Source organism: Providencia sp. (assembly GCF_003533305.1).
Taxonomy (GTDB): Bacteria; Pseudomonadota; Gammaproteobacteria; order Enterobacterales; family Enterobacteriaceae; genus Providencia.
The window spans coordinates 1-57671 of sequence record NZ_DOEH01000025.1 but is presented as its reverse complement, the minus strand read 5'-3'; the positions used below and the strand labels follow the sequence as shown (position 1 = coordinate 57671).

At 38.5% G+C, this 57671-nt stretch carries 60 protein-coding genes and 1 tRNA gene (1 of these 61 running past the window's edge); 33 read left to right on the top strand and 28 right to left on the bottom strand.

From position 1 onward, the window contains the following. Window positions 1-964, bottom strand: the 5' portion of a protein-coding gene (locus tag DD649_RS16855) for an altronate dehydratase family protein (RefSeq protein WP_294109686.1). Its footprint begins 527 nt before the window's first position; the window shows 964 of its 1491 coding nt (coding positions 1-964); it begins with the start codon at window positions 962-964; its stop codon lies beyond the left edge, outside the window. A gap of 250 nt (window positions 965-1214) precedes the next feature. Here DD649_RS16855 and exuR point away from each other — a divergent pair, with 250 nt between their 5' ends. After that, window positions 1215-1976, top strand: coding sequence for a transcriptional regulator ExuR (gene exuR / locus DD649_RS16850; protein WP_294109684.1), 762 nt, complete (start codon window positions 1215-1217; stop codon window positions 1974-1976). A 35-nt stretch (window positions 1977-2011) separates the two neighbouring features. On the opposite strand, the gene DD649_RS16845 is transcribed toward exuR, so the two are convergent. The 5 genes from DD649_RS16845 to DD649_RS16825 all read right to left on the bottom strand — a co-directional run bounded on the left by DD649_RS16845 (window position 2012) and on the right by DD649_RS16825 (window position 6825). Further along, complete coding sequence (locus tag DD649_RS16845; protein WP_294109683.1) at window positions 2012-2746, bottom strand: Crp/Fnr family transcriptional regulator; 735 nt, start codon at window positions 2744-2746, stop codon at window positions 2012-2014. A gap of 225 nt (window positions 2747-2971) precedes the next feature. After that, window positions 2972-4294: an MFS transporter gene (locus DD649_RS16840; protein WP_294109681.1), complete on the bottom strand. Its 1323-nt coding sequence runs from the start codon at window positions 4292-4294 to the stop codon at window positions 2972-2974. A 200-nt stretch (window positions 4295-4494) separates the two neighbouring features. Next, window positions 4495-5607 carry a mandelate racemase/muconate lactonizing enzyme family protein gene (locus DD649_RS16835; RefSeq protein ID WP_294109680.1) on the bottom strand — a complete coding sequence of 371 codons (1113 nt, stop codon included), beginning with the start codon at window positions 5605-5607 and terminating at the stop codon, window positions 4495-4497. A gap of 472 nt (window positions 5608-6079) precedes the next feature. Beyond that, the gene (locus DD649_RS16830; protein ID WP_294109706.1) at window positions 6080-6556 is read right to left on the bottom strand and encodes a GNAT family N-acetyltransferase; all 477 of its coding nucleotides are present in this window, start codon (window positions 6554-6556) and stop codon (window positions 6080-6082) included. Next, window positions 6556-6825, bottom strand: a complete 270-nt coding sequence (locus DD649_RS16825) for a DUF1778 domain-containing protein (protein ID WP_336430982.1) — start codon at window positions 6823-6825, stop codon at window positions 6556-6558. The genes DD649_RS16830 and DD649_RS16825 overlap by 1 nt, the downstream gene beginning before the upstream one ends. Window positions 6826-7011: 186 nt before the next feature. On the opposite strand from DD649_RS16825, the gene DD649_RS16820 reads away from it, so the two are divergent. After that, window positions 7012-8331: a polysaccharide deacetylase family protein gene (locus DD649_RS16820; protein WP_294109677.1), complete on the top strand. Its 1320-nt coding sequence runs from the start codon at window positions 7012-7014 to the stop codon at window positions 8329-8331. Between the two features lie 56 nt (window positions 8332-8387). Here DD649_RS16820 and DD649_RS16815 read toward each other — a convergent pair whose 3' ends face one another. From DD649_RS16815 to DD649_RS16785, 7 genes are read right to left on the bottom strand one after another with little or no spacing between them, the layout of a single operon-like run. Next, the gene (locus DD649_RS16815; protein WP_294109675.1) at window positions 8388-9497 is read right to left on the bottom strand and encodes an acyl-CoA desaturase; all 1110 of its coding nucleotides are present in this window, start codon (window positions 9495-9497) and stop codon (window positions 8388-8390) included. Continuing rightward, window positions 9487-10611, bottom strand: coding sequence for a sterol desaturase family protein (locus tag DD649_RS16810; RefSeq protein ID WP_294109673.1), 1125 nt, complete (start codon window positions 10609-10611; stop codon window positions 9487-9489). Before DD649_RS16810 ends, DD649_RS16815 begins: the two co-directional genes overlap by 11 nt. Beyond that, entirely contained in the window at window positions 10608-11213 is a 606-nt protein-coding gene (locus tag DD649_RS16805) for a phosphatase PAP2 family protein (protein WP_336430981.1), read from the bottom strand. Before DD649_RS16805 ends, DD649_RS16810 begins: the two co-directional genes overlap by 4 nt. A 2-nt stretch (window positions 11214-11215) precedes the next feature. Beyond that, window positions 11216-12490 carry a F390 synthetase-related protein gene (locus DD649_RS16800; protein ID WP_336430986.1) on the bottom strand — a complete coding sequence of 425 codons (1275 nt, stop codon included), beginning with the start codon at window positions 12488-12490 and terminating at the stop codon, window positions 11216-11218. Next, entirely contained in the window at window positions 12490-13293 is an 804-nt protein-coding gene (locus DD649_RS16795; RefSeq protein ID WP_336430980.1) for an MBL fold metallo-hydrolase, read from the bottom strand. The genes DD649_RS16800 and DD649_RS16795 overlap by 1 nt, the downstream gene beginning before the upstream one ends. Then, the gene (locus DD649_RS16790) at window positions 13287-14294 is read right to left on the bottom strand and encodes an NAD(P)-dependent oxidoreductase (protein ID WP_294109669.1); all 1008 of its coding nucleotides are present in this window, start codon (window positions 14292-14294) and stop codon (window positions 13287-13289) included. The genes DD649_RS16795 and DD649_RS16790 overlap by 7 nt, the downstream gene beginning before the upstream one ends. Window positions 14295-14340: 46 nt before the next feature. Beyond that, window positions 14341-15339, bottom strand: a complete 999-nt coding sequence (locus DD649_RS16785; RefSeq protein WP_294109667.1) for a 3-oxoacyl-[acyl-carrier-protein] synthase III C-terminal domain-containing protein — start codon at window positions 15337-15339, stop codon at window positions 14341-14343. 1538 nt (window positions 15340-16877) lie between these two features. Here DD649_RS16785 and DD649_RS16780 point away from each other — a divergent pair. The 6 genes from DD649_RS16780 to DD649_RS16755 all read left to right on the top strand — a co-directional run bounded on the left by DD649_RS16780 (window position 16878) and on the right by DD649_RS16755 (window position 22780). Continuing rightward, the gene (locus DD649_RS16780) at window positions 16878-17114 is read left to right on the top strand and encodes a helix-turn-helix transcriptional regulator (RefSeq protein ID WP_294109665.1); all 237 of its coding nucleotides are present in this window, start codon (window positions 16878-16880) and stop codon (window positions 17112-17114) included. Window positions 17115-17354: 240 nt separating this feature from the next. After that, the gene (locus DD649_RS16775; protein ID WP_294109664.1) at window positions 17355-17918 is read left to right on the top strand and encodes a fimbrial protein; all 564 of its coding nucleotides are present in this window, start codon (window positions 17355-17357) and stop codon (window positions 17916-17918) included. An 82-nt stretch (window positions 17919-18000) separates the two neighbouring features. Next, complete coding sequence (locus DD649_RS16770) at window positions 18001-20496, top strand: fimbria/pilus outer membrane usher protein (RefSeq protein WP_294109663.1); 2496 nt, start codon at window positions 18001-18003, stop codon at window positions 20494-20496. A 12-nt stretch (window positions 20497-20508) separates the two neighbouring features. After that, window positions 20509-21237 (top strand): molecular chaperone, encoded by a 729-nt coding sequence (locus DD649_RS16765; RefSeq protein WP_294109662.1) that lies wholly within the window; start codon window positions 20509-20511, stop codon window positions 21235-21237. A gap of 10 nt (window positions 21238-21247) precedes the next feature. Further along, window positions 21248-21799, top strand: coding sequence for a fimbrial protein (locus DD649_RS16760; protein ID WP_294109660.1), 552 nt, complete (start codon window positions 21248-21250; stop codon window positions 21797-21799). 15 nt (window positions 21800-21814) lie between these two features. Then, window positions 21815-22780 carry a fimbrial protein gene (locus tag DD649_RS16755; RefSeq protein ID WP_294109659.1) on the top strand — a complete coding sequence of 322 codons (966 nt, stop codon included), beginning with the start codon at window positions 21815-21817 and terminating at the stop codon, window positions 22778-22780. 121 nt (window positions 22781-22901) lie between these two features. Here DD649_RS16755 and DD649_RS16750 read toward each other — a convergent pair whose 3' ends face one another. Then, complete coding sequence (locus tag DD649_RS16750; protein ID WP_294109657.1) at window positions 22902-24548, bottom strand: fumarate hydratase; 1647 nt, start codon at window positions 24546-24548, stop codon at window positions 22902-22904. 635 nt (window positions 24549-25183) lie between these two features. Here DD649_RS16750 and DD649_RS20155 point away from each other — a divergent pair. The 5 genes from DD649_RS20155 (at window position 25184) to potD (ending at window position 29315) form a co-directional block, all read left to right on the top strand. Further along, window positions 25184-25378 carry a hypothetical protein gene (locus DD649_RS20155; RefSeq protein WP_336430979.1) on the top strand — a complete coding sequence of 65 codons (195 nt, stop codon included), beginning with the start codon at window positions 25184-25186 and terminating at the stop codon, window positions 25376-25378. After that, the gene (gene potA / locus DD649_RS16745) at window positions 25371-26480 is read left to right on the top strand and encodes a spermidine/putrescine ABC transporter ATP-binding protein PotA (protein WP_294109655.1); all 1110 of its coding nucleotides are present in this window, start codon (window positions 25371-25373) and stop codon (window positions 26478-26480) included. Before DD649_RS20155 ends, potA begins: the two co-directional genes overlap by 8 nt. Further along, window positions 26467-27330, top strand: coding sequence for a spermidine/putrescine ABC transporter permease PotB (gene potB, locus DD649_RS16740; RefSeq protein WP_336430978.1), 864 nt, complete (start codon window positions 26467-26469; stop codon window positions 27328-27330). The genes potA and potB overlap by 14 nt, the downstream gene beginning before the upstream one ends. Continuing rightward, window positions 27327-28118 carry a spermidine/putrescine ABC transporter permease PotC gene (potC, locus tag DD649_RS16735; protein WP_294109653.1) on the top strand — a complete coding sequence of 264 codons (792 nt, stop codon included), beginning with the start codon at window positions 27327-27329 and terminating at the stop codon, window positions 28116-28118. The genes potB and potC overlap by 4 nt, the downstream gene beginning before the upstream one ends. Window positions 28119-28265: 147 nt before the next feature. After that, window positions 28266-29315, top strand: coding sequence for a spermidine/putrescine ABC transporter substrate-binding protein PotD (gene potD / locus DD649_RS16730; RefSeq protein ID WP_294109651.1), 1050 nt, complete (start codon window positions 28266-28268; stop codon window positions 29313-29315). A gap of 64 nt (window positions 29316-29379) precedes the next feature. On the opposite strand, the gene DD649_RS16725 is transcribed toward potD, so the two are convergent. Continuing rightward, entirely contained in the window at window positions 29380-29937 is a 558-nt protein-coding gene (locus tag DD649_RS16725; RefSeq protein WP_294109649.1) for an NAD(P)H-dependent oxidoreductase, read from the bottom strand. 324 nt (window positions 29938-30261) lie between these two features. Between DD649_RS16725 and DD649_RS16720 the strand changes: the two genes are divergently transcribed. From DD649_RS16720 to DD649_RS16635, 18 genes are all read left to right on the top strand, one after another. Next, window positions 30262-30834 carry a TetR/AcrR family transcriptional regulator gene (locus DD649_RS16720; RefSeq protein WP_294109702.1) on the top strand — a complete coding sequence of 191 codons (573 nt, stop codon included), beginning with the start codon at window positions 30262-30264 and terminating at the stop codon, window positions 30832-30834. Between the two features lie 42 nt (window positions 30835-30876). Beyond that, the gene (locus DD649_RS16715) at window positions 30877-31719 is read left to right on the top strand and encodes a winged helix-turn-helix domain-containing protein (RefSeq protein ID WP_336430977.1); all 843 of its coding nucleotides are present in this window, start codon (window positions 30877-30879) and stop codon (window positions 31717-31719) included. Further along, window positions 31716-32234: a FidL-like protein gene (locus DD649_RS16710; protein WP_294109644.1), complete on the top strand. Its 519-nt coding sequence runs from the start codon at window positions 31716-31718 to the stop codon at window positions 32232-32234. The genes DD649_RS16715 and DD649_RS16710 overlap by 4 nt, the downstream gene beginning before the upstream one ends. Window positions 32235-32934: 700 nt before the next feature. Continuing rightward, window positions 32935-33213 carry a BMC domain-containing protein gene (locus DD649_RS16705; RefSeq protein ID WP_294109642.1) on the top strand — a complete coding sequence of 93 codons (279 nt, stop codon included), beginning with the start codon at window positions 32935-32937 and terminating at the stop codon, window positions 33211-33213. Window positions 33214-33233: 20 nt separating this feature from the next. After that, on the top strand, window positions 33234-33518 hold the full coding sequence (locus DD649_RS16700; RefSeq protein ID WP_294109640.1) for a BMC domain-containing protein: 285 nt from the start codon (window positions 33234-33236) through the stop codon (window positions 33516-33518). A gap of 14 nt (window positions 33519-33532) precedes the next feature. Continuing rightward, window positions 33533-33811, top strand: a complete 279-nt coding sequence (locus DD649_RS16695) for a BMC domain-containing protein (protein WP_006658501.1) — start codon at window positions 33533-33535, stop codon at window positions 33809-33811. A 75-nt stretch (window positions 33812-33886) separates the two neighbouring features. Beyond that, window positions 33887-35527, top strand: coding sequence for an acetaldehyde dehydrogenase (acetylating) (locus DD649_RS16690; protein WP_294109619.1), 1641 nt, complete (start codon window positions 33887-33889; stop codon window positions 35525-35527). A 26-nt stretch (window positions 35528-35553) separates the two neighbouring features. Beyond that, the gene (locus DD649_RS16685; protein WP_294109617.1) at window positions 35554-35817 is read left to right on the top strand and encodes a EutN/CcmL family microcompartment protein; all 264 of its coding nucleotides are present in this window, start codon (window positions 35554-35556) and stop codon (window positions 35815-35817) included. 6 nt (window positions 35818-35823) lie between these two features. Further along, complete coding sequence (locus DD649_RS16680) at window positions 35824-36954, top strand: 1-propanol dehydrogenase PduQ (protein WP_336430976.1); 1131 nt, start codon at window positions 35824-35826, stop codon at window positions 36952-36954. Between the two features lie 66 nt (window positions 36955-37020). Then, the gene (gene cutC, locus DD649_RS16675) at window positions 37021-40452 is read left to right on the top strand and encodes a choline trimethylamine-lyase (protein ID WP_294109613.1); all 3432 of its coding nucleotides are present in this window, start codon (window positions 37021-37023) and stop codon (window positions 40450-40452) included. 83 nt (window positions 40453-40535) lie between these two features. Beyond that, window positions 40536-41489 (top strand): choline TMA-lyase-activating enzyme, encoded by a 954-nt coding sequence (gene cutD, locus DD649_RS16670; RefSeq protein ID WP_294109700.1) that lies wholly within the window; start codon window positions 40536-40538, stop codon window positions 41487-41489. Between the two features lie 13 nt (window positions 41490-41502). Next, window positions 41503-41964, top strand: coding sequence for a BMC domain-containing protein (locus tag DD649_RS20150; RefSeq protein WP_336430975.1), 462 nt, complete (start codon window positions 41503-41505; stop codon window positions 41962-41964). Beyond that, window positions 41961-42605, top strand: coding sequence for a phosphate propanoyltransferase (locus DD649_RS16660; RefSeq protein WP_294109611.1), 645 nt, complete (start codon window positions 41961-41963; stop codon window positions 42603-42605). The genes DD649_RS20150 and DD649_RS16660 overlap by 4 nt, the downstream gene beginning before the upstream one ends. A 14-nt stretch (window positions 42606-42619) precedes the next feature. Continuing rightward, window positions 42620-43312, top strand: coding sequence for a hypothetical protein (locus DD649_RS16655; RefSeq protein ID WP_294109610.1), 693 nt, complete (start codon window positions 42620-42622; stop codon window positions 43310-43312). A 63-nt stretch (window positions 43313-43375) separates the two neighbouring features. Next, window positions 43376-43795, top strand: coding sequence for a multidrug efflux SMR transporter (locus DD649_RS16650; protein WP_294109608.1), 420 nt, complete (start codon window positions 43376-43378; stop codon window positions 43793-43795). A gap of 23 nt (window positions 43796-43818) precedes the next feature. Then, window positions 43819-44145 carry a multidrug efflux SMR transporter gene (locus tag DD649_RS16645; protein WP_294109606.1) on the top strand — a complete coding sequence of 109 codons (327 nt, stop codon included), beginning with the start codon at window positions 43819-43821 and terminating at the stop codon, window positions 44143-44145. A 187-nt stretch (window positions 44146-44332) separates the two neighbouring features. Further along, a complete protein-coding gene (locus DD649_RS16640; RefSeq protein ID WP_294109604.1) occupies window positions 44333-44668 on the top strand; it encodes a tRNA-binding protein in 336 nt (111 codons plus the stop codon). A 127-nt stretch (window positions 44669-44795) separates the two neighbouring features. Beyond that, window positions 44796-45509: an AraC family transcriptional regulator gene (locus DD649_RS16635; protein ID WP_294109602.1), complete on the top strand. Its 714-nt coding sequence runs from the start codon at window positions 44796-44798 to the stop codon at window positions 45507-45509. A gap of 395 nt (window positions 45510-45904) precedes the next feature. On the opposite strand, the gene DD649_RS16630 is transcribed toward DD649_RS16635, so the two are convergent. The 11 genes from DD649_RS16630 to DD649_RS16580 form a co-directional block, all read right to left on the bottom strand. Continuing rightward, on the bottom strand, window positions 45905-46312 hold the full coding sequence (locus DD649_RS16630) for a DUF2628 domain-containing protein (protein ID WP_294109599.1): 408 nt from the start codon (window positions 46310-46312) through the stop codon (window positions 45905-45907). Between the two features lie 257 nt (window positions 46313-46569). Further along, on the bottom strand, window positions 46570-46905 hold the full coding sequence (locus DD649_RS16625) for a helix-turn-helix transcriptional regulator (RefSeq protein ID WP_294109597.1): 336 nt from the start codon (window positions 46903-46905) through the stop codon (window positions 46570-46572). A 17-nt stretch (window positions 46906-46922) separates the two neighbouring features. After that, window positions 46923-47747, bottom strand: a complete 825-nt coding sequence (locus DD649_RS16620; protein ID WP_294109595.1) for an adhesin — start codon at window positions 47745-47747, stop codon at window positions 46923-46925. Window positions 47748-47768: 21 nt separating this feature from the next. Then, window positions 47769-48299, bottom strand: a complete 531-nt coding sequence (locus tag DD649_RS16615) for a fimbrial protein (RefSeq protein ID WP_294109592.1) — start codon at window positions 48297-48299, stop codon at window positions 47769-47771. Beyond that, window positions 48299-48790: a fimbrial protein gene (locus tag DD649_RS16610; RefSeq protein ID WP_294109590.1), complete on the bottom strand. Its 492-nt coding sequence runs from the start codon at window positions 48788-48790 to the stop codon at window positions 48299-48301. Before DD649_RS16610 ends, DD649_RS16615 begins: the two co-directional genes overlap by 1 nt. 11 nt (window positions 48791-48801) lie before the next feature. After that, entirely contained in the window at window positions 48802-49347 is a 546-nt protein-coding gene (locus tag DD649_RS16605; RefSeq protein ID WP_336430974.1) for a fimbrial protein, read from the bottom strand. Beyond that, window positions 49340-49921, bottom strand: coding sequence for a fimbrial protein (locus tag DD649_RS16600; RefSeq protein ID WP_336430973.1), 582 nt, complete (start codon window positions 49919-49921; stop codon window positions 49340-49342). The genes DD649_RS16605 and DD649_RS16600 overlap by 8 nt, the downstream gene beginning before the upstream one ends. Window positions 49922-49933: 12 nt before the next feature. Continuing rightward, complete coding sequence (locus DD649_RS16595; RefSeq protein WP_294109584.1) at window positions 49934-50686, bottom strand: fimbria/pilus periplasmic chaperone; 753 nt, start codon at window positions 50684-50686, stop codon at window positions 49934-49936. 26 nt (window positions 50687-50712) lie between these two features. After that, window positions 50713-53382, bottom strand: a complete 2670-nt coding sequence (locus DD649_RS16590; protein WP_294109582.1) for an outer membrane usher protein — start codon at window positions 53380-53382, stop codon at window positions 50713-50715. A gap of 20 nt (window positions 53383-53402) precedes the next feature. After that, window positions 53403-53936, bottom strand: a complete 534-nt coding sequence (locus DD649_RS16585) for a fimbrial protein (RefSeq protein ID WP_336430972.1) — start codon at window positions 53934-53936, stop codon at window positions 53403-53405. Window positions 53937-54013: 77 nt separating this feature from the next. Further along, window positions 54014-54538 carry a fimbrial protein gene (locus DD649_RS16580; RefSeq protein WP_294109578.1) on the bottom strand — a complete coding sequence of 175 codons (525 nt, stop codon included), beginning with the start codon at window positions 54536-54538 and terminating at the stop codon, window positions 54014-54016. Between the two features lie 662 nt (window positions 54539-55200). Between DD649_RS16580 and DD649_RS16575 the strand changes: the two genes are divergently transcribed. Both DD649_RS16575 and DD649_RS16570 read left to right on the top strand, forming a co-directional pair. Beyond that, complete coding sequence (locus DD649_RS16575) at window positions 55201-55755, top strand: tyrosine-type DNA invertase (RefSeq protein WP_294109575.1); 555 nt, start codon at window positions 55201-55203, stop codon at window positions 55753-55755. A gap of 668 nt (window positions 55756-56423) precedes the next feature. Further along, entirely contained in the window at window positions 56424-56759 is a 336-nt protein-coding gene (locus tag DD649_RS16570; protein WP_294109574.1) for a DUF1622 domain-containing protein, read from the top strand. 184 nt (window positions 56760-56943) lie between these two features. On the opposite strand, the gene DD649_RS16565 is transcribed toward DD649_RS16570, so the two are convergent. Both DD649_RS16565 and DD649_RS16560 read right to left on the bottom strand, forming a co-directional pair. After that, window positions 56944-57261, bottom strand: coding sequence for a methylated-DNA--[protein]-cysteine S-methyltransferase (locus DD649_RS16565; protein WP_294109572.1), 318 nt, complete (start codon window positions 57259-57261; stop codon window positions 56944-56946). 330 nt (window positions 57262-57591) lie between these two features. After that, window positions 57592-57667 (bottom strand) — tRNA-Phe (locus DD649_RS16560). Window positions 57668-57671 lie beyond the last annotated feature (4 nt).

Below are 57671 nucleotides of genomic sequence, written 5' to 3'. Positions count from 1 at the left end.
TTTTTTTGAATGTATTTTCATCATGGCAGTGATTCATTAAAATTTGTTCTGCACCAAACATCTCAGGGACTTCGGTTAATACGGTGGTACCGTTATGGCTAACCAGAAAATCAGAGAAACAACCCAGCAGTGGATTAGCGGTAATACCCGATAATCCGTCAGAACCCCCACATTCAAGGCCAAATTTGACCTCACTGAGCTTGCCTGTAACGCGTTTGTCCTGTTTGACAACTTGATAAAGCGTGTTTAAGTGTTCTATACCTACTTGGATTTCATCATCAAGTTGCTGACATACCATGAATTTTACGCGTTCGTTGTCATGTTCACCGAGGGTTTCTTTAAAGGCGGCGACTTGATTGTTTTCACAACCTAAGCCAATAACTAATACGCCACCTGCATTCGGGTGTTTCACTAAATCTTGTAAAATGGTGCGTGTGGTTAAGTGGTCGTCCCCTAATTGAGAACAGCCTAAGGTGTGGTTATATAAATAAACACCATCAATACCTAATTCATCACAATGCTGTTTGTTGAATTGGTCGATCATTTTTCTGGCGAGCGCATTGACGCAACCGACGGTTGGGATCACCCAGATTTCATTGCGAATCGCCACATCGCCATTTTGACGACGATAAAGTTGCACGTCTGGATCAATTCGCGTTGCCGAAAGAGTATTATGTGCAGGGTGATACTCATACTCACTTAATGCGCTTAAATTGGTAGCCACGTTATGGGTATGCACATGTTCACCGACGGTAATTGCGGTTGTTGCATGGCCAATTGGTGCGCCATATTTGAGAATATTTTCGCCTGTTTCAATGGCGGTTAGTGCGATTTTATGTCCGCGATCAACTGCATTTTTTAGCGTAATGGTTTGATCATCAATAGAAATACTATCACCTGCTAGCCTATCAATGAGTGTTACTGCGACATTGTCATTTGGGTGTATTTTAATAATATCTTTCATTATGTTTTTAATCCCTAGCTTTAAATCAGATTTGAGGAAAAAAGTGCTATTCAGGGTTAAGTGATTTCAATTTTAGTGGTTAGTTTTCACACATTATATGCCATGGTTTATATCTTTAAAAGTTATTATACCAATTTTGAGTGAATTTATTTATGGGTCTGTGGTTATTTAACCCATGGATGATAAAATTCGTTATAATTGAGCTATTGTGTGCTGGCTATCATCGATAGCAACGTGAAAGGGGAAATGAATGAGCTCACCAGAGAATGAACAGCGTCTGTATCAGCAAATTGCAGCGTTAGTTAAGGAACGGATTGAAAACAATGAATATCCTGTAGGCACCAAACTACCTGCGGAGCGTTTGTTATCTGACGAAATGAATGTCAGCCGCACAGTGATCCGTGAAGCGATCATCATGCTAGAAGTCGAAGGCTATGTGGATGTTAGAAAAGGTTCTGGTATACATGTCATCAGTAACCTGTCCAATAACTCAGTCAAAGCAGAGAATGGACTTGAGTTTAGCCATTGCGGTCCTTTTGAGTTACTGCAAGCAAGACAATTGATTGAAAGTCACATTGCTGAATTTGCCGCGACTCAAGCCACAAAAGAAGATATTTTGAAATTGGTTGAGATTCAAAAAAATGCCCGAAAAGAGGACCGATTTCGTGATTCTCAGTGGGATTTAAAGTTTCATATGCAGGTGGCGGCATCGACACACAATAGTGCGATGGTAGTGATTGTTGAACAGATGTGGAGCCAGCGTTTACGTAATCCTTATTGGATAAAACTGCATGAGCACATTGATAATCGTTCTATTGAGAGTTGGTGTGATGAACACGATAAAATTCTTCAAGCATTGGCGCATCGAGACCCTAAAGGCGCTCGACAAGCAATGTGGTTGCATTTAGAAAACACTAAAAAGATGCTATTTAATGCAACCAGTGATGATTTTGAATTTAATATGGATCGCTATATTTTTGCTGATAGTCCGATTGTTGATAGTCATGATTAACGTGGAAAAGGGCGCATATTAATTATAAAAATAGATTAGTCTTCATCATCTTCTGAAATTTGCTTTAAGGCGGGAAGGTTGACGAGCACAATTTTTCCGTATTTTGCATCTATCCAACCTAACTTTTCCCATGCTACAAGACGTTTGTTAATGGTCTGTCGCGTGGTATTGATGATTGTAGCTAAATCATCTTGCGTGAGATACAAACTTAGTTGAGTACCTTTTTCATGGGGTTCGCCATAACCCTCCGCAAGGCTGAGTAAGCGTTTTGCTAAACGAGCAGAAACAGAAAGTAGCGCAGAGTCATTAATAATGGTAAATGCATTACGAATAACTTTGCAGAGTAGGATATTTAATGATTGATAAAAGACAGGATATTTTTCTAAGATAAGTGTCAAATCTTTAGGGGTAATCGTTAGCAAGATAGTCGGGCTAATCGCTTTAGCATCATGGGTGCGTGCTGATTTATCTAACATTGCTATTTCACCAAACCAATTGCCTGGCGATAAGTAGCGAAAGACACATTCACGTCCATCAGTCGAAATTGAACTGACTTTAACCGAGCCTTGGATAACGGCATATAATCCACGAGCGGGATCGCCTTGGTAGTGAACCATTTCACTGTCATTATAAAAACGCAGCGTTGCACATTGCATCAGGATATCAATTAAATAACTGGGTAAATTACTAAACCAGCTATTTGTTTGTAATACATCAAGAATATTCTCATGAGTTAGAGCAATATTACTATTTTGTACGGATATGTTCACTTGAATGCTCCCTGCATGAATAGGCTGTTCTTATCATGACATTAGGTGGGGTTATGTTCAATGTTGAACTTATCTATTTGATATTGATTTACAGAAAATAAAAATAACATTTATATTATCAACATAATTTTAAGCGTGATGATTTTTGAATCGATAAAAAAGTGATAAATAGAAATCTCCCAAGCAATATAAAATTGCTCGGGAGATTAATTAATTTAATAAAACTTAATATTCAAATTTCTTTTCAATCCCGAATCTTTTTAATGTCAGAATTAAAAGTCCGCCAATAAAGGCCACTAAGGCGATGAAATATAACCCTGCACGCGCAGATTCAAATGTTGTATCAGCCCAAACTCTCAGATTAGGTGCAACAAATCCACCTAGATTACCGACTGAGTTTATAAGCGCGATACCTGAAGCGGCGGCAGTTCCCCCTAAATATGCGGATGGGAAGGTCCAATACAGTGGTTGCATCGCTAAGTGACCCGCTGCTGCAACACAAAGAGCAATGATAGCAATAATTGGGATGCTATCAAATAACCCTGATACTGCGATGCCTGCGGCACCTAACATAAAGGTAACTGAAGCCACTTTACGTCGTTCTTTTAAGCGCTCTGAAAGACGAGGAACATAGTAAACAGCGATGGCGGCACACAGAGGTGGAATTGCGGTAACAAAACCCACTAATAATCCGACTTTAGTACCTAATAAGGTGGCGATTTGTGTTGGTAGGAAAAAGTAAATTCCATAGCCACAAACTTGGACAGTAAACCAAATTAAGCACAGATAAAGTACGCGAATATCCAGCAGTGCGCTCAATGCACCCTTTGGACTGTGACCTTTTTTTGCATCTTCTTCTTGAGCTAGTTTCGTTGAAAGTGCTTTTTTTTCATCGTCAGAAAGCCATTTTGCTTTTTCTGGGCGATCATCAAGGTAGAAAAATACCCAAACACCGACAATGGATGCTAATAAACCTTCAACAACGAACATCAATTGCCAGCCATGTAATCCGAACGCGTAGGATGTGCCATCCAATGCCAGTAATGAACCGGATAGTGGCCCACCAATAATAAAGGCTAGAGGTGCGCCAAATAAGAAGTAACCGGTGACACGGGCACGGATATTTTGTGGAAACCAAAAGGTGAGATATAAAATAACGCCTGGGAAGAAACCAGCTTCACTTACCCCGAGTAAGAAACGCAACACAATAAAAGTCGTTTCATCGTGAGCAAACATCATGGCAGCTGAAATGAGACCCCAAGTCACCATAATACGTGACAACCAAACTCGAGCACCTATTCGATATAATAAAATATTACTTGGAACTTCAAAGAGTGCGTAGCCGATAAAGAAGATACCTGCACCGAATGCATAAGCGGCATCGCTTAAACCTGTTGATGATTGAAACGCTTGTTTAGCAAATCCGATATTTGAACGGTCTAAATAAGCGAGTATGAACATTAATACCACCATCGGTATTATTTTTCGAATAGCTTTGCTGGTAGCCGATGATAAATGTTCAGTATTGGTGACAGTATTGGTGGACATGGTTCACCCCAGTATTGTTATAAGGTAATGATGCTATCTATCCATTAATTAATTATGACGAATCCAACTCTCCCCCAAATATAGGCGGAGTATAGAGTAAAATTTATTGAAGACGTCAATTAAAATGAATAATTCTATTTTTATTTATTTTCCCTTTTCCTCGGAGAATAATTATTTAATAAAGGAAAAGGGAATTATCATTATTTAACGTTAAATTTAGCTAATGCTTCTGGTTTTAATGTTGTACCTGCTCCCGGTGCTGTCGGGGTGGTATAAACACCATCAACAACGGCGACAGGGTCGACGAAACAATCTAGTGTCCAAGGAATAAATTCCAATAATGAGCAAGCTGGATGCGCCATAACTAAATGCAATTGTGCTTGCATCATATCGCCATGGTGCGGTGTGACAGGTAAATTAAAAGCTAAACCTAAATCAGCAATTTCCCACACTGCGGTTAAACCACCACAACGAGTTGCATCGGGTTGTAAATAATCCACCGCGCCTGCGAGCACAAATTCTTTAAATGAATCATTGTGATACAGTAATTCACCAAGTGCTATTGGCGTATCCATATAGGCGGCGAGTTGTTTATGGCTAGACACATCATCATGCCATAGTGGTTCTTCAAACCACTTAATATTGAAATCATTTAAACGATGACCATATTGTTTAGCAATACTGATATCCCATTTACCGTTTGCATCAACCATTAAGTCAATGTCGTCACCGATAGCATTGCGAACGGCTTCAATACGCTGTAAATCTTCGCGCGGATCAGGTTTGCCAATTTTCATTTTGATGGCTTTGAAACCTTCTTCAAAGATCATTTTTTTACAATCATCGACAAGATCGTCTTGGCTACGAACTAACCAGCCACAGTCGGTGTTATAGGCGTTTACTTTGTTGTGCTTAGAACCGCCAAACAATTGCCATAATGGCTGATCTGCGGCTTTTGCTTTCAGATCCCACAGTGCAATATCGATAGCAGATAATGCCATTTGCATTAAACCGCCACGGCCAACCCAGATATTGGTTGAGCTACGAGACAGTTTTCTATGCAGATAGCGAACTTCAGTAGGATCTTCGCCTATTAGCATTGGGCCAAAGACATCTTCCATGATCGTCGTAATTAAACGGTCAGTGGTGATGTCAGCATGTGTTCCCGTGTGGCCGTAACCGACTAAACCACACTCAGTTTTGATCATCACACCCGGCATTCCCCAATGTGTGATGCTGTGAGTTGAATCGCCGATAAGATCATTAGTGACTGGCACATGCATGATAAAGGTACTGATTTCTTTTATTTTCATGGTAATTTCCTGGTGTTAAAACTGGTTGAGAGCCAATCTAGCAGCGGGGATCGTAATTAACTGTCAAATGATTTACAGATTCGGTTTGGAAGTCACTTTTTACTGATAACTATGAGCTAGATCTCTTTATTTTGTATGATAGCTCATGAAAAATTGAAGTAGTGGTTATACCAAGCAGGTGATTTTGACATAATTGGTATGATAACTTTGTGTGATTTAGTATGCGGATAATTTAATTACTTAATTATTACTCAGGTGAAGAGTGTGATGGTTATCAATTATGCATAACCTTATGACATATATGAATTTGTGATAATTTTATTTATTGGTTTTCTTATCTTTATCGTTTAAATGATAGACTATCATATAGATTACTTCGGAAATAATACCAAACATAAAAGCCTATCCAATATTTAAAACTTAAATTAAATTAGTAGTAATTAGTGTTTAGTTATTTTTAATATCAAAAAAATTATAATTTAAGCATCAATGTCATAGGGCTAATAGGGGATGTTGTAAAACCATAATATTCGTAAAATTGTTTTGCTTTATTATTAAGAGCATGAACAAGTAATGCACGGACCCCCGCATTTTCAGCTACCGCTCTAACTCGAACTACAGCATCTTGTAATAAAGAAGCGCCTACCTTTCTGCCTTGAACTCGTCGGTCGATAGCTAATCTGCCGAGTACAATAACAGGAATTGGCTCTGGCATATTTCGACGAATACTGCCAGTCGCTTCATTGTGTGATATTGCTCCAGTTGCTAAGGCGTAATATCCCAAAACATATTGAGATGGATCGATAGTCACGAAGGTCCGACTAGCTCCGTTTAAATGGTTAGATAGCGCTCGACGTTTCAGCCAATCATCTAATGAGGATTCCCCGCAAAAGAAGTCGTCAAGTCGATGAGATGAAGATAATGGTTGAGGGGCTGATAGTTGCGGAATCATTTATCTTCCTTCCATGGTGTTTCTATTGACATTAAACGTTCAAGACCTGAATTACTATTTACAGGGGCATCAAGTAATGCGCTAAATTGCTGAAATTTATCATTATCTAACTGGAAAAAAATTTGATCGAGTAATACTGCTTGGGCTCGCTCGCAAGCGACTTCAAGCATAAAATCAGATCTATTCTTACCAAGGATACTGGCAGCTTCATCGATTAAGTCACGTTGTTCTGGATGCGCCCGAAGATTTATTGCCGCATTACGCATATTCATAATTCCTAATTTTGTGTGTACATTGGATATACAATAATTTAGTGTATATCTATTGTCAACACGCTATAGCTAATGTAAATGGGAATACTTTTATGATTAAAATTTTATCTGGGGTATGGGGTTCAATCGATTGAAGAGGTAGAATATGTACAACAATATCGCAATTATCGCGGATAAAAAATGTATAACCGATTATTCATGCTGTTTTTTGTCTTATTTACGAGTTATTTTCCATCAGCTTTTGCTACTGAACTTGAAAACAGTACTGAAAATTGGAAGTTGGCGGATATCCCACCTAAATTGGTTCAAACTAACACGACAGAAACTATTTTTGCCTCTGTTGCAGGTGAAATGCGTCCCGTTGCTGATTTAAACCCTGACCATGGTTTTTATGCTTTTAACCCTGCGGGTGATTATTGCGCAATGCAGTTTGGTAATGATTATGCTTTTGTTAAAACAGCTCAATTATCAACGAAGAAGCCTCGCTATGTGCCAGAAGCTGATAGGCTGAATGATTTACAAAATCCGATTTATGACAATCTGATCACTACCCAAAAAACCGCGGTATATAATTCAACGAAAAAAAATGGCAAACAGATCGCCACGTTGCGAGAAAATCTACGTTATCCCGTTTTAGTTCGTATGATCAAAACAGATAAAAAGGGTGAAAAAACGGGGTGGTTAACTATCCGTTTAGGGGATAGGCTTGGCTATATTCGTTTAGATGACGTTTCTCTTGATAAAGGGATCCCAGTCTTAACTTACCATCATATTCTTAAAAATAGTGAAAATAAGCATTTTAGAGAGACATCAACGACCACTTCAGTCGAAGCATTTCGTGATCAAATGAATTATTTGAAAACAGAAGGTTTTCAAACATTATCGTTAGCAGATTTAGAAGATTATTTAAATAAATCAGCCAATTTGCCAGGTAAAGCGGTAGTATTGACTTTCGATGATGGCCTCAAATCGGTTCATCGGTATGCATTACCTATTTTGCGACATAATAAACAACAAGCGACACTGTTTGTAATTTCCTCTCGTATTAAAACAAAACCGCAGAATTGGTCAGCCGATACATTGCAGTTTATGACGAAAAAAGAAATCAAAGAAAGCCAAGATGTATTTAATATACAGTCACATACCCATTTTCTTCATCGTTTAGATATACGTGGTACGCCCGTTGTTTTTAGCCGAAAAGAACACACTATTATGTTGGACTTTAGGCATTCAATGGACATTTTGCAGAAATTTGAGCCAGAGCAGCGTTATTTGGCTTATCCATTTGGTGCTTATAATCAATCTGCTGTAGATGCTGCAAGAGATGCTGGAATACATATTGCTGTGACGACGATCCAAGGAAAAGTTCGCTTAGGCGATAATCCATTTACCTTAAAAAGATTGTACGCCTATAGCACTGACCCGATTAGTAAATTCGCACAAATGGTCGGTAATAGCGAGAAAAGTGTATTTAATCAAAATGTTATTGTAGATAATTAATACCTGAATTTATCTAATGGTGTTGAGCTTTATGATTTAGTTAGTAAAACTCAACACTAATCCACCTGTTTACCTGAGCCCATCTCTTTTAAAAAACGTTGTTGATAGATAAACAATTCTTTTGCATCGATACAATGATAATCCATGGAAAACTGCTTGGCTGTTTGCTCAATGATTTTAGCAAGGGTGGGGTAATGACGGTGGTTCCAATTTGGGAATAGGTGATGTGTGAGATGTAAGTTTAAGCCTCCTAGCCAATAAGTCAGCCATTGTGGCTTAGTTTTCCAATCGTAAGTTGTTGAAAATGTGTGAGTATAAAATCCATGAGGCATATTGCCTTCTTTTGGTGCAGTATAAAATGTCGCTTTTGCCCAATGGGTGCCAAGTATCAATACGACGAATATTAAAGAAGCAAACATTTGGCTAAGTAGGTAGGTGAGTAGCAAAGTGCCGATGCCAATACTTGTTCCCATCAATAAATAAGCAGGAATAATAATTGCGACTAACAGGTGCAATAACTTAGCTAATAGAAATGAAAATAAACCTTGTTTACCTTGATGGCGTAAATGAGGTGCGACTCGCGTAAACTGGAATCTATCCATCCAATCAAAAAACCAAATCAGCGCAGGAAAGGTCATCGCAGCCACTAGCGGCCAATACAAGTGCTGAGCACGCATGAAAGGATACCAACGCTGATAAGGGGTCTGCCTCAGTATATAATTTTCTTCAATATCTAAATCATAACCGCGAATATTGGTATGGGCATGGTGGAAAATAATATGTCTAACTCGCCAACATTCAGGGTCTAAGCCGAGTGGAATAGTGACCCAGAAGTTAAGCCAATAATTGGCTTTGGCATTTTTAAAAATCGCATTATGGGATGCGTCATGTACAAGGTTGATTGCAAGCAATAGGGCGAAACAGATAAACAGAGGATAAAAAACAAAGAATATCCATGGTTCTGCTTCACCCATAAACAGCGCCATGCTGTAGCTGCCTAGGCAACAAAAGAGTAGCGTTAAGCTTTTTAAATAAAATCGCAGATCAGCGAATCGATGATCTGAATTATCTTTCAGATATTGGGTCGCCGCGTTAGTTAAAGCGCGGCTAAACGCTTGATCATGACGATGCTGATAACCTAAAGGTCTTAAGGGTTTAGACGGCATCTAGCACCTTTATTGGTTGTCTACCTATACCGAATAACATAAGTAGGCTATGTAGCCATAGCCCACCGGCGGCAATGATCCAAAATGCATTGACCCATTGCCAAACAAACAATAAGCAGACTAATAGTAAAGTAGCGATAGAAAACCAACTCCATAAGCCGATTTTTCTGCCGTCAGAGATAGCCGATAGTGCTACGGTACCCAGCGCTAAAAGAACAAATAAAATCACTTGTTGGGTAGTGGTGCCTTGGTAGCCATACCCATAGAGATAGACATAACCGATTACCAAGGTAAATAGTAGCAAGGTACCGATAACCAATGCCAATTGATTAACGCGATATAACGGCGCAGGCTTGTGCGACGGAGCTGCTTTTCGTCTGAAAATCCGCCAAAAAGGCAAGTTGCTATCGATAAACGGATTTTCCGATGGCGGAGCACCTTTAATACCAAAGTGATGCTCTGTTTCGGGTAATTTAGCAAATGTGCCAAATAGTTTGTCCCAAAAAATAAAGCTACCTGCAAAATTGCGATTTGAGTAATGTCCTTCTTTAACGTGGTGCACGCGATGATGTTGTGGTGTCACCATAACGGCTTCTAACCAGCCGAGACGTGGGATAAGGGCGCTATGGTTAAAGAATTGAATCGTATAGTGCAAAATGGAAACCGTTAAAAAAATCTCAAGGGGGATACCCATCAAAGCAAGTAACATAAAGAAAGGGATTGAGGTCAGTGAGGAGTACCATGAGTTGCGTACCCCAAGGGAAAGATTGTAATGCTCCCCTTGATGATGAACTACATGCACCGCCCATAACAAACGATATTTATGGTGTAAGCGGTGTAGCCAGTAAAAACCAAAATCCCATGCAAGTATCGTAAAGATCCAAACCAGTGCTGTAGGCCAGCTTTCCACTAAATTAAAGGAATAATGTGTCACAACAAAGCCATAGCAAAAAATTTCGAGTCCACGAAATAACCAAAGCATGATATGCCCAGAGTTTAAGTTGAAGACCAGCTCTTGCCAACTGACCGTGCCTTTTTGAGTTTTGGCAATCACAACCCCTTCCGCAATCACCACAAACAGCATAAAGACAATCGGAAATGTTAATTCATTCATGAAGATTTTCTCCATAGGCGGTATTGTGCAATGCGCACAATCCATAACGCGCTAAAAGCGGTGACAGCACCTGTCACTACATCAATAAACAAATGACGTTTTAGCACCAATACCGATAAACAGATCGCAATGGCCCATAATAAATAGAAAGCCGTCCGACATTTTTGTTGTTTTGACCATAATGCAACGAGTACAACAAGAGTCAATGAGACATGTAGAGAAGGTAATAAATTTTGTGGACTATCGATACCAATTAGTGCCGATAACGCGCGACTCGCTAAAGAAACATCCGCAAAATTGGCATAAACCATCGTGGTTGGAAAGAGAAGATAAACACAACCTGAAATTAGTGCACATAACTGCATGGCGACCATTAAGGGTCGTACATTTTCTGATTGACATAATAAGTAGCCAAGTGGAATAAAAATAAAGAAAGAGAGATAAAACCAAATTGCATTCACTGAAAAGCTGAATAGGTTATCAATAAAACCGGGTGTTAATAAATCTGCTGTAGGAGATGCTTGTCCTGTATAACTATAGACAACACCAACAGTTCCCCAACCTATTAAACAGCACAATAGTCGCTGAAGTATTTCCTTCATCTTCATTCGGTTACCTCGCGTGTTATCCGACGCTTTTTAGTCGCTAAAGGTTGGATAATCTCCTTCGCAATGGTTGTCCAACTGAGAGCTTTAATATCTACGTGCTGGCTTGAAAAATAGTGTTCAAGCTGTATTCGACAATGTTCTAGTTCGGCGTCACTGCACTCCCCTTGTAAACAAAGGTGGCTGCCTTGTTGAGTTAACCTAAAATCCGCAGTAACCGGTAGATTGTTGACGATAATTCGGGCGCAAGGATCTGCAAAAAGGGTGACTAGGTTGCCGTTCAAACCCTGTAATTGCAGTAAATCATCACAGCGACCTTCAATATGTTCAATGGCTAATTGAGGGTCTCCACAAGGGCAAGGCGTGTCTTTTATTACTAGAACATCATCAAGTTGGTAACGCACAATAGGCTGCGTTTTTCGCGTGAAATCGGTGATGATAGGTGTAAATCGCTTATCATCAAGCCAATTAGGTTCAATATATAAGAAGGCTTCATTTAGGTGCAGTGTGCCGTGTGAGCAGGTACAGCCTAGAAAACCTTCCGTTGCTTGATAAACTTCACCAACCGTTGGGAAGCAACGTTGTAATTTTTGTTTATCGTGTTGCTGTAGAACTTCTGCCACAGAAATCACTTTTTGAACATCAAGGCTTATTTGCTTCGCTGTGATAGCATCCGCAATGGCGCAAAGTACTTGTGCAGGGGCAACAATAATTGACGGTTGGTAGCTTTCGAGCGCTTGTAATTGCGATTCGAAATCTGCGAAAAGGTCATAGAAACGCAATGAAATCCAACGGTTATTGACACTTTCATATAAATTATTATTGGCGCGTAAAAAGAGTGCCACACGTTCACCATTAAATAATCCATTGGGCAGCATTTTCGCTAGCATACTGCCCGACCATATATTCTGTTCCTGTGGGCTGACAACAAATAAGCCACGGCGACCGGATGTACCGGATGATAGCCCGACACTGTATTTACCAATTTTTGGCTCGAAATCACGAGATTGTTCACTTTGTTGCGCACAAGCGAGTAAAGTCAGGCTTGATAATCCTGCGGTGTTCATGGTGTCAAAGTTTTCCATCATGATTTGCTTATTCATGAGTGGGAATTCATTGAGAGCTTTACCAATAAATGGCTGAAAATAAGGGCTATGGGCTAATGTTTTTTGCATAAAACTAGCCAATTTACGTTGTTGATAGGCTTCAAGTTCGGCTCTATGGTTAAAACGCAAATGTTGGGCGCGCCAATAATGCCATAGCATGGGTAAAATCAAATTAAATCTCCCTCATGGCATAAATGAATTGCAATATTTTGCTTATCAATTTCATGCAGCTTATTTAAGGTTTGATAATAAGCTTGCGTATCATCCATGATGATATTGGCAATCGCCATCGGGCCACGTAGTTCACGGTAATTGGTGGGTGACCATGCGGCATCACCGGCAAGCAGTATCCAACCCGCTTCAGTTAAAACACAAAGACCAATATGCCCTGCGGCATGTCCGGGTAAGGGCACAACTAATAATGTTCTTTGTGAGTTTATTGCATAGCCTTGACCTAGAATTTGTAGCTCAGCGGGTAAGCTAACTTGATCGAATCCTTCATAAAAAACGGTTCTCTGTTCGAAATCCTCTGGAATTAACCCGCGAACAAACGCATTTTTAAGTGCTGAAAAACCGGTTAAGCCTCGCGTTTTTTCCCAGCCATCACCAGAACAAATAACTGAAACATCAGGAAAATCTCGCAATCCTGCAATATGGTCGCCATGGAAATGGGAGAGAATAATGCCATTAATATCAGTGGTATTGATGCCATCATTAGCAAGCTGATTAACAAGGGCATCTTTAGTTTCAAAGTAGACGGGAGTCACCGCCCGATATAACCGCATGATACCGTGGCGTGTGTGATCGTAAAAATGGTTGGCGTAGCCGGTATCAAATAACCAGCGCTGCTCTTCATCTTCAATTAACCAGGCTCTTGCCGGAAATTTACAGGCTTTGAAACTAGCGCCTTTCAATGCGACACAACCGGGATGGGTACAAAAACCGACTTCATATTGATGAATGGTTAACATGTGCTTTCCTGTTGTTTGAGCCATTGTGCCGTCAAGTGAATAGCCTGTTCCATAGTATATAAAGGATAGTAACCTAATTCTTGTTGTGCTTTTTGGTTATCAAGGGTCATAGTGAAATAAGCGGCGCCTAAGCTATATCGAGTCAATAAAGGCTCTTTGCCCGTTAGATTGGCGACCCCTTCCATAATGGTGGCAACAGTGTACAACAGCGGATAAGGCGCAGAACGAATTTGACAGTTTATCTCTAACTGGTCAAATAGCCGCTGTAACGTTTGTTTAAGCGGTAATGGCTGCTGATTGGTAATATTATAGATGGCGCCACTCAGTAAGTTTTCTTTTATTGTCGCCAGTTGCATTGCGTGAACCACATTACCGACATAAGTCAGGTCAAACGGATGTTTCCCCCCCGCTGGCAGAATTAACTTACCACTGCGTTCTTTGATTTGCGCTAATAAACGTGGCAGTAGCACTCGGTCATGAGGGCCAAATAATCCACGTGGGCGTAAAATAATATATCGGGTTGATGGATAACGAAATACACGCTGTTTAATTGCGATTTCGGCTAAATATTTTGTGCGTGCATAGTGATTGGCAAATTGCCGATTTTCCGTTGATTCAACAATATTTTGCTGGTGGGTAAAGTTAAAATAAATCGCAGGGGTTGATATATGAATAAAGTGTGCAATTTGCATTTCGCCTGCGGCATCCGCAAGCACCTGAGTGGCGTGATAATTGATATTTTCAAAATCTTCACGTCTTCCCCAAGGGGATGATAATGCAGCGCAATGCCATACTGCGTCACAATCGGTCATGAGTGTTTTTGCATCGACTACCGATAAACTCGCCAGTTCAATAGCATGGAATTGTGCCCCTAGTTGAGTTAACTGCTCGCCAGCTTGTGGGTTGCGCCCGCAGGCAATAACCTCCATCCCTTGGGCTAAGAGATATTCAACGGCATTTCGCCCAAGTCCACTAGTTGCACCGGTCACAAGTATCTTCATGAAATAGCTACCTTTATCAAATAGGTTCTTAATAAAATAAGTTCTTTTATGGGATAAGTACCATGGCGCACAGTGCGAGACCTGCGGCTGTTCCAATTAGCATAACGCTTGATCTTTCATAAAAACGGCCACTGATAATTGCTTCATGTAATGCTGAAGGAATTGACGCTGCGACCTGATTTCCACGATGACGATAAATATCGATGAGTTGCTCCGTGCTAACGCCTACGCGTTGACGCATATGTTCTAAAGATAAATGGCTGGCTTGATGAGGCACGACAGTACCAATCTGATTGAGTTGTAAGCCAGATTCCGTAAAGACTCTTTGCATAAAATCCTCGATCAATGACGATGCCATACGAAATAATTTTTTACCTTGCATATGAAATAAAAAATCATCATCGGTCATGCCTGAACGTGGATTACATCGCGTCCCACCGGCACGAATTTCGCAAAAATCGATGCCTTGGGTATGCGTCATATGGGTGTATGACACAATGCCACTTTTCCCATCACCTCTTTCAACTATTACGCAAGCTGCGCCATCGCCAAAAATCAAAGAAGATTCTTTGTCTTGCCAATCGATACCACGAGAAGCGAGATCAGCAGACACAATGGCAATACGTTGATATTGACTGGTTGCTAAGAGACCCGCTGCCACTTGCAGTGCAGTGATAAAACTGACGCAACTTGCGTTTACATCAAAACACGCAATACCTTCATTTAAATGAGATGCTGCAAGGATATGAGCCGCAGAGCAAGGTAAGGCTTGCACGGGGATTGCAGAGGCATTAATAAGTACATCAACACTTGCCGCATTGATTTGCTTGGACTCCAAGGCTTGGTGGATAGCATCGGCTGCTAATTTAGCTTGCGAGTCATGATTATCGGCGTGGAACCGGTATTCAATACCTGAGTGCTTTTCAACAAATCCTTTGGTTTTGTTTAATTTTTCATCCAACATGGATGAATATATTTGGTTTTCAGGAACAACAGCGCCTGAAGCAATAATTTTTAGTGGTGCAATTGACCTATTACCGGACATATAAGGCTAGCCTATCTAACATAGATGGTCTGAATAAATATCAGAGAATAGCAGGTTAATATATAGGATTTAATGAGTCTTCATTAACTTACTAATTTGCAGCGTATTTTTTGGTTGTTTTAATGAAGACGTGTAATTCGTCTTAGACTGCTTGTTCTGCATTTATTTTATTAACTATCAAATAGTTATCTTTTATTCTTAAGGTTTTTTTTAAGATGCAAAATAAATCACTCTATATCTATAAATATTTAGTGGAAGATGGTGGGATTTTTGTTATGGTTTTTTCTTCAGAAGGTAAATGCAAATATAGGTATGAAAATTGGCAATAGATCTTCCATTATTGTTTGGCTTTGGGCTCTAATCGATTGTGTATAGATAAAATGCTAGTTAGGTATGCGTACTGTATTATTAAACACTTATATTTAAATTTGAAACCCTATATAATACGGAAAGTCCAAAAAAGATGGTCTAATACTGATGTGTTATGTACTCGTATTTGATGTAAATGCTTCGAATTAGCTTTAGTAAAGGGCACTATTCTTGGCATTAGCTCTATTTTTTTAGCGTAGAATTTTTGATTAAGTTGTATATAAGAAAAAAAATATCATTTTTTTCTGATTCTTGAACCCGATTTTCAACTAAAAATACTGTCATTACTCGTTTTTCATTAGTTCTGCGTCATATTATTTCTCGTTTAAAGTGTAACCATTTGTTTTTGACTTTTTTTTCATTCATATTAGATCGTGTTTTGTTACAATTGGAAATAAAAGTAACTCATTGTTAAATAACGTATTTGTTGTTTTGTAAATAAGCTATTATCCCGTCAAAAGGTATTATTTTACTACTTCATCGATAAAATGAGACATTAGTCTTATAATCACAATACTCACATGGTGAGTACGATTGAATTTCGTTAATTTATTATTTCTTATATTCCGCACTCGCCTGCTGAGTAAATTAAATGATCTGCATTTTAATTTTGTAATCTATTAATTGAGCTAAAAAACCACCATGAGTGGTATTATCATTATAAAATAAATATTGTTAATTTAAGGGACTTTAATTGTTAATTATTAATTAAATCCCTTTTAAATCAATGGTTATTAATTTATATATTAATAAATACTAATTTAGGATATTTATTGCTGTGTTTGTATTATTTATACATATTACCATTCTAAATGGTATATATTTTAACTCTATTAAAATCAATGTATTGCCATGACATTTTACTTGGAAATAAGAGATCTCCATCACACTAATTATGAGTGAAGTCATTTGGTTTAGTCATTATATCTCAATGTGCTATTTTTGATAGGTTTTATCTAATTCAATCTATGGTATCGATCGTTTTAAACTGTTTTACTTTTAAATATTGAAAACTATAATTAACTCAAATTCTGAGTTGACGTTAAATTATGGTTTTTTGATTTAGCTTCATGAAATGAGAATAAGAATATTATTGGTGCACTAAATTTTTAGCTTCTATTAAAATGGTTTTGCAGTGTTACATTTTAATTTATCTTAGGTTATCAAAAATGATAAATGTAAATTGGATAGTCGGTAGAGAAATTAGAAAGAGACGAAAGAATTTAGGTCTTTCTGGTATAGAATTAGCGAACCTTGTTGGTGTTAGTCAGCAACAAATATCTCGTTATGAAAGAGGCGAGTGTAATATTAATATTGAAAACTTACACGTTCTTGCCGATGCGTTAGAAACAAATCTAATTTGCTTTTTTATTGATGATGTTTTTATAGGTAAAGAGAGCTTTTAAATTTAATAATCATAATTAGGAGTGGTCTTATTTTAAACCTTCATTAAATACTTGATTGTTTATTTAAATAAGATTTTATCAGGAATTAATAAATATTGATTTCCAAGTAATCACTATGCCTAGTGATTATGTTTGGCTATATTTAATTAAAAACTTCCTCAGCAAAATAATATCAACTTAATAATTATTTAATCGTTAAGTGATTGTACATGTGTCGTCTTTTATTATAGGAAAATATAAATGAAATTAACTAAAATTGCATTAGCTACAATTATCGCATCTTCATTCGCAGCTGGCATCGCAAATGCAGCAACTGTTGATCAAGGAAGCGGTGTTATTAACTTCACTGGTAAAGTGATTAACGCACCTTGTTCACTACCAGGTGATGGCACTGTTAACGTTGACCTTGGTCAAGTTGCAAATAAAGTACTTGAAACTGGCAACAAATACAGCCAACAAGTTCAGTACACTATTGCTTTAGAAAACTGTGACTTAGGTGAAGTTAAAGACGCTAGTGATGTTGTACTTTTCCCTGCTGTAAGTAAAGTTAAAGTAACATTCACTGGAACGCCAGATACAACTAAAAAAGATCTGTTAGCGAATACAGGTACTTCTAAAGGTGTTGGTGTTCGTTTAATTAACGCTGATGGCGCAACGATGAAAGTAGGTGATACTAGCGTTGAAATGCCATTAACAGATGGCCCAAATAAACTGACTTTTAATGCTCGCGTTGAAGCGAACGGAAGTAAAGTAGAAACTGGTAGCATTATTTCTCAAGCAACTTATGCATTAAACTACCTATAAATATATATTTATATATAACAGGCATTTATTTGCCTGTTATTTTCTGCATTTTTATAGTGCTATATTTTTGACAGGGATACTCATGTCTTTATTGCCTCAATTCAAAATAAACAAAATATTATTTTCTATTGCATTTGCGCTCTCATTTTCTGGGGTGTCAAATGCGGTAGAATTTAATATGAATGTTATTGATGCAAAAGACCGAGATAATATTGATCTAAGTCAGTTTTCAAATCCGGACTTTATTCCAGCAGGTGAATACCTAACAGATATTACATTAAATGGTCGGAAATTATCAGGACAGTATTTAATTCAATTTATTGAAGAGAGTAAAGATAATTCAGTACTCTGCATTACGCCAGAGATGGTTGATCTGTTTGCATTAAAAAAGAAAGTACGAGAAGAGCTTTTTTTACAAACTGATAATCAGTGTGTTGAATTATCTAAGAATTCCGATATAGATTATCGCTTTGATAAAGCAAATCAAAATATTTTATTTTCGATTCCACAAGCTTGGTTGGAATATGATGACCCTTATTGGGTTCCACCTTCTCAGTGGGAAAATGGTATTACGGGTGCATTCCTAGATTATAATTTATTTATGAATTATTCAGCGCCTAAAAATACGAGTGAAACTTATAGTGCGAGTAGTAACGGAACTACCGGCGCTAACTTCGGCGCTTGGCGTTTACGTGCAGATTATCAATATCAATATAATCGTTCACAGGGCAAAGTGAATGAGCGTTTTGATTGGACTCAAATTTATGCTTATCGTGCTTTACCTGAAATTGGTGCCAAGGTACTTCTTGGTGAATCTTATTTAAGGACAGATTTATTTGATAGTTTCCGTTTTATTGGTGCTTCTTTCTTTAGTGATAACCGGATGCTTCCACCATCTTTACGTGGTTATGCACCACAAGTCACTGGTATAGCAAAAACCAATGCTACCGTTATTGTTTCGCAAAATGGTCGTGTTATTAAACAGACTCGAGTCGCTCCAGGTCCTTTTAATATTCAGGATATTACGGAAGCAGTACAGGGAACATTAGATGTCACTGTGGAAGAAGAGGATGGCTCTAAAACGAGTTATCAAATTACGGCAGCATCGTTACCATTTCTAACACGACAAGGCCAATTTTTGTATAAGTTGTCAATGGGGGAGTCAAGTCCATTTGGTCGTTCGCAAAAAACAGATCCACGGTTTATAGCGGGTGAAATTTCTTATGGGATATTGAGTAACACTTCTCTATTTGGTGGCTTAATTGCGACTATTGATAATGCTAATTACCAAGCCGTGAATATAGGAATTGGTCAAAACATGAACTTGTTTGGCGCTATCTCATTTGATATCACGAGAACTCATGCCAATTTAGATAATTTTGGTTCTTATTCAGGTAACAGTTATCGACTAAATTATTCTAAGCGTTTTGAATCAACGAATTCACAAGTGACGTTTGCAGGTTATAAATTCTCAGAGAAAGAGTTTTTAACTATGCCGCAGTATATTGATGCAGCCAATGGCGTTCTTGATTTCAGACGTGATAAAAACGTTTATACAGCATCGTTTAATCAATATATCAGCCCGTTAGATTTGACCTTGTATTTGAATGCATCTCATCATCAATTTTGGAATAGTGAATCAACAACTAACTTTGGTATGAGCCTAAGTAAATTGTTTAATATTGGAAATATTAGAAATATATCAGGCACATTGTCATTAAATAAAATTAAGTATCAAGAAACGGATGACAACCAAATTTATTTATCATTTTCAATTCCATTAGAAAGTGGTGCTTCAGTAAGCTATGACGCCCAATATGCGGATGGCGATCATAGTTTCGGACAATCTGTTGCATATTATAGTGAAAACGTTGATAACAATTATTGGAGTATGAGGGTTGGTGGTGATAAACGCGAGTTAGGCGACTTAGAACCGAATATTAGTGGTAGTTACCAGCGTTCAACGGCCTATGGTGTATTAAATGTTAATGCAACTGAAAATATAAATTCATACCGTGCATTGGGCGGAAGTTGGTATGGCTCAATGACGGCGACTAAATATGGTGCAGCGCTTCATCGTAATGGTACAAATAATGAACCACGAATTATGATAGATAGCGATAATGTCGCTGGGATCTCTATTGATAATGGTCAATCAGTGACAAACCGTTTTGGTATTGGCGTGGCAACAACATTAAATAGTTTTTCTAATTCAGATGTTTACATTGATATGAATACGTTGCCTGATGATGTTGACGTGAATGAAAATATTATTGGAAAAACTCTAACTGAAGGTTCGATTGGTTATCAAAAGATAAAGGCTAACCAAGGTAAACGTATTTTAGCAGTAATTCGTTTAAGTAGTGGAAAATATCCACCACTTGGAACAAGTATTATTGAAGTCAGTAGTGGTAGAGAAGTGGGTATCATTGCTGATAATGGAATTGTGTATTTAACGGGTATTAACCCTCAAGAACATTATATTATTAAATGGGCAGGTGGTGCTAATCAGTGCAGTTTAGATCTATCTAATATACCTGAACAAAATCAAGGCAAAATTTTGATTCCCTGCCATTAAAGGAAAGTTTTTATGCGTAAAATAAATAACGTTATTTTAAGTTTGTCATTAATTTTTATCGGTATGCAGTATGCTTCCGCTGCAATTAACATTGACCGTACTCGAATTATTTTTCCGGGCAAAGATAAGTCCATTAGTTTGGTTATTAATAACCAAAGTAAAACCATGCCATATTTAGCTCAATCATGGATGGAAGATGAAAAAGGAAATAAAATTGCAGAACCTTTTACGGTATTACCGCCAATGCAACGTGTTGAGCCAAATGCCAAAAATCAAATAAAAATAGTGCAAACTGAAGGGATTGACCAACTCCCTCAGGACAGAGAATCTTTATTTTATTTAAACGTACGTGAAATTCCCCCAGTTGCTGATAAAGAAAATGTTGTTCAAATTGCTATTCAAAGCCGTTTGAAAATGTTTTATCGCCCAGCTCAGATTGAAAATAATAGTGACAAAGTTTGGGCTAAAGAATTGAAATATACGCATTCAGGAAATCAATTACTGATTGAAAACCCGACTAAATATTATGTCACTTTGGGTTATTTAAGTAATAACAACAAACAAAATTTTACTGGATTTGACAGTGTGATGATAGCGCCATTATCAAAAGAAAGCGTGACAGTACCCACTGCGGGTTTCGGTCAACTTTATACCGGTTATATGGATGATTACGGTGGAATGAAAATGCTGACATACCAATGTGCAGCCTCTTCATGTCAGTTAGATAAAGATAGCAAATAGGATTTTAGAGATGAGAAATTGCTCTGCTTCAATGTGCCTTTTTATGTTATCACTGCTTTGTGGCAATGCTTATGCAGACAGTAGCATGATGCGAGGAGATCTTAATTTTACAGGAAATGTTGTTTCTCTACCTTGTAAGATTAGCTTTTCGTCAATGGATCAAAATATTGAATTTGGGCCAATTTCTTTAAATTATTTTAATGAAATAGGCGATAGAAGTCCTAAGCAAGAGGTCAAATTAAAATTTGATGATTGCATTTTTCCAAGTCGTGGGCGAGATGATAGAGAACCTGTTGTGCGTATTATGTTTATTTCAGAGCCAACAGGCAGCACAGACCGAAATTTATTCGGTGGTAAAACAATATTGAATGGGTACGGGCTTCGATTAACTGATAAAAATGGCAATATTATTCCAAATGGTGAATATCGAAACTATCCGATTTATTTTGATGATAATCAGCAAATTACCGTTTACTCAATGTTGGAAAGCTATCTTGCTAAAAATGAATTAACAGTGGGTAATATTAAAACGCAGATTACCTTAAATATTACTTATCTTTAATAAGGTGTATAAATCATGATACACAAATTTATAAAACAATATGGTTTTTATTTTTTATTTGTTTTGGCATTTATTAGTCCTAAAACATTTGCATTAGACTGTGTTGAAGCGGGTACTGGTGATGTTATAAAACCAGCTGTACCTGTTGGGCAATTAGCTATTCCATCTGACATGAAAGCGGGTTCTGTTATTTGGCAATCTGATCCTATGACAGTCACGGTGTATTGCGATAATGTTCTTGGTAATATGGTTGACGTTGTTCATATGTATTTTAATCCGACATCTCAACGTTTAGGAACTGGATTATTACTTGGGGCTAACTACCAAGGGCAACAATTAGAGCAAAACCAACAGCGTGTTAATCTTGGCACGGCGCCAATACGTAAAGGTCAGAATGTGACTGTCACCGTAACTTTCTCTTTATATATAAAAGTGACTGGCGTGGTACCGCCATCGGGGAATTATACGGGCGATAATCAGTTTACGGTTTTCCAATTTGATGGAAGCGGGGGGATTAATACAACGCCAGGTGCTAAAAATCTGCGATATTCTATCTCTGGATTACAAGGAATTCGTTTTTTAAAGTGTGGTGCTGACATTAAGGTTTTCCCTGAGTCTCAGCAAATTGATTTTGGGCAGCTGATGATTACCGATCTTAATCAGGGTAAAGAATTTAAAAAAGATTTTCAGATACAAGCGGTAAAACGAGGGTGTTTAGATAATTTTTCAATGAATGTTAATTTTGAAACTACCGATAAACTGAATGGCGATTATGCGATTAATTTAAATAATGGTACTAATTTAACAATCTTAGATGATAAAAGTAACCAAGTGAAATTTAATTACTTTCAATTCTTTGGTAATTTACCTTTAGGTAGTACTTCTGTGACTCGTAGTTATAGTGCGTCTGTTAAAAAGGTATCAGCGGTGAAAACCGGACCTTTTACAGCCTCAACAATTGTCCGAATAAACTATTATTAACATACATTTAGTATGAGTCTTAAAAGCAGGCATTGCCTGCTTTTTTTGAATAAAGCATATTACTTGTAGAAATCAGAGCATTCCCTTGCTCCTTGTGGCAAATCCTATTTAGTTATGTATGCTACTTAATACATTTCTTACAGCTTTCATCCTGAACTTGTTCAAAGAAGTTATTACCTTTGTCATCAACTAATATAAAGGCAGGAAGTCCTTCAACTTCCATTTTCCAAATAGCTTCCATCCCAAGTTCTGGGTATTCAAGGCAATTTAAACTTTTGACATATTCTTGCGCTAAAATTGCGGCGGAACCCCCAATACTACCTAAATAGAAGCCCCCATGTTTTTTACAGGCATCCGTTACCGATTGGGTACGATTTCCTTTGGCTAGCATTAGCATACTACCGCCATGGGACTGAAATAAATCGACATAGGGGTCCATTCGATTACCTGTTGTTGGGCCTAAAGAACCTGAAACCATATCTTCAGGTTTTTTTGCAGGGCCCGCGTAATACACCATATGATCTTTAAAATACTGTGGTAATTCTTCGCCATTATCTAAGCGTTCTTTTAGTTTAGCATGGGCGATATCACGTCCGATAATAAGGGGGCCACTGAGTGAAACACGTGTCGATACTGGGTGTTTACTGAGTTCGGCTAGGATATCTTTCATTGGCCTATTGAGGTCAATATGCACAACGGAGCCTTCTTGTTGTTGGCGCATAGACTCAGGAATATACTGAGCTGGATTGTGTTCCATTTTCTCAATCCATAAGCCTTCTTTATTTATTTTTGCTTTGATATTGCGGTCAGAGGAACATGAAATAGCCAAACCAATTGGGCAAGAGCCACCGTGACGAGGTAAGCGAATAATTCTTACATCATGTGCAAAATATTTCCCCCCAAACTGGGCACCAAAACCAAAGTGACGGGATGCTTCCAAGAGAGCATCTTCAAGTTCCACATCGCGGAATGCTCGCCCATACTCATTACCTGTAGTTGGCAGGTTGTCATAATATTTAGTTGAGGCTAATTTAGTGGCTTTCAATGTTGCTTCTGCGGATGTTCCCCCTATTACAAATGCAATATGGTAAGGCGGGCATGCTGTAGTCCCCAAAGATTTCATTTTTTCAATTAAGAAAGCTTTGAGTTTTGCGGGTTCCAAAATTGTTTTAGTTTCTTGAAATAGCGCTGATTTGTTGGCAGAACCTGCACCTTTGTTAACGAATAGGAAATGGTATTCGTCGCCTTCGGTGGCAAAAATATCAATTTGAGCAGGTAAATTAGTCCCTGTATTGACTTCGTTATACATATCTAAGGCGGCATTTTGTGAGTAACGTAAATTTTCTTGTGTGAAAACATTGTATACACCACGTGACAAGTACGCTTCATCGTTACAATCAGTCCATACTTGCTGGCCTTTCTTCGCTAAAATAGTCGCAGTTCCTGTATCTTGGCAGTTGGGTAAAATACCTTTAGCCGAAATTTCCGCATTACGTAATAACTGTAGTGCAACATATTTATCGTTCTCACTAGCTTCGGGATCGTGCAATATGGCAGCAACTTGTTTTTGGTGTGCGGCTCTTAGGAAAAATTGAGAATCGTAAATAGCTTGTTGAGCCAGTACCGTTAGAGCTTCAGGCTCAACTTTGAGGATTTGCTTACCTAAAAATTGTTCTGTTGAAACATATTTATCTGATACTTGATAGTATTCAGTTTTATCCGCAGATAAAGGATAAGGTTCTTGGTAGAAAAAGTCTTTATTAGCCATTTTGTTCACTCACATATTAATTTCAGTGGAATATCCAAAAAATAATCGCCGGTAGGCTTATGTTTATTCTTAATATAATTCACTCTTGAGGTGCAAAGTGAATACTTATAGGAGGCATAATGAAGCGAAAAATAAAAAAATAGTATTTAAAATGATATCAATTTGACCATTATATTCAAAGAGATGCAGGGGATAATATGATGCTGGTTAAACTTATGGGGATAAAAAAAAGGAGGGCGTCAAAGTTTGAGATAAGTCACATTATAATATAATTAACTGTTATTTTAATTATTTGTTATAAATGTTATTAAATTCCTACTGTTTTTAGCGTTTAATTATGAAATAGACTTATAAATAACTTATTTGGTTATTTAAATTTATCATTTTAATATCCTTAGGAATAAACGGGATTCATAAATAACGGGAATTTACTTATCAGGTAAATAATAATTATTTAAATTGGAATTAATGATGTTTTTTATTTTATAGCCTAATGTGATGAATTTAATGATATTAAATATTATTATTTAAATTGAATACGTCATGAAAACTAACGGATAATGACAAGCCAATAACTTATGCTGCTATATTGGTTGTTTTTATCAAAAAGGTATTTTATTTGTTGGCAATTCATAATGAAAGCCAAACGAAATGCTGAAAATGGCTTTCAATTTGCAGAAACAGTGTTTATCATGCTTGGCTTAATGAACTTTAAATGGCGCTACTGGTTTGGGCTTTGCTGGGGAAGATCCGACAAGCTTATACAGTCTTTAACGGTGGCGGTTCTATCTGCATTATTCTTCGGGATAGAGTGTATTATAAATGACTGAGACAACCTCTCTGACACCACTTGTCGAATTAAAATCTTTAAGTAAAGGTTTTGACGGCAAAAAAATTATTTCTGAACTTGATCTAACTATTCATAATGGTGAATTTTTAACCATTCTAGGCCCTTCTGGTTGTGGTAAAACGACAGTTTTACGCCTGATAGCAGGCCTTGAAGATGTGGATGATGGTCAAATTATCCTTGATGGGCAAGATATTACAGATATCCCGGCGGAGCAGCGTTTCGTCAATACTGTATTTCAAAGCTATGCATTATTTCCCCATATGACCGTTTTTGATAACGTTGCATTCGGTTTGCGTATGCAAAAAACGCCAACAGCTGATATTCAACAGCGGGTTGTTCAAGCATTACGTATGGTGCAACTTGACGAATTTGCGACACGTCGACCTAACCAATTATCAGGCGGGCAGCAACAGCGGGTTGCTATTGCGCGTGCAGTGGTTAATCGACCTAAAATCTTATTGTTGGATGAATCTTTATCTGCTTTAGATTATAAACTGCGTAAACAAATGCAGAATGAGCTAAAAGCACTTCAGCGAAAACTGGGGATCACCTTTGTATTTGTGACTCACGATCAAGAAGAAGCGTTGGCAATGTCTGACCGCATTATTGTGATGCGAGAAGGTAAAATTGAGCAAGATGGTACGCCTCGTGAGATTTATGAGGAACCTAAAAATTTATTTGTTGCTCAATTTATTGGCGAAATTAATATTTTTGATGCGAATGTTTTATACCGTATTGATGATAATCGTATTCGAGCCAACGTTGAGGGGCATGAATGTGATATTTTCACCTCTCTTTCCGTTCAAGAAGGGCAACACGTCAATGTGCTATTACGCCCTGAAGATCTACGTGTTGAAGAAGTCAACGATGCAGAAAATCATCCTGGCCTTATAGGTTATGTGCGTGAACGTAACTATAAAGGAATGACTTTAGATTCCGTGGTTGAAATGGACGATGGCAAAATTATTATGGTGAGCGAATTCTTCAATGAAGATGACCCAGATGTTGACCACTCTCTTAACCAAAAAGTTGCAGTAACTTGGGTAGAAAGCTGGGAGGTAGTTCTGGATGATCATTCGTAAACATAAAATTTTGCAGAATGTCATCATCATCGGTGTGGTTGCTTGGCTGGTACTATTTGTATTTTTGCCTAATTTGATGATTATTGGCACCAGTTTTTTGACCCGTAGTGATGCTAACTTAGTCGACTTAGTTTTTACGTGGGATAATTATATTCGCCTATCCGATCCCATGTACGCTGAAGTGATGTTGCACTCACTGAATATGGCTTTAATTGCCACCTTCTTTTGTTTGGTTATTGGTTATCCATTTGCCTTTATGTTGGCAAGGTTACCTAAGCGCATACAGCCGTTGATGTTATTTTTGCTTATTGTGCCATTTTGGACCAACTCATTGATCCGAATTTATGGTCTAAAAGTTTTTTTGAGCACCAAAGGTTATTTGAATGATTTTTTGTTGTGGATTGGCATCATAGAAAAGCCTATCAGGCTGATGTACACACCAGAAGCTGTTATTTTAGGGCTGATTTATATTCTGTTGCCATTTATGGTGATGCCGCTCTATTCTAGCATTGAAAAACTGGATAAATCATATTTGGAAGCGGCAAGAGATTTGGGTGCTAACAAATTCCAAACCTTCATTAAAATCATCATTCCATTAACCATGCCGGGTATTATTGCAGGGTGCTTGTTAGTGTTATTACCCGCGATGGGATTGTTCTATGTCGCTGATTTAATGGGCGGTGCTAAGAATCTTTTAATTGGTAATGTGATTAAAAGTCAATTCCTTAATATTCGAGATTGGCCATTTGGGGCAGCAACCAGTATTTTCCTCACACTGATGATGGGATTATTGCTGTATGTGTATTATCGGGCTGCTAAGCTTTTGAATAAAAAGGCCTATGAAGAATGATCGGACGTACTTTTCGCGGTGGCTTCATGGCCATTATTTACGCTTATCTTTATATCCCAATCATTATTCTGATTGTTAATTCGTTCAATGAGTCTCGCTTTGGCATTCAGTGGCAAGGGTTTTCAACCAAATGGTATGAACTATTAAGCAATAACGATAGTTTATTAGAAGCGGCTGGGCATTCGTTAACGATGGCGATACTTTCAGCGACGTTTGCGACAATTATCGGCACATTAACTGCTGTTGCTTTATTCCGTTATCGCTTCAGAGGAAAACCTTTTGTCGGTGGAATGCTTTTTGTCGTCATGATGTCCCCAGATATCGTGATGGCAATATCGTTGTTAGTTTTATTTATGATCCTTGGGGTTTCCCTTGGTTTTTGGTCATTATTGTTTTCTCATATTACTTTTTGTCTGCCTTTTGTGGTGGTGACTGTTTATGCGAGATTGAAAGATTTCGATGTGAAAATGCTAGAAGCCGCACGAGATTTAGGTGCGGGAGAATTTACTATTTTACGTAAAATAATTTTACCTCTAGCAATGCCTGCGGTTGTGGCGGGCTGGTTATTGAGTTTCACGTTGTCGATGGATGATGTGGTTGTTTCTTCCTTTGTCACCGGACCAAGTTATGAAATTTTGCCGCTGAAAATATACTCTATGGTGAAAGTGGGTGTTTCTCCTGAGGTAAATGCTCTGGCGACAGTTCTGCTGCTGATGTCACTACTTCTTGTTTGTCTCAGTCAGTGGGTAATGAGAGATAAGTATTCAAAACGCACAAATATTAAATAGATTAATACGATAACTAGTTGATGTCGTTATAAATGCAAGAGTCATCGATGCAATACGACATTATTTTTCACTGCCATTAGGCGCGAGGGTGGGCTCCAATTGGGCCTATAAGATATAAGAAAGCACTGTGTTGAGGGAAACTCAGGAATGAAAAAATGGTCCTATCTGCTGGCCGCAGGTGTAATGGCTGCAAGCATTGGCACGGCAACTGCCGCTGACGATAATAAAAACGTACTGTATTTCTATAACTGGACAGAGTATGTTCCCCCCGGTTTATTAGAGCAATTCACGAAAGAAACTGGTATCAAAGTGATTTACTCTACCTATGAATCAAACGAAAGCATGTATACCAAACTCAAAACCTATAAAGAAGGGGCTTATGATTTGGTGGTTCCGTCGACTTATTTTATTTCTAAAATGAGTAAAGAGGGGATGCTGCAAAAAATTGATAAAGATAAGCTTAGTAACTTTAAGAATCTTGATCCAAATCTCATCCATAAAGAGTTTGATCCGCAAAATGATTATTCAGTACCTTATATTTGGGGTGCTACAGGTATTGGTATCAATGGTGAGGCAGTTGATCCGGGTTCGGTTACATCCTGGGCCGATTTCTGGAAACCTGAATATAAAAATAGTTTGCTAATGATGGATGATGCGCGAGAAGTCTTTCAAGTTGCGTTAACTAAATTGGGTTATTCGGGTAACACGATGGATCCGAAACAAATTGAAGAAGCCTATAAAGAGTTGCAAAAACTGCGCCCAAATATTTTAGCCTTCAACTCAGATAATCCAGCGACGCCTTTTATTGAGGGCGAAGTGGATGTCGGTATGCTGTGGAATGGTTCTGCTTTTGTAGCAAGACAAGCGGGTTTACCAATTGAAGTCGTTTGGCCAAAAGAAGGCGGTATTTTTTGGATGGACAGTTTAGCAATTCCCTCCAATGCGAAAAACGTTGAAGGGGCACATCAGCTGATTAATTTCCTGCTACGTCCTGAAATTGCTGCACAAGTTGCACAGTCTATTGGTTACCCAACACCAAATTTGGCCGCGAAGAAACTGTTACCTGCTGAAATAGCTAATGACCCATCACTGTATCCTAGTGAACCTGTGCTACAAAAAGGTGAATGGCAAAGTGATGTCGGTAATACCAATATTATTTATGAAGAGTATTTCCAAAAATTAAAAGCAGGACGTTAATTCGTCTATGTTCGGAATTTAAGCGCATCCTCATGATGCGCTTAACACTTGAATGGTAAATTATTTATTTGGCTACATTGTGGCTTACAAATTTTGCAAAAGTATCAGCCCAAGGTTGAAGGAAATCTTTGCTTTTTGGTGAGATGTTGCCTTGTGCATCTACCATGTCGTCATACCATTTCAAGAAACATTCAGGTTGATTCATCGTTGGCATGTTTAAGAAGGCAAGGCTATTACGCAAATGCTGTTGCGCGATAGCTGTACTAATGTTACCAATAGATACGCCTAATACGCCCGCAGGAATACCATTCCACGAATTATCTCCCCATGGGCGAGAGCCTTGGTCGATAGCATTTTTTAATACGCCGGGAATTGAGCGGTTATATTCAGGTGTGGCAAAAATGATGCCATCACAGGATTTGATTTGAGCTTTGAAATTGGCGACAACAGCTGGAACTTGTTGATCAGCTTCTTGGTTATATAGAGGTAACTCACTAATATTAATGAATTTAAAAGAGTAGTTGGTTGGAAATAATTTGGTGATGGCTTTAGCAACTTTTAAATTGTATGAATCTGCACGTAAACTACCGACAATAACACCAATATTATATTGATTAGACATGATGGAAACCTCTTTTTTCGTGAGTTAAATACAGATGTTTAATACATACTGTATTTAATAAGGATTATATTTCACTCTAATTATTAAACATCATAATTCATTTATCTGCAAAACTAAGTTAAATTAAGTTTCATTTTATTTATACCTAAATGTCTTTTTTCTCATAAACTTTATTTTAATTTTTAAACTAATTAGGTAGTTAACGGAAATTATTAATAAATATTGTGAGGCAAATTACAGTATTTAGATTTAACCTTTATCAAATTAGGGTTACTTGATTTGAGTCAACATGAAACATACCGACTGGTCGGTATCATTCGTGTCATGAATAATTCGGTGCAGCATAGAAAAAAAGATCCCATAAAACGACAAGAGGAGTTGCTCAAGGCGGCACGAATTATTGCCGGTAGAGAAGGTATTGGTTCCCTTTCTCTTAATGCGGTGGCACGTGAGGCGGGAGTGAGTAAAGGTGGCCTATTGCATCACTTTCCCAGTAAGCAGGAGCTTATTCATGCTTTATTCATTCAATTATTAGAGATTATGGATGAGCGCATTAATATTATTATGGTGAATGATTCAAATTGTTATGGTCGGTTTTCTCGGGCTTATCTACATTATATTGGTGAGTTAAAAGAATCTGATGAAAGTTTTCAGCTCGCATTATTATCATTAGCGATGCCTACTGAGCCTGTATTGCGTAAATGTTGGCGAGATTGGGTACTCGGGCATTTAGAAAAAGGCGATGAGTTTGATAATAGTTATTTAGGTGCATTAGTTCGCTATGCGGCGGATGGATTGTGGCTTTCTGCTCTTACTGAGGGGCAAACTTTATCAAAACAAGAGTGTGATGCAATTGTCAGTCGATTAACCCAGATTTCATTTGAAAAAATTGATTAATACTCAAAATAAAAATTAATCTAAAAATAGAATGAGGCGGCAGTGAAATATAAAATAAATGCCTTAATTATTTATGATTCAGCTGATGGCACTTTATCTTTGAAAGAAGGTGAGGTGAGCACTCAGCTATCGATTACTGCCAATGCATTGTTATTTTATTTTATACAAAATCGTGGTGTTATTTCCCGTGATGATGTCTTAAAAGCAGTTTGGGATGATAATGGGTTAGTGTCATCTAATAGTAATTTGAATCAATATCTAAGCTTATTGAGAAAAGCATTCCGCCAGTACGGTATCGAAAACATTATTGTGACTGTGGCAAGAGGACGCTTAGAATTTAATCCGGAGATATTGGTTGAGGTTATTGATGACACAGCTTTTAATTCAACGAGACTGATCAATAATTTAAGTGAGATAGGTGAGGCCACTGTTGTTTCATCGCCAAATACTGAACCTATACCATTGCAAATTACACCTCAAAAAAGAACGGTTCCATTAACCAAAGAAAAAAAAGAAATTTGCTGGTATTTAGCCAGCGGTGCTTTTCTTTTATGCTCCTTATTGTTGGCTATTATGGCTTATTTTACAGATAAACCATCACAACCTATTAATTTGACTGTATTAGAGCATAGCCAATGTGATGCGCTATCGAATGAAAAGATGATTAATGGCACGGTTGCTCTCAAGTACGTGCAAAATTTTGATACCGTACGTAATAACTTAAATTTAAAGTGTGTTGAAAAGGAAAAATTTGTTTTCTTTTATGGTGATAAATTACAAACCAATGGCCTAGGAAGGGTATTTTTAGCGCACTGTGCGGTGAATGAAGATAATCCATTTAGCTACTGTGATAACTATTTTTATTATTCTTGGAAACCATCATGAAAATAACAGGGAAAGTACTGTGCTTAATAAGTGGCTTGTTGTTTATTATCGTGGCTATTTATACGCAGTCAGTGATACTTTCAAATAAAAATGATGGAATGATGTCTTGTTCAACGAAAGGCATTATGCGTTTTGAAAATATGATTGATGAAAACGTTAATGCAAATATTCACTTTAGTTTTAGTGCAAATGGGCAAGGGGCTATTGTTGTTGAAGGATATACCGATTCCAAGGCGGGTTGGCTTTATTTGCAGCGCTATGTGAAATTTAATTATACAACTAAACGGGTGTCACCCACAGAAAGGCATTATAATATTAGCCAATGGGAATCAAGTGCCTCGTCGATAGATGAATCTCCTAATGTTATCTTTGATTACTTTATGCGAGAAATGTCAAACAGCCATGATGGGCTATTTTTAAATGCACAAAAGCTGAATGATAAAACGATATTGCTTAGCTCTCTGAATTCTCCTCTCTATATCTGCACCTTAAAGCAAGGTAGCAAGTTCGATTAGCCTATTTATACTCTTCATACTTTAATTTGTGACGTTGTTGGCTTCTCTCGGCTATTCGAGTCACATACTTGTGTATGCTCCCCAATACTCTTCATACTTCAATTTGTGGCGTTGTTGGCTTCTTTCGGCATTCTTAATGACCAATTATTTAGTGTATTTTCGGCATTCTTAATGACCAATCATTTAGCGTATTTTCGACATTCTTAATAAGCAGTTTATTTATAAAGTTAAGCTGTTAACCACTTACGTGATGATGAAAATATGCACTTTAAATATTTCATTTTGTACAAAAGCGATAGCAAGAGAACCTTATAAGTCAGTGACCGCTACCGCAGTTATCATCGCTCAAATTACGGTCTTTTTTCAGTTCAATAATATCCTGTTAACAATCCCTCCTATTATCCCTAAATCTACACTTTTGTTATTTCTCTCGACAATACAGATACGTGAATTATTAGAATTATCAGCATTGTTATGTGAATTGGTGAATTAATTATTTAATTTTTAGAGTATTAATCTAATTAATGTCTATTTGTGGATTTATATTTTGTTTTAATTTCCGAGGACTATAGTGAGTTTGAAGCCAAGCGCTGCGTTCAATGGAATCACCACGCAAGCACATTGGCTTGAGTTATCTCGAACTCTTTCTCGAACTCTTTAGCACAAGAAACCGTAAAACGGTTTCTCGGAGGAAATAACAATGGGTGATGCATTAGGTCTTATTGAAACTAAAGGTCTGGTGGCTTGTATTGAAGCAGCTGATGCAATGTGCAAAGCCGCGAATGTTGAGCTAATCGGCTACGAAAATGTCGGATCTGGTCTGGTGACCGCGATGGTAAAAGGCGATGTTGGTGCAGTTAAAGCGGCTGTTGATTCCGGTGTTGAATCTGCTCAACGTGTTGGTGAAGTGGTGACTTCTTTAGTTATTGCTCGTCCGCACAACGACATCAGCAAAATTGTCATTAAACACAAAGCATAATTTTTTCCGGAGAAAAATATATGGGTGACGCATTAGGTCTTATCGAAACTCAAGGGTTAGTAGCTTGTATTGAAGCGGCTGATTCTATGTGTAAAGCCGCAAATGTCGTGCTGATTGGTTATGAAAATGTTGGGTCAGGTTTAGTTACTGCAATGGTGAAGGGCGATGTTGGTGCGGTAAAAGCGGCAGTTGAATCAGGTGTTGAATCAGCATCGCGCATCGGCACCGTGGTGACTTCTTTGGTTATTGCACGTCCTCATAGCGATATTCAAAAAATCGTCGCCCAATATAAAGTCACGGAATAAAAAGGAAATTACTGATGAAAGAAGCACTTGGTCTAATCGAAACTAAAGGTCTGGTAGCGTGCATTGAAGCTGCGGATGCCATGTGTAAAGCGGCAAACGTTGAGTTAATCGGTTATGAAAACGTGGGTTCTGGGCTAGTTACGGCGATGGTAAAAGGTGATGTTGGTGCAGTGAATGCCGCAGTGGAATCTGGCGTTGAAGCAGCAAAACGTGTTGGCACAGTGGTGACTTCACGCGTTATTGCAAGACCACATAACGATATCGGCAAAATTGCACAGCAGCACAAAGCCTAAGTTGTGGGCTGAGACATCGTCATTCTAGACAACAAATTTATTTAGTTAATTTTTGACTCCGGTACGGGGGAAGACATGGTTGCATTAGATAAAGATTTGCAATCCAGACAACTGGCAAGAGAGCTAGTTAGAAACGCGAAGCAGGCGCAGAATATTTTTGCTACTTTTTCGCAGGAAAAAATCGACAGTATCGTTAAACACATCGCTATTGAATCGGCGCTTCACGCTGAAGAGTTAGCGAAAATGGCAAATGAAGAGACTGGTTTTGGGAAATGGCAAGATAAGGTCCTGAAAAATACATTCGCTTCACTGCGTGTCTATGAACACATAAAAGATCTAAAAACCGTTGGCATCATTAGTGATGACAAAATCAATAAAGTCATGGAAGTGGGCGTTCCATTAGGGGTCATTACGGCACTTGTGCCATCAACGAACCCGACATCGACCATTATCTATAAAACATTGATTGCCTTAAAGGCAGGTAATGCAATCGTCTTTTCCCCACATCCAAATGCGAAGGCTTGTAGTTTTCGTACATTAGAAATTGTTAAAAAAGCGGCTTTAGAGGCTGGTGCGCCTGAAGGTATCGTCGATGGCGTTACTATGCTGACATTAGATGCCACCAAAGAATTAATGCATAGCAAAGATGTTTCATTAATTTTGGCGACAGGCGGTGAAGCAATGGTACGCGCTGCCTATGCATCAGGTACACCAACTATCAGTGGTGGACCGGGTAATGGCCCAGCTTTCATCGAACGCAGTGCTGATATCAAAAAAGCAGTTAGCGACATTATTACCAGTAAAACGTTTGATAATGGCGTTATTTGCGCATCTGAGCAATCCATCATTGTTGAACGCTGTATTTATAACGAAGTGCACCGTGAGTTGTTAGCACAAGGCGCTTACTTTATGAATGATGATGAAGCTAAGCGCATGGCATCAATGCTATTGCGAGGTAATGGCACCATTAATCCAGAAGTTGTTGGAAAGGATGCTCTTTATCTTAGCCAACGTGCAGGTTTCACTATTCCTGCTAATACCCGTGTATTGATTGCACTACAAGATACCGTTTCACCCAAAAATCCATACTCCCGCGAAAAACTATGCCCAATTTTAGGCATGTACATCGAAGAAGATTGGAAATCAGCTTGTCATCGTGTGGTTGATTTACTCACTAACGAAGGCCTTGGTCATACCTTAGTGATCCATACGCAAAACGAAGATGTCATCCGTCAGTTCTCGCTTGAAAAACCGGTTAACCGAATTTTGATCAATACCCCTGCATCATTGGGTGGCATTGGTGCAACCACTAATCTGACTCCGGCATTGACGCTCGGTTGTGGTGCTATCGGTGGTGGTTCAAGTTCTGACAACGTTGGACCGATGAACCTGCTAAATATTCGTAAAGTCGGTTATGGGGTACGTTCCATTGACGATCTTAAACAGCCGACTCAAGCGCCGAATTGCTCAGCTTCACCAGTGGTAGCGGTGAATGTTAGCCAGTCACCTGTGAGTATTTTGGATGATGAGCGGTTTTTTAACTCATCCGTTGCGACAACCTGTGCCTATTCACCTGCCAACAATCATGGTGATGATAGATTTGGTAGCGCAATGAATACTGCCCCTAGAGCCGAAACTACCGTCGCACAAAGTGACATAACTGAAGAGAATGTCGAGCAAATTATTAAGGCAGTTCTTGGACGTCTCAGTAAGTAACTCATTGAAATAAGGCGGTATAAACCATGATCCTTGCAAAGGTAATCGGACATGTTGTCGCAACGCAAAAATGCCAAGAGCTCAGCGGTAGTAACTTACTGATGATCTCTGTACTGGGTGATGACCTTGAGCCGTTGAAAGACAAAACGTATGTCGCGGTTGACAGTGTCGGTGCCGGAATTAATGACATTGTCTTAGCGGAAGCTTACTTCGCTTTGAATAAAGATAGATACAAAGCCATGTCAGTGGTTGCCATTGTTGAGAAGGTTTATCGGGATAACAGGGAGTAAAGCAGCATGAATCAGTTTTTGATTAAACCCAAAGTTCAATTTGGTGCGAATGCGCTGGATTTTATCTCTCAAGTCAGTGCTAGGCACGCATTTATCGTGACGGATAAAGCGATGGTGAAGTTTGGTTTGGCCGATGAAGTCACCCGTCGGTTGCAAGATAGCGGCGTCACCTTTTCTATTTATGATGATGTTGCACCAGACCCGGACATTGCTGCCATTGTGAAAGGGATGAAAATCATGGATATGCAGTATCCAGATTTAGTTATCGCACTCGGTGGTGGGTCTGTTATCGATGCTGCAAAAGCTGTTATTTACTCCCTTTGGCATACACAAAAAGATTTGAATAGAGCAAAGCCACAGTTTATTGCGATCCCAACAACCAGTGGTACTGGCTCTGAAGTAACGTCATTTTCAGTGATTAAATCAAAGTCAGAAAAATTGGTTTTGGTTGATGAATTTATGTTGCCAGACGTTGCCATTCTTGACCCTGCATTAGTGAAGTCAGTACCCGCTTCGATTACTGCGGATACTGGAATGGATGTGTTATGCCACGCTTTAGAGGCTTATGTCTCTCGTACCGCATCTGACTTTTCAGATGCACTGGCAGAAAAAGCGGTTCAATTGGTCTTTGGACATCTGATTGATTGTTATCGCGAAGGCAGTAATTTGCTTGCTCGAGAAAAAATGCATAACGCGTCTTGTATCGCAGGAATGGCTTTTACCAATGCATCTTTAGGTATTACCCACAGTTTGGCACATGCATTAGGCGGCGTATTTCACATTCCCCATGGCCGTGCTAATGCCATTTTAATGGCACAAGTAGTTGCTTTTAATGCAGATATTAATGGGCAATGCAGTAATGAAGCTGCTAAACGCTACGCGAGATTAGCAAAAAACTTGAATTTGCCATCATCAACCGTTCGTGAAGGTGTTGAAAGCCTGATAGTGGCGATTAACGTACTGAAAGATGAGATGAATATGCCAAAAGGCATTCAGGCAACGGGTGTCAATGAAATAGATTTTAATACCCGCTTAGCGGAAATGGTTGGGCAGGCGCTGCGTGATAGTTGCACACCGACTAACCCACGGGAAGTGAATTCGATGCAACTAGAAGCGCTGTATAAACAGTCTTTTTGACGATTAACGCTTTTATATGATGAACACAAACTAGAAAGAACATAACGAACATCAGGAGAGGCTAACATGGCCAAATATGCTTTGACCCCACGCGTGAAAATGCTGGCTGACCGTTTAAGTGCCCGCAATAGCTCAATCATTACCGAACGTGCCAATATTATTGAAGCACTGGGCAATCAGTTGACCGGTGTCCCGCAGGCGATTAAACCTGCTCAGCGTTTTTATGAATTTATGCGTAATTTCCCCGCATTTATCGCACAAGATGAACTGATTATTGGTAGCCAATCATCAACCCCACGCGGTGCGATTTTCCATACGGAAAGTGAAATTCACAGTAACAGTATTTATCAATTTCTTGCTGGTGATAGCGCCATCGCTGCACCTGATTATTTAGCCGTTTTAAATGTGGGTTTTGTGGCTCTTAAGGGCAAATTAGAAGACCGAGTGCGTAACATTGGTAGTGCTGTTAGCCGTAATAGTATTGATGAGGCAAATAATTGCCGTTCTGCTATCTACGCATGTGATGCGGCTATCTGTTTTGCACAATCGTTAGCGGCTAAAGCCGATAACATGGCCGCCGCAGAAGGTAATCAATATCGTCGCGCAGAGCTACAAGATAGCGCCGAAATTTTACGTAATGTGCCTGCAAAACCGGCTCAAACGTTCAAAGAAGCTTGCCAAGCTTTCTATTTATTACAACTGATTTTGCATTTAGAAAATGGCAGCTATGCGGTCAACCCAATGGGCTTTGATAAAGCCGTTTATCCATTCTATCAGCGTGATATTGAACAAGGACGCTTAACACAATCGCAAGCTTATGAAATTGTTGAAAGTCTATGGTTGAAATTAGCTGAATTATCTGAGGTTCGTTCGACAAAATCTATTGATGGCTACCCAATGTTTGATGGGATGTCTCAAGGTATTTACCTTAATGATCCTCGTCTGTGCATCAATGAATTATCGGCAATGTTGCTGTCTGCTCATGAAAACTTATCGACATTAACGGCTAATTTCAAAGTGCGTTTATACAGCGGCCAAGCCAGTAGTCAGCCGCAGTATGGTGCACCTCAAGCGGGATATATTGCTCCTGCTGAGCAAGCTAATCACGAATTTAAAGTCATGGAAGGCCTTACGCCGCGTTTACAGCGTCTACGCAATAATTACTTAGAAGCACGTCCAAGCGTTTCAATTTATCGCGCACTGACGTTTACTGAAGTTGCTAAAAACAATCCGGGTTTACCAACCATTTTATTACGTGCGAAAGCATTCCGCCGCGCTTGTGAAACGGCACCTATTCTTATCCAAGATGAAGAATTGATTGTTGGACATCCATGCGGTAAGCCGCGTGCGGGTGCATTCTCACCGGATATTGCATGGCGTTGGGTTGTCGAAGAACTCGATACGATGGGCACACGTCCACAGGACCCATTCTACATTTCAGAAGAAGATAAACGTACGATCCGCGAAGATATTGCACCTTTTTGGGAAAATCGCTCATTAGATGAAATTTGCGAAGCGCAATATCGTGAAGCGGGTGTGTGGGAATTCAGCGGTGAAACTTTTGTCAGTGACTTGTCTTATCACCAAATCAATGGTGGCGGTGATACTTGCCCAGGCTATGACGTGTTGTTATTCACTAAGGGTATGAACGGTATCAAGGCTGATGCTCAAGCCAAGCTTGCCCAATTGAATATGGAAAACCCAGAAGATATTGACCGTATTTATTATTACAAAGCGTCAATTGAAACCTGTGAAGGTGTGGTGGCTTATGCACATCGTATCGCTGAACGTGCTCGCGAATTAGCGGCTAAAGAAACGGATCAGAAACGTCGCGAAGAGTTACTGACGATTGCTGAAGTTAACCAAAACGTACCTGCAAATCCACCGACTACGTTACAAGAAGCACTGCAAAGTATTTGGACTATCGAATCACTGTTTGAAATCGAAGAAAATCAAACCGGTTTATCTTTAGGGCGCGTAGACCAATATTGCTTCCCAATGTATGAAAACGACATCAAAACAGGTCGTTTAACACAAGATCAAGCATTGGAGATGATGCAAGCATTTATCATTAAATGTGCTGAGTTAATGTGGATGTCAAGCGAGCTAGGGGCGAAATATTTTGCGGGATATCAACCATTTATCAATTTAACTGTTGGTGGACAAAAACGCTCTGGTGGCGATGCCTGTAATGAGCTGACTTACTTGATTATGGATGCAGTACGCTTCGTTAAAGTGTATCAGCCATCACTGGCTTGCCGTATCCATAACCAATCACCACAGAAATACATGGAAAAAATTGTCGATGTGGTTAAAGCAGGAATGGGCTTCCCTGCCTGCCATTTCGATGATTCACACATCAAAATGATGTTGCGTAAAGGTTTTGATTTTGAAGATGCTCGTGACTATTGCTTGATGGGCTGCGTTGAACCACAAAAATCAGGCCGTATTTATCAGTGGACTTCAACGGGTTACACCCAATGGCCAATTGCAATTGAGTTTGTATTAAACCGCGGTCGTATGGTGCTATTTGACAGCTATCAAGGCCTTGATACCGGCGATTTACGTGACCTAAAAACCTTTGAAGATTTTGACCGAGCAGTAAAAGCACAAATCTCACACATAGTTCGCTTATCTGCCATCGGTACGGTGATTAGCCAACGTGTCCACCGTGATGTTGCGCCAAAACCATTAATGTCTCTCTTTGTTGAAGGTTGCATGGAGCAAGGTAAAGACGTTGCGGCTGGTGGTGCGATGGTCAATCACGGTCCAGGCTTAATTTTCTCTGGTCTAGCAACTTATGTTGACTCTATAGCTGCTATTCGCAAGCTAGTTTATGAAGATGGTCGATATACCCTTGAACAAGTTCGTGATGGTCTATTGGCAAACTTTGAAGGCTATGAAGAATTGCGTCGTGACTGCTTAAATGCGCCTAAATTTGGTAATGATGACAATTATGTTGACCAGTATGCGCTGGATATTACCGAGTGGACGGAGCGCGAATGTCGTCAATACAAGATGCTTTATTCAACATTGAGCCATGGGACATTATCTATCTCGAATAATACGCCAATTGGCGAGTTAACTGCGGCGACACCGAATGGTCGTTTAGCGTGGATGCCTTTATCTGACGGTATTAGTCCAACGCAAGGAGCGGATAAACAAGGTCCAACGGCAATTATCAAATCTATCAGCAAAATGAATGTTGAAACCATGAATATCGGTATGGTGCATAACTTCAAGTTCCTGAAAGGTTTGTTAGATACACCAGAAGGTCGCAATGGGCTGATTACCTTACTGAGAACCGCATCGATTCTCGGCAATGGTCAAATGCAGTTTAGCTACGTTGATAATGAAATGTTGAAACAAGCACAGAAAGAGCCTGAAAAATATCGTGACTTAATCGTCCGTGTTGCCGGGTATAGCGCTTACTTCGTTGAATTATGTAAAGAAGTTCAGGACGAAATTATTAGCCGTACGGTAATTGAGAAGTTCTAACTTTAGATTGGCAGATGAAGGAGATTCATCTGCCTTTTCATAATAAAAACAATAAATTTTGATTGTAATTTGGAGGCGTGATGATGAATACAGCAGCGGCGGACATTAGAGGGCGGATATTTAATATCCAAAAATACTCTATTTATGACGGTGATGGTATTCGTACTCTGATCTTTCTTAAAGGGTGCAACATTCGTTGTCCTTGGTGTTCCAACCCTGAAGGACTTAGTAGCCAATTTCAAGTGATGTTTTCCCATGATAAGTGTGTCAGTTGTGGCAAATGTGTGGATGTATGCCCTGTCGGTATTCATTACATGACAAACAATGAACAAGGGGAACAGGTTCATCGGGTGAATAGGGGCATTGATTGCATTGGTTGCCGTAAGTGTGAAGAGGTTTGTATCGGTGATGCTTTAGACATTATGGGAAAAGATGTCACGGTAGCAGAAATGATGGAAATCATCATGCAAGATTATGATTTTTATATTTCTTCGGGTGGCGGTGTGACGATCGGTGGTGGTGAAATGAGCCTACAAACTGATTTTGCGGTTGAGCTATTGCGTGAATGCAAAAAAATGATGATCAACACTGCTGTGGAAACACAAGGAACAACCTCATTAGCGAACTATGAAAAGTTAGCGCAAGTTGTCGACCTATTTTTATTCGATATTAAACATATTGATACTCATCAGCACAAAAATTTATTTGGTATTGGTAATGAAAACGTACGCCGTAATCTCGAAAGGCTGGTGGAATTAGGGGCAAATATTGTTGTCCGAATGCCTCTAGTTCGTGGTTATAACGATTCATTCGATGCTATTACCGGCGCTATCAAATATGCGATGGAGTTGTCAAAACGGGGCAATGTGAGCCGAGTGGATATCCTCCCATATCATCAATTAGGTCGTGGTAAATACGACAAACTCGACATGATTTATCCCATGAAGACAGACCCGACTTATAGCGCTGAAGAGTTAGACAAACTAGACGCTTTCTTTAAAACGTTTGATTTCGATATTCGACTTGTTCGTCACTAAGTAGGAGAGACAAATGAAAAGTTTAGGTGTGATTGAGACTAAAGGATTGGTATCTGCAATAAAAGCCGCAGATGCAGCATGTAAAGCCGCGAGTGTAGAAGTCGTCGGTTATCGAAAAATAGGTTCTGGGCTGATTTCTATTTATTTTCAAGGTGAAATTAGTGCTGTTCACACAGCCATTGACCATGGCATTAGTGTGATAGCTGATAGCCAATTATTAGTGGGTTCGCTGGTGATCGCACGACCTGATCCGAGTGTTATCACCAAGCTATTAGCAGTAAAAAATAGCCAAGGTGAGTTAGACAAAAGTACTGAGCTAGCTTGTGACATGGCAAAAATAGAAAAGCCGAAAGAGATTGTTGTTGAAAAACAATTATTGGTTGAGGAAAAAACGGCGGCGAGCATCGTTGATGTGAAAATTGATAGCATCAGTAAAGAGCAGAAAAGTGGACTGAACAAAGGTAAGAAATCATGATTAATCAGCAATTGATGGGGAAAATTCTCTCTCGTCTTTCAGCGCACAATTCGGTGGTTGGAATGGATGCTGATATTGCTATTCCTGTGGGCATTTCTAATCGCCATGTTCATCTTTCGCAAGCGGATGTCGAGATATTATTTGGCCAAGGTTATCAATTAACACCTTTTAAAGAGCTAAAGCAGCCGGGGCAATTTGCGGCAAAAGAATGTGTCATTGTCGTTGGGCCGAAAGGCTCGATTAGCAAAGTGAGAGTGCTCGGGCCTGTACGTCCCAAAAGTCAGCTTGAAGTGTCAAAAGCCGATTGTTTTGTTTTAGGGATCAAAGCGCCAGTGCGTGAGTCGGGAGATTTAAATACCTCGGGAAGTGCATTATTAATCGGGCCGGCAGGGCATGTTAATCTGGAAGAACAAGTGATTTGTGCTCAACGCCATATCCACATGAATATGATGGATGCTAGAGCATTGAATGTGGCAAATGGCCAAAAAGTGCATATTCGTACTGAAGGGGAACGCAGTTTGACTTTCGATGAGGTTGTTGTTCGAGTCGATGAGCGATTTTCTCTTGAATTTCATATTGATACTGATGAAGCTAATGCGGCTGGTTTGCGTAACAATGATAGTGTCTTTGTTGTTAGCTAACAAGAAGGTGCAAGATGAACGAAAAGTTAATTGAACAGATCGTTGCACAAGTTTTATCACGGTTGAAAAAACAGGTACTTGTTGTGTTATCTCCTGCACAAAGTCATGAGCAGGCAATATATCAACGGTTAATGCAGATGACTTCTGTTTCCTTTACTGTTTATGCAGCCGATATGATGTCGACTCATGAAAACATAGCACAATGGGCATCTCTTGGTAACATAATAACAAAAGAGACTATTAATATTGAAGGTCTTCATCAGTATCATTGTATTTTCCTACCTTTTATTGGTACGAAAGCAGTAGGTGAAGTCGCTAATGGGTTGTTTATCAGTGAAGAGAGTCAATTAGTTTTGCAGGGGCTATCGCAGGATATACCGATAATGGCACTAAAATATCATTGTTGCCCTGAGAGTGAGTTAAATCAAATTTTAGGTTTGAATAAGAATGAACAATACAACAATCTTATTAAAGATAATATCAATAAAGCAATATTATTAGGTGTCCAGTTTGATTCATTTAATAATATTGAAGAGAAATTGCTAATAACTAGATGCGAACAAAATAAAAAATCTAATATAAAAAATACCAATCGGGAACGTTACATTACTTTAAAAGAGGTAATGGATGACCCTGGCATATATTGTTTGAAGAGGAACAAGCTCACAGATTCAGCGATAGATTATTTGAAATCATTAAATAAATAAATTTATTTAAATTAAACCTCATTGTATTTAAATATAAAAATATTAATAATAGGAGCGTTACCCATGTCCCCTAAAGCAAAATCATGGCTTTGGATGCTAGCGGTTATTATTTCTGAAACATCAGCAACATCAACATTAAAAATGTTTGATAATAGTGAGGGAACGACTAAATCATTATTATTAGCTTTAATTATTGTTCTATATGTTATTTGCTATTACTCCCTTTCGCGGGCGGTTAAAAATATTCCAGTTGGATTAGCGTATGCAACATGGTCAGGTACCGGTATTTTGATGGTTTCAACACTGGGAATGGTATTTTATGGCCAACATCCTGATACCGCAGCCATGATTGGTATGGCAGTTATTGCGAGTGGGATTGTTATTATGAATCTATTTTCCAAAATGGGCGCTGAAGAAACGGATGAAGTTAAAGAATCGACAGCAGAATCTTCACTACCAATTAACAATAAAGCAGCTCATTAATTATAAATGTTGAGGGAAATACTATGTTTACAGGATTTTTATGGCTAGCATTATCTATCGGCTCTGAAATAACAGGTACGTCGATGATTAAAAAAACCAATAGTTTTAGTAAATTAGCGCCATCAATATTAGTTATTATTGCCTATTGTGTCTGCTATTTTGCATTAACCCGTGCAATGGGTTATATCCCAGTAGGGGTCGCTTATTCACTGTGGTGTGGGTTTGGGATTGTTGGCGTCACTTTAGTTTCAATGATTTTATACAAGCAGAAACCTGATTTTCCAGCAGTGTTTGCAATGGGCCTGATTATCTCAGGTGGTATTATTATGAATGTTTTTTCTACCATGTAAAAAGCTATCTCTCTTTCTTATTGTTTTTAATATAATTGCCTTCAATTTTTGAGGGCATTATTTTCCAATGTTAAATATTAATATATTGACTGTTTCACAATATAAAATGCATGTTTGGCGACAATAGTTTTAATTATTTCTATGCTAAATTAATCATTAATAATGATAATGTTTAGGAGTCGATTTTATGCAAACTATTGGATGGGATGATTTCACGCGTGTGGAGATGCGGGTGGGGACAATTATAAGTGTACAAGTAAATAGTAAAGCTAAAAAGCCCGCTTATATTATAGATGTTGATCTTGGTGAGCTAGGTGTTAAGCGTTCTAGTGCTCAAGTTACGGTTAATTATACACCAGAATATTTGGTAGGTAAGTGCGTATTATGCGTTTGTAATTTTGAAGCAAAGCGGATAGCTGGCATTAAATCTGAAGTACTCATTACAGGCGCTCCCGATGAATCAGGGGCAATTGTATTAGCAGAGTTTAATTTACCACTTCCCAATGGGGCACTTCTCGCTTAATGGTAATTTGAATTATTTATAATTATGTTTTTATATTGGGGTGAGGAAGAACTTCTAAACTTTGTATTACTGCCTTTCATATATAAAAAGGTTATACTTCTAGCTTATATTGATTAGGAGTATTCCGTTGCAATTACCTGAACTTCATTTCCGTCAGTACTCAGACGAAGTCATTTCTCATCAACATGATGAGCATTGGCAAGTTGTATGTGCATTATCAGGTGAAATGGAAATCAATATGGATAGGCAGCATTTCTTATTAAGTATGGGTAGTGGGATGGTGATCCCGCCAAGTGTTAGTCATGCTTTTAGTGGCCGAATTGGTAATCAGAACTATGTACTTGAAATGCCCGCGACAGCACAATGGGCATTGAATGAAAAGATAAGCCAATTTACATTAACGCCTGCTGCAAATGGCCTTTTAAGCTGGTTACATCGTTTTCCTCAACCTCCAGAGCAAAGTTTTACTGTTGCACAATTATTATTTGCACAATTAAAAACTGATAACCGATGGATTGATGAACTAATTAAATGGATTAATTCCCGGTTACATTTACCTCTTAGCTGCCAAGATATTGCTAGTGCTTTTTATATGTCTATCAGTACATTACAGCGGAAAGTCAAAGCCGAAACTCAATTAACACTGATGCAATTATTATTACAAAAGAGAATGGAGGCCGCTGGGCGTTTACTATTAGCCAATCTTTCCATTGAACAAACAGCATTTTCCATTGGTTATGAATCTCATTCTGCATTTAGTCATGCATTCCGTCAATATTATGGTAAAAGCCCAACGGATTACCGTGCTCGGCTATTAAATATAAGCACTAAACCACAGTAGCTAATTTAATTTTAGTTTAAAATATAATGAGTTAACTAAATATATAAAATTAAATAGTTGAAATTTTATATATTTAATTTTTTAGGCCAGTAAAATATTATTTAAATAGATTCAAGCTGTTTCATTATGTTTATTTTAAATATAATGATTTTATTTAAAATGATTTTTTAATTTTACTGGAGTGGTTAATTTTGTCATCTTGTGCTATTTGGTTATTATTAATATTTATGTCTTATTTATGTCAATTTATTTGAGTTTAAACTAACGACTGATATTAGGTATTTCTATTGATGATCTTTCTGATTTTGATTAAAAAGGCGCTTATTGAAAATAAGATGAACAGCAATAGGCGCCTTTTCATAAAAATTACTACATACTAAGTATGGTCATGAAATTTAAACCATTCTAATGCCTTCAAATGGATTCCAGCTATCCAACCCTTTGGTTTCTTTTAGATAATAAGCATAATTTGCAATCATAGCCCAGAGCGCTGATATCCCTACTGATAATCCGGTGTAAACGCCATTAGGGAAAACATCGCCAAGTAGCATATCAATCGTGCCAACAATAATACCGATACCGATAGAAACACCGAGCAGTACAAGGCCTTTTTTCCATAAACCTAAAATTAAAAAATAAATAATACCAAAGAAAAAAGCGAATATATTCATATTGATAAGAATTCTTCCACCAAATGACTCCGCTTTTAATGCAGCTTTAAATTCGGGTGTACTTGGTGAGCCGTATTTATCAAAAAAGGCAAAACGCTTCTGCCATTTTGGTGAGTATTGTTTTTGTTCCATTTTAATCCCTGTTGAAATCATCAGATAGATAGCTAGGTTAATCATACAGTCTTATGTTATCTAACACAGCCGTAAATATTCCTAATAATATGAAAAAGAAAAATACTTATCTGATTGATTATTTGTGGGAATGTTAATTTTTAATATCACAGTACAGTTGTCTGTATTTTGAATATTATTTCAAGATGTCATAATTATAATAGGCGTTGCCATTTTTAAATTGACAACGCCTATTAAGCTATAAATATCATGATATATTATAGCCGCTTTATCTCATTCGCTAATTGGACTGAGTCGTAAGACTGTATAAAATTATATTTAGCGTTTATGGGTTCTTCTTCTAAAATAGTATCAAGCTGATTACTGATGTCCTCTATAAACCAATTCATCGGTGTTTTTAACGCAACGGCTATTTTGAATAAGCTAAGTAGGTTAATTCTATTTTTTCCTCTCTCATAACGAGAAAACTGTTGCTGGCTTATATTCAATAATTTCGCTAATTGTGAACCGGTATAGCCGAGTTCTTTGCGTTTTCTCAAAATGCGCTGACCTATATAGTAATGTATTCTGTTACTATCGTTTCGTATTGACATAGTGATAACCTAATTATTTATGGCACCGTTAAAATAAGTGAACCAGCCCCTTGAAAAGGCCCCGCTTTAACACGCCCATTAGTTTCTAGTTTGGAGGTGATCCCTACTTTGACGCCTCCACCTGCAGGCACTCGAACCGAGACTCCTGTTTGGCCTGGAACAGTATTATTGAGAAATAAACTGGCTTTTAAACTGCCGTCATCACGTAGCCTGACTTTTCCGTTATCCATACCTGATGCGATGACAAGTACATCCATTTGAATATTACAAGTAACTGTAAAAGAAGAGGATTCTATAGCGTTAGGTAGACTAACTTCATCAATATTACCGTAGTTAATATCGACACTCGATTCTGAAATTCGGCAAGCTCCAACAGGTGGTGGCGCAATCCCACATAATGAACCTGGTAGTAGACGACCTGATGATTCAACTAATCCACTGCTTATGTTTTGATAAAACAATCCGACACACTCTTGGTTTTTAGCCAACGGATCTCCAACATGGTTAGTTCTTCCATTAATGGGAAAACCGGTGCTTCTTATGACTGCCGCACGTACTTCTTGCATAGTTCTTAAGCCACTGACATCGACTAATGACCGAGCCACGCTTCCGGGATTACCTGATGCGGTATGTTTATGATTAATATTGATATAACATCTTGGCCAGCTCGCACAGGGGCTGGGTGTTCCATCATTTTCTTCATCCCAGCGCTCAATGACGTAGGTATATTGTGCATTACTGGAAGAGCCAGTAGCCTCTGTAATGTAAGAGAAAATTGCAGCACTCGCGGGTAAAGAGATTGCTGCCATACTGGTGAAAAATATATACGATAACCATTTCATGTTAGCTAAGTACCTTATTTGTTATTCGTAATCTAATTTGAAAGTCGCAATTGCATTAAAAGGACCTCGCTTAATTTTTTGCTGAGCAATCGCATCAGGTTCACCTTTTAAATAGGCTTTAAATTTCAGCTGCGTTGAGCCATCTGATAGCGGTAACTTCTCCCCTTTGGTATTGATGGGCAAAAAAGTCCCTGTTTCATCTTCAATACCGATGGCAAATCCATCTGCGCGACTATTGTCTTGCAGTGCAAGGTAGCCCGGTAATACTAGACTTGGTGTTCCTGAAAAGGTGACATTGACGGACTTGCCAATACTGGTATCACATTCAGCTAGATTGATAGAAAATGCTTCGCTGACCGTTCTTCCGTAGGCATAGATATTTTTATCGGGTACGTTACCAAAATCTAAACGAATGGATTCATCCCCAGGCTTAATTACGCAAGGTTCTGATACTAATATGCCGTGGAAATATAAATTATCCGGAATGGCCTGCGCTAAACCATGATAGGCTAGCAGTATCATGAATAAGCATTTTGTGATGAACTTGTTCATTATTGATACTCCGCTAACAATGTTGCCGTCACTGAAAAAGCGCCTTCAGGTAAGTCACTTCCCGGGCGTTTTATGGGTACTGCCTTGAGTAACGGAGGGCGGGTTGGTGTAATTGTTATGCGCTTATTAATTTCAAAGGGCTTGCCATCTTGAGTTAAACGAATCGCTAAATTATTCACATTCGTTTGTAATGCAGCGCTATCAAAATTACTTTGAGGCCCAATGACAGAAAGGCCGAGAACCCAACCTTTGATGTTATCAACGCACACCAATTTATAGTCAATTTCTTGGGTATAATTGATGCCATCGATTCGATGTATCCCAACATTTTTACCAAAGAAGATATCAATGACGTTATCGTCTTGAATTTTACATGCAGGCGGCTCAAGCAAAATACCATGTAGTTTCATGTTATTTGCTGATGAAATATTGCTTGATACCAACATTATCAAACTAATAATGAGGGTATTATTTAGTGTTGATTGAAACATAAGCGCGCCTCTCACTGATACTCGATGAGTAGGGTAGCAATGGCTTCAAAATAGCCACCCGTTAAGGTTTGAGTCATATCTCTTACAGGTACTACCGAAAATTGTGGTGCATTCGGGTAAGTGAAATTGACGGTTTGACCAACTGGGAGTTTGCTGTCATTACGCATAATAGCGATGCCTAACCCTTCAATATTTGTTGATAATGAGTTGTTGTCGAACTTGGCTCTATTGCCTTGTACTGACATTTTCATGGCTTTACTGGGCATTTTTTCGCATTTAATGTTGTAATTGACAGGCATTTTGTATGCTGTCCCATCAATACGTGTTGACATGACTTCACCGAAATTAATATCAATCATATTGCCGTCATTGATGACACAAGGAGGCGGTGCAAGTACGATGCCTCTAATGTTCACATACACAATCCCCGGAGTCGCACGCGCATTGCTTGAGGGTAATATGCGTGACTCAGGTAAGTTGGCATTGGCTGTTGAGGCCCATATTATTGCGACTAAACATAATTTTTTTGTATGTGGCCATTTTTTCAAATCAGTCATAATTCACCCTAAAATCCATTACGGCTCTGAATTGGCCTTCACTTAATTTCTCGGGGGTTCTCACGGGGGTAACGTAATAAGTTAGTGTTCCTTGTGGATATTCGAGAAATTGTGGTTTGCCTCGAGCACCTAAGCGAATGTCATTCCTTTGTTTATCTGTGACTTTTAGCGCTAACCCGGTCACACCTTTAACCGCTAACATTTGCGGATAATAATTATCGGCTTGCGCCACGAATGACACTGTCGCAACGGGTTGCATCGCATCCCATGTCGGGGTGTCCGTTCTTTGGTCATAAATCACACTCTGTGTCCGAATACAGTTACGAAACAGTAGGGTGAAGGGTACCGGTTCCGCTTGATCTCCCGGTTTTCGTAGCCGATATGCAGGAACATCACCAAGCGAAACTTCCTGCCATTTCGACGCCATATCGAGCGTACAGGGCGCTTCAGTGAGCTGCCCATTAACACGAATTTGTCCGTGTAGCCCCTCGACTTCCCAGCTATCTATCGCGAGTACTATTGACGGCAGTATTGTGCAGAGCACAACTGTGCAATATAGATGTGTCCTTTTCATACCAGCCTCCGCTTAATTGTCTGAGGCTGAGGCCACGGTACAATTGACCCCATTGCAGCTAAATGTCAGCTTAGGCCTACCACCATAGTCATTGATATAAGTCAGCACAGGCGCAGTGCCCAATGAACTTGTGTTGCCTTTGAGTAGCTGGCTACTTCGAGGATCAATCATCACAGGCTCAAAATTAGCGATCGTGTTGCCGTTGAGATCTTTTGCCGCATCCACAATCGTGATGTAGTAAGGGGTAGGATTATTCAGTTCATAACCATCACCTTTACGGGTGATAGTGAGTTTTTCTTGCCATGGCGAATCCAAATCTGTTCGCGAGGCATAAAGTGCTTTTGGTCGATAAAACAATTTGATGCGTGTTTGAAGCGCGATTTGCAAAACGTTTGGTTGTGAGCTTTTTGGCGGAATTTCACGCAAATTAAAATAGAACACGCTTTCCCTATCTTGCGGTAATTTGCTGATGTCAGGCAGTGATTGAATTTTGACTTGGCTTTTTTCACCAGCTTCAATGCGTTGCACTGGGGGTAATACAGTCAGTGGGGATTCCACTTTTTCACCTTGCACGTTTTCTATCCAGCCTTGGGCTAGATAGGGGAGGTCAACGTTCTGGTTTGTGACGTTTAAACTAATGGTTTTTTCTGTGCCATTAAAGATGACGCGAGTTCTATCAAGGGCAATGGCAGCATTAGCGCCACTGCTCGCAAGTGTAGATAAACTGATTATTGTGGTAATCAAGGCACTTTTTTTTATGTTCATAAATATCAACTCTTTTTCCATAAACTTTATAGTGAAGCATCATCAGTGGTGTAAGTAATATCTGGTCGCGATAATAACCAGCGTTGCTTTGGCTCTATTACCTGTTTAGGGGCAAGATTGTCAGTTGCCGTTTGCGTCGTCACTGGAGGCACATTCACTGTGGTTGGTTGAGCCCCGCAAGGGAGTAATAATGAATTAAATTCTGTTGTTTCAATTTGTGCCGGAATTTGTATCTGGCATTGCGTTTCACCATTCCAAGTGACATTAAGTATTTCATTTGGATTTACGCCAGAAAGATAAACAGAGCCGTTATCATTAACGATCCCAACTTCATATTTTTTACTGTTGAGGACTGATGCGCCAAACGGTGGGTAGCTTCCATCTGCAAGTGCAAGTCTTACCATGGTTTTCAGACCCGAAAGCACATCGAATTTACGATAAGCAATCGCCCCTTCGGTAACAGTTAATTGTTTAACAGACTTGGTGGCTTCGACATTATCGGGAAGCTTATTGAGATCAACGCTGGTACTGGTGCGATAGTAATCGTTGATATCTGAAATAACGGCTTTACCATATCGATTGGTTTTCACGTTGGCGCCAAAACCTTTGATAGGGACATCAGCAACACCTTCGGTATCAACCATGATCCGGCTTGCGCCAGGCATATTGATGCGATGCAGTGCTGCACCATATGGGGTTATGGTTGCTCCACCTTGTAAAGAAAGTGCGGCTGAGGCGTAGTCTCCGGCAACATAACTGGCATTAGTGGTTACCGTGGCGGAATCACCATAATGGAGGAAATAGCCGTTTCCTGTCGCTCTGCCTCGAGAGCTCAGTCCGGTCCCTAAGCGATAACTATTTTTATCATCTAATCGGTCATAATAACTTACCGTATGTGAGTTACCGGTCCGGTTGATAATGCTGTTATAACTGATAGTTGCGGCATCACCCCATGGCATGGAAAAGTTTAAGTAAACGCCATCATCATTCTTTTTGCCTTCATATTGATTGCGAAAAGCAGATAAACTGGCATTAATATTTTTAAATTTCCCCAAATCAAAGTATTTAGATAACGACAAGTTATAGCGCTTGGTATTAGGTCTATTCCAATAGGTTTCATGGCTATAATTTAAATAAGCACTCAGCCCAATATCAGTGAACTGCTTGTTCAACATGATGGTATAAAGTTCTTTTGTATTTTCTTGAACAGAGCTGCGATAACGGCGATCAAGATATTGGTTCATGCTCATGAAATCACGTTCAGAAAAGCGATATCCCGCAAAAGTGATTTGGCTGTCATATTGCTCAAAGCGTTTGGAATAACTTAAGCGATAGGAACCACCTGTATAGGTTTTACTATCTAAAGGCAGCTTGGCTCGCGATTCAGTGACATCAAATGAGATTGCACCAAACATCATTAAGTCACGACCGACCCCCACCGAAAGCGCATTGTAATCACCAGCACCGAGCGCACCGCCATATAGTGACCAACCATTAGATATCCCCCACGAAAACTCACCTAATGCGAATCCTGGGCCTTCAGTATGGTGGCGTATATTACTTGGACGCCCTCCTGCAAGTTTGAACTGTACGCGGCCTGGGCGGGTCAAATAAGGGATTGTTGCGGTATCAATTTGAAATTCTTGAGTGGAGCCATCTTGTTCTTCGACTCTGACGTCAAGTTTACCGTTAACCGCATCATTTAAATCTTGAATGCGAAAAGGCCCTGGAGCCACTTGCGTTTCATACAACACACGACCTTGTTGGCTAACTGTGACTTTGGCATTTGTTTTTGCTACACCACTGACCTCGGGTGCATAACCTCGCAAATTGGGTGGTAGCATGTTGTCATCTGACATCAAGCTCGCACCAAGATAACGAAAAGACTCAAAAATACCTGAACGCAGATATTCCTCACCCAAAGTGAGTTTGGCGCTTAATGATGTAATGGCACGATAAGCGTAATATTGACTCCAATCCCAGTGACGTTCAGTGGATTGGCCTGATGTATCATTATAATTAGCTTGCCAATTTGCACGAAAACGCCATACACCAAGATTCATCCCCGCAACCCCATTACCACTAATTTGACGGCTAGATTTGCTATTTTTAGGGTCAGTGAGCTGTGTATTTAAGTTGTAATCAAATAGTGCGCCAGCGACACCGTTATCCCAACGAGCAGGGGGATCCCAGTTATCTGAAGTGAACTCAAGATAGGCTTGTGGAATAGTGATAACAATGGTTTCTGATGCTAGAGATCCACTTGCCGTCATTCCGGGCAGTGAGTCGACTTTTAGACACTGGCCATCGTTCCACCATTGTAGTTTTTTTTGCCATTCATCTTGCAATGCAAGTTGTGACATGACCTCTGGTGATAAACAAGGAACGGTTTCCTGAGGATTACTTGCGGATGTGATATAGGCAATATCATAAACCGAAGGAAGCGTATTAGTATTAAGACTGATGTAAAAAGGATAAGTGCCGGGCATAATATAGCCCGCATGAGTGAATTCACTTAAATCAATATTACTACGATCGTGAACATCTAGAATATCTGTATTGAATTCAATATTGGTATTCGCAAAGGTATATTGATTTTGCGTAATGGCAATAATAACCATTAATGCCAAAGGATTAAAAATATAACGCGCTGAGTCAGTGAAGACTTTATTTTTCTTATTTAATAGCAGAGTCATAATAGTCCCTTCGCAATAACTCAGTAATAATCCATTTTAAATTGGATTGTTGTTTTATAATTTCCTGCTTTTAGACGTTGGTTATTACTGACTAAGCGCATACCATAATTAAGTGTCATCGTGCCAGGCTCTATTGCACGAGCAGGTAAAGGTTTTCCGGGAAGAGCATGATTCCCGAAAGCATCAATAATTTTTAATGAAACACCTCTGGCTTTACCGAATAATTGAAAATTGTCACCGTCTAGTGAACCATCAAAAGTTATTTCAAAAGATTGCCAATCAGGTTTTCCGGGTGTTAATGGTGTCAGGGTGCAGTTAATCAAACGGATAGAGAAAGGGCGAATTGGCCCTTCTCTATCATGTATCATTTGACTAACGGGGATCGTCATTAATTCAATAGTCTGATCACGACTTCCGGCATCAATAGCGCAAGGGCTATCAATAATAGAGCCTTCTACTGAGACATATCCGTTTCCCTGCTCTGCATGAGATGCCATTGCAGGTATAACCATTATTCCTGAAAACACCATGACAAAAATGCCAAAGTGATTCATAAATACTCCGTGTTAAAACAATATAATTAAATGATGTAAATTTAATTAGGCCATACATCCGTGTTTAGGCCTTTTTATTATTGGTAAGCTAAAGCGAATGTTGCGATAGCTTTAAATGCACCAGGGGTTGCTGCTGTTTTGCTATCACCTTGCAGATAAGCTGCAAAGTTTAAGTCATTATTACCGTCACGCAGTGTTTGTGCATCAGAGGCTGTGCCTAATTTAATTTGCTTACCACCTGCGTTAGTAATAACAATAGCGGCATTTTGTGCTTTACCATCAATGGCTAAAGAACCGTCAGCGATTGTGCTGCTTGCGCCAGTAAAGGTTGTTGTTACTGTTTTTAATGTTTCAGTCGTACAGTTTTCTAATGCGATTTTAAAATCACGGGAGTTACTACGACCACCATCTTTTAATTCGGCAGTAGAAATTTGTCCCATAGGAACTGTTTGCTCAGAGGTTTCAGGTGTGATTGAACATGGTGCATCAATGATAGAACCTTCAAATGTGACAGTTCCGTGTCCTTGGTCGGCGGCATTAGCTGCGCCTGCAGTAATAGAGAGTCCTAGACCTAAAATTAAAGCAAGTTTATTAAGATTCATTTTGTACATTTCCATTAAATAAATAAGACATTAAATATTTAAATAAAACAGCACGCTTACCACTGTTTTATTATTAGTGCTTTCCTTTGTTTCATCTTAATTTGGTACAATATTGACGTTCTTTAAAAATATCTTTAATGAACAAAAAACCGAACAATATGCATCAAATTGACCAGTTTGGTTTTTCATTGCGTGAATGTTAATCTGGTGGTTTTTATATCTTTTTTGTTGTGCATAAATAGTATTTTATTTTGTTTTTTATTTGTCTGGAGTGTGTTACTAGGTAGTAATACTTTTTATTCTGTAAATCATTTTTTATACTGAAAATGATTATTGAATAATTGTTTAATTATCAATTGGTTATTGTTAAACGCAGATTTAGAGTAGCGATATTTGACTTAAACTTGTAATCGAACAATAATACGAACAGTTTGATGCAAAGTGTTAATTTAAATAGTAAAAAAACACCTGCATATTGTATTTTACGTATTTTAAATTGAGTTCAATGAAGATATATAATCAAATCTATCTAAAACTTTTAGTGTTATCTAATACTAAATAATGGTATTTCTCTGTGTATAAAGTAATCATTTGTTTATCATTTTCTAAGATTTGATATATTAGTTTTATCTTGTGTACTCTTATTATAGGAAATGAAAAATATGAAACAACGTAAATTTCTAACTCGCTTTGAAATTAATGCAATATTAGATGAGGCTAAAAAAGGTCGATATTCAGAACGTGATTATTGCATGTTATTAATGTGTTTTATTCATGGGTTTCGTGTTAGTGAATTATGTAATTTATCTTTGAAAGATATTGACCTTAATTCAAGAGTTATTTATGTTAGGCGATTAAAAGGCGGCTTATCGACAACACAGCCTTTAATTTCGAGTGAGTATAATGCATTAAATGAGTGGCTACATATTAGAAGTCAGTGGCGCGATGCAGATTCTTCTTTAGTTTTTCTTTCTCAAAAAGGTGGCGGAATCTCGCGACAACAAGTGTATGGGCTTATTCGTTCCTATGGTAAAAAAGCGGATGTATCTATAGAGGCACATCCACATATGCTAAGGCATGCATGTGGTTATGCATTAGCTGATTTAGGGCGCGATACTCGTCTCATTCAAGATTATTTAGGTCATAGAAATATTTCACATACGGTTATTTATACAGCAAGTAATGTTAAACGATTCTATAATATTTGGGAGTCATAATATTTTTATATTTAATAAAATAGCCGAATTGAAAAGTAATTTTAATTCTATTAAACTAATTTGTTTTTTATCTATCATTGAATGATGTTGTAAGTATATTTTTTAATTTTGAATGTTACTTTTATTTTTAATACTCAAGGTGCGAGTTTTTGATGGTTTTTTTTGTCTGTTTTTAAATGTTCTACAAAATTAAGATTTTGGTATTTTTATTGTTTCGCTGGGGAAGCTATATTAATTTTCATTTTAACTACTTTAGCTATTTTTAGTGATTTTTTTTCTGAAAATTATAATGTTGTTAGATTTATCAATGTAGTTAATAAATGAGATAAATTATAAAAATAATGAATTGTATTTATTTTTAATTTATAGAAGTAAAATATTTTAATAAACGATGATAAATTTAACTATGGGAATTTACGTCCTTGTAAAATCACAAAATAAACTCAAAAAAGCTAATCATAGGTTAAGATAAAGGTTGAATCTGCATTTGGGTTTGCACTACCCACCGTAGGGTCTTTTTGGGGTAATCACTTAGTTGGTCACTGATAATGTATTTCTTCATGAAACTTACTGTTATTTATTGCTTTAATCCTACCTTAAGGCGTTGTATGTTGGTCATACTTGATATTTAAAATAAACAAATTTGAAACTTATCATTGAGGTATTCAATGTTTGACTTAGCCTTTTTACGTGAATTACTGGTCTCAAGTGTTCATGTTTTTCAGTTACTATTAGAAACTATCTCGGTCATTTGCGTCGTTATTGGATTAGTTAAAGCACTAATTATTTTAGTCCAATTAAAAGGGGGGAGAGCGGCACGTTATCGGTTTGGTGACTGGCTTGCAACGGCATTGGAATTTCAATTAGCGGCTGATATTTTGGTTACAACAGTAGACCCAGATTTAGATAGCCTCATTAAATTGGCAATTATTGCAGTGATCCGAACCTTCTTAAATTATTTCTTGGCGAAAGAACTTGAACATAAGCCTCATTTTGAAAAATAAGCTGAGACGTTAAAATTGCACAGGTACTTAGAGTATTCAAAATGACATTCAGGTTTTTATGTTGTTTAGATGTAATCGCCTATTTTTTATGTGGGGGTAAATAAAAATAAAGGCGGCTAGTAAACTCTAAGTGCCTAAGATAATGACTGAAGAATAAAGGTGGTATGAGGGATGTTTAAAATAACTAATCAAATCCCTCCCATAAATATTGTTTCAATTTTATCTTATCATTTGGGCCAAAAATGATACCTTCACCCATGAGTGCTTTCTTATGTCGCATATAATGTTCACCTGTAACAGATAATTTCCCCTGACCATTAATTATACGATGGCAGGGTAAAGTGCTGCCCGTAGGAACTTTTCTTATCACCTGGCATACTTGTCGTACATAACTTGGGTAACCTGCCATTTTTGCAAGGGTTCCATAAGTCACTACTCTACCTTTAGGGATGGCACCTATAAGGCTATAAATAATATCTTGAAAAGACGGAGTATTGTTCATAGTCAATATCTTCATGGCGGTGGATATTCATTAAAACATATAGATGTAAAATAAGCATGTTTTCTGCATCTAGATGATTTAATGAATAGAACTAATTGTATTTTTTGATTTTAGCGTTTCATCTCGGATTTAGCATCAGTTAGAGACTTAGTAAGCTTCCTGAGAGAAAAAATGGGCACACACTTTATCGGAACTAATTATACCTGAAAGTCTAGTTGAGCAATGAAGTTGATGAAGATAGGCGCGAATTGAGCTGAAATTTTGGGAGAGTATTTATTTTAGTAGAAGCCATAAGCAAAAACCCGCCTTTCGGCGGGTTCTTTGAATAAGTGGTGCCCGGACTCGGAATCGAACCAAGGACACGGGGATTTTCAATCCCCTGCTCTACCGACTGAGCTATCCGGGCAACG

Coding starts and splice junctions, on each gene's coding strand:
- exuR (WP_294109684.1), top strand. CDS start 1,215: ATGAGCTCACCAGAGAATGAACAGCGTCTGTATCAGCAAATTGCAGCG.
- DD649_RS16840 (WP_294109681.1), bottom strand. CDS start 4,294: ATGTCCACCAATACTGTCACCAATACTGAACATTTATCATCGGCTACC.
- DD649_RS16835 (WP_294109680.1), bottom strand. CDS start 5,607: ATGAAAATAAAAGAAATCAGTACCTTTATCATGCATGTGCCAGTCACT.
- DD649_RS16825 (WP_336430982.1), bottom strand. CDS start 6,825: ATGCGTAATGCGGCAATAAATCTTCGGGCGCATCCAGAACAACGTGAC.
- DD649_RS16820 (WP_294109677.1), top strand. CDS start 7,012: ATGTATAACCGATTATTCATGCTGTTTTTTGTCTTATTTACGAGTTAT.
- DD649_RS16815 (WP_294109675.1), bottom strand. CDS start 9,497: ATGCCGTCTAAACCCTTAAGACCTTTAGGTTATCAGCATCGTCATGAT.
- DD649_RS16810 (WP_294109673.1), bottom strand. CDS start 10,611: ATGAATGAATTAACATTTCCGATTGTCTTTATGCTGTTTGTGGTGATT.
- DD649_RS16805 (WP_336430981.1), bottom strand. CDS start 11,213: ATGAAGGAAATACTTCAGCGACTATTGTGCTGTTTAATAGGTTGGGGA.
- DD649_RS16795 (WP_336430980.1), bottom strand. CDS start 13,293: ATGTTAACCATTCATCAATATGAAGTCGGTTTTTGTACCCATCCCGGT.
- DD649_RS16790 (WP_294109669.1), bottom strand. CDS start 14,294: ATGAAGATACTTGTGACCGGTGCAACTAGTGGACTTGGGCGAAATGCC.
- DD649_RS16785 (WP_294109667.1), bottom strand. CDS start 15,339: ATGTCCGGTAATAGGTCAATTGCACCACTAAAAATTATTGCTTCAGGC.
- DD649_RS16780 (WP_294109665.1), top strand. CDS start 16,878: ATGATAAATGTAAATTGGATAGTCGGTAGAGAAATTAGAAAGAGACGA.
- DD649_RS16775 (WP_294109664.1), top strand. CDS start 17,355: ATGAAATTAACTAAAATTGCATTAGCTACAATTATCGCATCTTCATTC.
- DD649_RS16770 (WP_294109663.1), top strand. CDS start 18,001: ATGTCTTTATTGCCTCAATTCAAAATAAACAAAATATTATTTTCTATT.
- DD649_RS16765 (WP_294109662.1), top strand. CDS start 20,509: ATGCGTAAAATAAATAACGTTATTTTAAGTTTGTCATTAATTTTTATC.
- DD649_RS16760 (WP_294109660.1), top strand. CDS start 21,248: ATGAGAAATTGCTCTGCTTCAATGTGCCTTTTTATGTTATCACTGCTT.
- DD649_RS16755 (WP_294109659.1), top strand. CDS start 21,815: ATGATACACAAATTTATAAAACAATATGGTTTTTATTTTTTATTTGTT.
- DD649_RS16750 (WP_294109657.1), bottom strand. CDS start 24,548: ATGGCTAATAAAGACTTTTTCTACCAAGAACCTTATCCTTTATCTGCG.
- DD649_RS20155 (WP_336430979.1), top strand. CDS start 25,184: ATGAAAGCCAAACGAAATGCTGAAAATGGCTTTCAATTTGCAGAAACA.
- potA (WP_294109655.1), top strand. CDS start 25,371: ATGACTGAGACAACCTCTCTGACACCACTTGTCGAATTAAAATCTTTA.
- potB (WP_336430978.1), top strand. CDS start 26,467: ATGATCATTCGTAAACATAAAATTTTGCAGAATGTCATCATCATCGGT.
- potC (WP_294109653.1), top strand. CDS start 27,327: ATGATCGGACGTACTTTTCGCGGTGGCTTCATGGCCATTATTTACGCT.
- potD (WP_294109651.1), top strand. CDS start 28,266: ATGAAAAAATGGTCCTATCTGCTGGCCGCAGGTGTAATGGCTGCAAGC.
- DD649_RS16725 (WP_294109649.1), bottom strand. CDS start 29,937: ATGTCTAATCAATATAATATTGGTGTTATTGTCGGTAGTTTACGTGCA.
- DD649_RS16720 (WP_294109702.1), top strand. CDS start 30,262: ATGAATAATTCGGTGCAGCATAGAAAAAAAGATCCCATAAAACGACAA.
- DD649_RS16710 (WP_294109644.1), top strand. CDS start 31,716: ATGAAAATAACAGGGAAAGTACTGTGCTTAATAAGTGGCTTGTTGTTT.
- DD649_RS16705 (WP_294109642.1), top strand. CDS start 32,935: ATGGGTGATGCATTAGGTCTTATTGAAACTAAAGGTCTGGTGGCTTGT.
- DD649_RS16700 (WP_294109640.1), top strand. CDS start 33,234: ATGGGTGACGCATTAGGTCTTATCGAAACTCAAGGGTTAGTAGCTTGT.
- DD649_RS16695 (WP_006658501.1), top strand. CDS start 33,533: ATGAAAGAAGCACTTGGTCTAATCGAAACTAAAGGTCTGGTAGCGTGC.
- DD649_RS16690 (WP_294109619.1), top strand. CDS start 33,887: ATGGTTGCATTAGATAAAGATTTGCAATCCAGACAACTGGCAAGAGAG.
- DD649_RS16685 (WP_294109617.1), top strand. CDS start 35,554: ATGATCCTTGCAAAGGTAATCGGACATGTTGTCGCAACGCAAAAATGC.
- DD649_RS16680 (WP_336430976.1), top strand. CDS start 35,824: ATGAATCAGTTTTTGATTAAACCCAAAGTTCAATTTGGTGCGAATGCG.
- cutC (WP_294109613.1), top strand. CDS start 37,021: ATGGCCAAATATGCTTTGACCCCACGCGTGAAAATGCTGGCTGACCGT.
- cutD (WP_294109700.1), top strand. CDS start 40,536: ATGAATACAGCAGCGGCGGACATTAGAGGGCGGATATTTAATATCCAA.
- DD649_RS20150 (WP_336430975.1), top strand. CDS start 41,503: ATGAAAAGTTTAGGTGTGATTGAGACTAAAGGATTGGTATCTGCAATA.
- DD649_RS16660 (WP_294109611.1), top strand. CDS start 41,961: ATGATTAATCAGCAATTGATGGGGAAAATTCTCTCTCGTCTTTCAGCG.
- DD649_RS16655 (WP_294109610.1), top strand. CDS start 42,620: ATGAACGAAAAGTTAATTGAACAGATCGTTGCACAAGTTTTATCACGG.
- DD649_RS16650 (WP_294109608.1), top strand. CDS start 43,376: ATGTCCCCTAAAGCAAAATCATGGCTTTGGATGCTAGCGGTTATTATT.
- DD649_RS16645 (WP_294109606.1), top strand. CDS start 43,819: ATGTTTACAGGATTTTTATGGCTAGCATTATCTATCGGCTCTGAAATA.
- DD649_RS16640 (WP_294109604.1), top strand. CDS start 44,333: ATGCAAACTATTGGATGGGATGATTTCACGCGTGTGGAGATGCGGGTG.
- DD649_RS16630 (WP_294109599.1), bottom strand. CDS start 46,312: ATGGAACAAAAACAATACTCACCAAAATGGCAGAAGCGTTTTGCCTTT.
- DD649_RS16625 (WP_294109597.1), bottom strand. CDS start 46,905: ATGTCAATACGAAACGATAGTAACAGAATACATTACTATATAGGTCAG.
- DD649_RS16620 (WP_294109595.1), bottom strand. CDS start 47,747: ATGAAATGGTTATCGTATATATTTTTCACCAGTATGGCAGCAATCTCT.
- DD649_RS16615 (WP_294109592.1), bottom strand. CDS start 48,299: ATGAACAAGTTCATCACAAAATGCTTATTCATGATACTGCTAGCCTAT.
- DD649_RS16610 (WP_294109590.1), bottom strand. CDS start 48,790: ATGTTTCAATCAACACTAAATAATACCCTCATTATTAGTTTGATAATG.
- DD649_RS16605 (WP_336430974.1), bottom strand. CDS start 49,347: ATGACTGATTTGAAAAAATGGCCACATACAAAAAAATTATGTTTAGTC.
- DD649_RS16600 (WP_336430973.1), bottom strand. CDS start 49,921: ATGAAAAGGACACATCTATATTGCACAGTTGTGCTCTGCACAATACTG.
- DD649_RS16595 (WP_294109584.1), bottom strand. CDS start 50,686: ATGAACATAAAAAAAAGTGCCTTGATTACCACAATAATCAGTTTATCT.
- DD649_RS16590 (WP_294109582.1), bottom strand. CDS start 53,382: ATGACTCTGCTATTAAATAAGAAAAATAAAGTCTTCACTGACTCAGCG.
- DD649_RS16585 (WP_336430972.1), bottom strand. CDS start 53,936: ATGAATCACTTTGGCATTTTTGTCATGGTGTTTTCAGGAATAATGGTT.
- DD649_RS16580 (WP_294109578.1), bottom strand. CDS start 54,538: ATGAATCTTAATAAACTTGCTTTAATTTTAGGTCTAGGACTCTCTATT.
- DD649_RS16575 (WP_294109575.1), top strand. CDS start 55,201: ATGAAACAACGTAAATTTCTAACTCGCTTTGAAATTAATGCAATATTA.
- DD649_RS16570 (WP_294109574.1), top strand. CDS start 56,424: ATGTTTGACTTAGCCTTTTTACGTGAATTACTGGTCTCAAGTGTTCAT.
- DD649_RS16565 (WP_294109572.1), bottom strand. CDS start 57,261: ATGAACAATACTCCGTCTTTTCAAGATATTATTTATAGCCTTATAGGT.